The organism is Vibrio sp. E14 (genome assembly GCF_020515785.1).
Taxonomy (GTDB): domain Bacteria; phylum Pseudomonadota; class Gammaproteobacteria; order Enterobacterales; family Vibrionaceae; genus Vibrio; species Vibrio diabolicus.
Window position 1 is genome coordinate 865,074 of the sequence record NZ_JAHPJI010000002.1, and the last position, 51,590, is coordinate 916,663.

At 45.3% G+C, this 51,590-nt stretch carries 54 protein-coding genes, 1 tRNA gene and 1 other RNA gene (1 of these 56 only partly in view); 31 read left to right on the forward strand and 25 right to left on the reverse strand.

The window, feature by feature from the left end; genetic code table 11:
- The 7 genes from rnc to rpoE all read right to left on the reverse strand — a co-directional run.
- Positions 1-428, reverse strand: partial view of a ribonuclease III gene (gene rnc / locus LIX84_RS09200; protein WP_005393907.1) — the 5' portion only. 250 nt of this gene lie to the left of the window's left edge; the window shows 428 of its 678 coding nt (coding positions 1-428); the start codon lies at positions 426-428; its stop codon lies off the left edge, out of view.
- Positions 429-448: 20 nt separating this feature from the next.
- Positions 449-1,348: a signal peptidase I gene (lepB, locus tag LIX84_RS09205; RefSeq protein WP_005380933.1), complete on the reverse strand. Its 900-nt coding sequence runs from the start codon at positions 1,346-1,348 to the stop codon at positions 449-451.
- A 104-nt stretch (positions 1,349-1,452) separates the two neighbouring features.
- A complete protein-coding gene (gene lepA, locus LIX84_RS09210) occupies positions 1,453-3,246 on the reverse strand; it encodes a translation elongation factor 4 (protein ID WP_226421130.1) in 1,794 nt (597 codons plus the stop codon).
- A gap of 158 nt (positions 3,247-3,404) precedes the next feature.
- The gene (locus LIX84_RS09215; protein WP_005384575.1) at positions 3,405-3,875 is read right to left on the reverse strand and encodes a SoxR reducing system RseC family protein; all 471 of its coding nucleotides are present in this window, start codon (positions 3,873-3,875) and stop codon (positions 3,405-3,407) included.
- Positions 3,872-4,837, reverse strand: coding sequence for a sigma-E factor regulatory protein RseB (gene rseB / locus LIX84_RS09220; protein WP_226421131.1), 966 nt, complete (start codon positions 4,835-4,837; stop codon positions 3,872-3,874). Before rseB ends, LIX84_RS09215 begins: the two co-directional genes overlap by 4 nt.
- Positions 4,834-5,460, reverse strand: coding sequence for a sigma-E factor negative regulatory protein (locus tag LIX84_RS09225; protein ID WP_046875100.1), 627 nt, complete (start codon positions 5,458-5,460; stop codon positions 4,834-4,836). The genes rseB and LIX84_RS09225 overlap by 4 nt, the downstream gene beginning before the upstream one ends.
- 26 nt (positions 5,461-5,486) lie before the next feature.
- Entirely contained in the window at positions 5,487-6,065 is a 579-nt protein-coding gene (rpoE, locus tag LIX84_RS09230) for an RNA polymerase sigma factor RpoE (RefSeq protein ID WP_005380946.1), read from the reverse strand.
- A 553-nt stretch (positions 6,066-6,618) separates the two neighbouring features.
- Here rpoE and nadB point away from each other — a divergent pair.
- Complete coding sequence (nadB, locus tag LIX84_RS09235) at positions 6,619-8,232, forward strand: L-aspartate oxidase (protein ID WP_031780368.1); 1,614 nt, start codon at positions 6,619-6,621, stop codon at positions 8,230-8,232.
- Positions 8,233-8,254: 22 nt separating this feature from the next.
- Here the strand turns inward: nadB and LIX84_RS23515 are convergent, their stop codons facing one another.
- Together LIX84_RS23515 and LIX84_RS09245 are read right to left on the reverse strand one after the other, a co-directional pair.
- Complete coding sequence (locus LIX84_RS23515) at positions 8,255-8,737, reverse strand: protein YgfX (RefSeq protein WP_308400457.1); 483 nt, start codon at positions 8,735-8,737, stop codon at positions 8,255-8,257.
- On the reverse strand, positions 8,685-8,945 hold the full coding sequence (locus LIX84_RS09245) for an FAD assembly factor SdhE (RefSeq protein ID WP_005393925.1): 261 nt from the start codon (positions 8,943-8,945) through the stop codon (positions 8,685-8,687). The genes LIX84_RS23515 and LIX84_RS09245 overlap by 53 nt, the downstream gene beginning before the upstream one ends.
- A 189-nt stretch (positions 8,946-9,134) precedes the next feature.
- On the opposite strand from LIX84_RS09245, the gene ygfZ reads away from it, so the two are divergent.
- From ygfZ to LIX84_RS09260, 3 genes are all read left to right on the forward strand, one after another.
- A complete protein-coding gene (gene ygfZ / locus LIX84_RS09250) occupies positions 9,135-10,103 on the forward strand; it encodes a tRNA-modifying protein YgfZ (protein WP_226421132.1) in 969 nt (322 codons plus the stop codon).
- Positions 10,096-10,569, forward strand: a complete 474-nt coding sequence (locus LIX84_RS09255) for an aminoacyl-tRNA deacylase (RefSeq protein WP_031780369.1) — start codon at positions 10,096-10,098, stop codon at positions 10,567-10,569. The genes ygfZ and LIX84_RS09255 overlap by 8 nt, the downstream gene beginning before the upstream one ends.
- A gap of 640 nt (positions 10,570-11,209) precedes the next feature.
- Entirely contained in the window at positions 11,210-11,416 is a 207-nt protein-coding gene (locus tag LIX84_RS09260) for a DUF1107 domain-containing protein (protein ID WP_005380970.1), read from the forward strand.
- A gap of 65 nt (positions 11,417-11,481) precedes the next feature.
- On the opposite strand, the gene LIX84_RS09265 is transcribed toward LIX84_RS09260, so the two are convergent.
- Genes LIX84_RS09265 through LIX84_RS09275 form a run of 3 tightly spaced genes read right to left on the reverse strand, consistent with a single transcriptional unit; the run spans position 11,482 to position 14,502 of the window.
- Positions 11,482-12,690, reverse strand: coding sequence for an FAD-dependent 2-octaprenylphenol hydroxylase (locus tag LIX84_RS09265; protein ID WP_005393929.1), 1,209 nt, complete (start codon positions 12,688-12,690; stop codon positions 11,482-11,484).
- 31 nt (positions 12,691-12,721) lie between these two features.
- The gene (gene ubiH / locus LIX84_RS09270; RefSeq protein WP_109169432.1) at positions 12,722-13,900 is read right to left on the reverse strand and encodes a 2-octaprenyl-6-methoxyphenyl hydroxylase; all 1,179 of its coding nucleotides are present in this window, start codon (positions 13,898-13,900) and stop codon (positions 12,722-12,724) included.
- Between the two features lie 23 nt (positions 13,901-13,923).
- Positions 13,924-14,502 carry a YecA/YgfB family protein gene (locus LIX84_RS09275; protein ID WP_033907447.1) on the reverse strand — a complete coding sequence of 193 codons (579 nt, stop codon included), beginning with the start codon at positions 14,500-14,502 and terminating at the stop codon, positions 13,924-13,926.
- A 249-nt stretch (positions 14,503-14,751) separates the two neighbouring features.
- Here LIX84_RS09275 and LIX84_RS09280 point away from each other — a divergent pair, with 249 nt between their 5' ends.
- The 5 genes from LIX84_RS09280 to serA all read left to right on the forward strand — a co-directional run bounded on the left by LIX84_RS09280 (position 14,752) and on the right by serA (position 18,074).
- Positions 14,752-15,060, forward strand: coding sequence for a cell division protein ZapA (locus LIX84_RS09280; RefSeq protein ID WP_005393932.1), 309 nt, complete (start codon positions 14,752-14,754; stop codon positions 15,058-15,060).
- 8 nt (positions 15,061-15,068) lie between these two features.
- A non-coding RNA gene (gene ssrS, locus LIX84_RS09285) (6S RNA) lies at positions 15,069-15,253 on the forward strand.
- 5 nt (positions 15,254-15,258) lie between these two features.
- Complete coding sequence (locus LIX84_RS09290; RefSeq protein WP_104970962.1) at positions 15,259-15,858, forward strand: 5-formyltetrahydrofolate cyclo-ligase; 600 nt, start codon at positions 15,259-15,261, stop codon at positions 15,856-15,858.
- A 53-nt stretch (positions 15,859-15,911) separates the two neighbouring features.
- A complete protein-coding gene (gene rpiA / locus LIX84_RS09295) occupies positions 15,912-16,568 on the forward strand; it encodes a ribose-5-phosphate isomerase RpiA (RefSeq protein WP_005380982.1) in 657 nt (218 codons plus the stop codon).
- A 273-nt stretch (positions 16,569-16,841) separates the two neighbouring features.
- Positions 16,842-18,074 carry a phosphoglycerate dehydrogenase gene (gene serA, locus LIX84_RS09300; RefSeq protein ID WP_005393937.1) on the forward strand — a complete coding sequence of 411 codons (1,233 nt, stop codon included), beginning with the start codon at positions 16,842-16,844 and terminating at the stop codon, positions 18,072-18,074.
- Positions 18,075-18,134: 60 nt separating this feature from the next.
- Here serA and LIX84_RS09305 read toward each other — a convergent pair whose 3' ends face one another.
- The gene (locus LIX84_RS09305) at positions 18,135-18,827 is read right to left on the reverse strand and encodes an oxidative stress defense protein (protein WP_226421133.1); all 693 of its coding nucleotides are present in this window, start codon (positions 18,825-18,827) and stop codon (positions 18,135-18,137) included.
- Between the two features lie 227 nt (positions 18,828-19,054).
- On the reverse strand, positions 19,055-19,951 hold the full coding sequence (locus tag LIX84_RS09310; protein ID WP_226421134.1) for a LysR family transcriptional regulator ArgP: 897 nt from the start codon (positions 19,949-19,951) through the stop codon (positions 19,055-19,057).
- A gap of 146 nt (positions 19,952-20,097) precedes the next feature.
- Between LIX84_RS09310 and LIX84_RS09315 the strand changes: the two genes are divergently transcribed.
- Positions 20,098-20,727: a LysE/ArgO family amino acid transporter gene (locus tag LIX84_RS09315; protein ID WP_065646102.1), complete on the forward strand. Its 630-nt coding sequence runs from the start codon at positions 20,098-20,100 to the stop codon at positions 20,725-20,727.
- 19 nt (positions 20,728-20,746) lie between these two features.
- Positions 20,747-21,229, forward strand: coding sequence for a YbaK/EbsC family protein (locus tag LIX84_RS09320; RefSeq protein WP_161444047.1), 483 nt, complete (start codon positions 20,747-20,749; stop codon positions 21,227-21,229).
- A gap of 46 nt (positions 21,230-21,275) precedes the next feature.
- On the opposite strand, the gene mscS is transcribed toward LIX84_RS09320, so the two are convergent.
- The 5 genes from mscS to LIX84_RS09345 form a co-directional block, all read right to left on the reverse strand.
- Positions 21,276-22,142: a small-conductance mechanosensitive channel MscS gene (gene mscS / locus LIX84_RS09325; RefSeq protein ID WP_005393946.1), complete on the reverse strand. Its 867-nt coding sequence runs from the start codon at positions 22,140-22,142 to the stop codon at positions 21,276-21,278.
- Positions 22,143-22,576: 434 nt separating this feature from the next.
- Entirely contained in the window at positions 22,577-23,653 is a 1,077-nt protein-coding gene (gene fbaA / locus LIX84_RS09330; RefSeq protein WP_005393947.1) for a class II fructose-bisphosphate aldolase, read from the reverse strand.
- 154 nt (positions 23,654-23,807) lie between these two features.
- Positions 23,808-24,968, reverse strand: coding sequence for a phosphoglycerate kinase (locus LIX84_RS09335; RefSeq protein ID WP_005393948.1), 1,161 nt, complete (start codon positions 24,966-24,968; stop codon positions 23,808-23,810).
- Positions 24,969-25,121: 153 nt separating this feature from the next.
- The gene (epd, locus tag LIX84_RS09340; protein WP_046875106.1) at positions 25,122-26,159 is read right to left on the reverse strand and encodes an erythrose-4-phosphate dehydrogenase; all 1,038 of its coding nucleotides are present in this window, start codon (positions 26,157-26,159) and stop codon (positions 25,122-25,124) included.
- Between the two features lie 131 nt (positions 26,160-26,290).
- Positions 26,291-28,249 (reverse strand): ligand-gated channel protein, encoded by a 1,959-nt coding sequence (locus LIX84_RS09345; protein ID WP_005393952.1) that lies wholly within the window; start codon positions 28,247-28,249, stop codon positions 26,291-26,293.
- Positions 28,250-28,389: 140 nt separating this feature from the next.
- Between LIX84_RS09345 and LIX84_RS09350 the strand changes: the two genes are divergently transcribed.
- The gene (locus tag LIX84_RS09350) at positions 28,390-29,283 is read left to right on the forward strand and encodes a LysR family transcriptional regulator (protein WP_005393954.1); all 894 of its coding nucleotides are present in this window, start codon (positions 28,390-28,392) and stop codon (positions 29,281-29,283) included.
- 93 nt (positions 29,284-29,376) lie between these two features.
- On the opposite strand, the gene tkt is transcribed toward LIX84_RS09350, so the two are convergent.
- Positions 29,377-31,371, reverse strand: coding sequence for a transketolase (gene tkt, locus LIX84_RS09355; protein ID WP_104970967.1), 1,995 nt, complete (start codon positions 31,369-31,371; stop codon positions 29,377-29,379).
- A gap of 315 nt (positions 31,372-31,686) precedes the next feature.
- Here tkt and metK point away from each other — a divergent pair, with 315 nt between their 5' ends.
- The 8 genes from metK to ruvX all read left to right on the forward strand — a co-directional run bounded on the left by metK (position 31,687) and on the right by ruvX (position 38,417).
- Complete coding sequence (gene metK, locus LIX84_RS09360; RefSeq protein WP_005381027.1) at positions 31,687-32,841, forward strand: methionine adenosyltransferase; 1,155 nt, start codon at positions 31,687-31,689, stop codon at positions 32,839-32,841.
- A gap of 402 nt (positions 32,842-33,243) precedes the next feature.
- Positions 33,244-34,041, forward strand: a complete 798-nt coding sequence (locus LIX84_RS09365) for a DUF2189 domain-containing protein (protein WP_005393959.1) — start codon at positions 33,244-33,246, stop codon at positions 34,039-34,041.
- Between the two features lie 68 nt (positions 34,042-34,109).
- Entirely contained in the window at positions 34,110-34,607 is a 498-nt protein-coding gene (locus LIX84_RS09370; protein WP_012841396.1) for a SprT family zinc-dependent metalloprotease, read from the forward strand.
- 150 nt (positions 34,608-34,757) lie between these two features.
- Positions 34,758-35,453 carry a deoxyribonuclease I gene (gene endA / locus LIX84_RS09375; protein WP_047008832.1) on the forward strand — a complete coding sequence of 232 codons (696 nt, stop codon included), beginning with the start codon at positions 34,758-34,760 and terminating at the stop codon, positions 35,451-35,453.
- A 116-nt stretch (positions 35,454-35,569) separates the two neighbouring features.
- On the forward strand, positions 35,570-36,301 hold the full coding sequence (gene rsmE / locus LIX84_RS09380) for a 16S rRNA (uracil(1498)-N(3))-methyltransferase (protein WP_005393970.1): 732 nt from the start codon (positions 35,570-35,572) through the stop codon (positions 36,299-36,301).
- A 13-nt stretch (positions 36,302-36,314) separates the two neighbouring features.
- On the forward strand, positions 36,315-37,265 hold the full coding sequence (gene gshB / locus LIX84_RS09385; protein WP_104970968.1) for a glutathione synthase: 951 nt from the start codon (positions 36,315-36,317) through the stop codon (positions 37,263-37,265).
- 128 nt (positions 37,266-37,393) lie between these two features.
- Positions 37,394-37,957 carry a YqgE/AlgH family protein gene (locus LIX84_RS09390; RefSeq protein WP_005393973.1) on the forward strand — a complete coding sequence of 188 codons (564 nt, stop codon included), beginning with the start codon at positions 37,394-37,396 and terminating at the stop codon, positions 37,955-37,957.
- Between the two features lie 34 nt (positions 37,958-37,991).
- Positions 37,992-38,417, forward strand: coding sequence for a Holliday junction resolvase RuvX (gene ruvX / locus LIX84_RS09395; protein ID WP_005381017.1), 426 nt, complete (start codon positions 37,992-37,994; stop codon positions 38,415-38,417).
- Between the two features lie 61 nt (positions 38,418-38,478).
- On the opposite strand, the gene LIX84_RS09400 is transcribed toward ruvX, so the two are convergent.
- The gene (locus LIX84_RS09400; protein ID WP_006743091.1) at positions 38,479-39,585 is read right to left on the reverse strand and encodes a PilT/PilU family type 4a pilus ATPase; all 1,107 of its coding nucleotides are present in this window, start codon (positions 39,583-39,585) and stop codon (positions 38,479-38,481) included.
- A 20-nt stretch (positions 39,586-39,605) separates the two neighbouring features.
- Complete coding sequence (locus LIX84_RS09405; protein WP_005381015.1) at positions 39,606-40,646, reverse strand: type IV pilus twitching motility protein PilT; 1,041 nt, start codon at positions 40,644-40,646, stop codon at positions 39,606-39,608.
- 28 nt (positions 40,647-40,674) lie between these two features.
- Here LIX84_RS09405 and LIX84_RS09410 point away from each other — a divergent pair, with 28 nt between their 5' ends.
- From LIX84_RS09410 to hemW, 7 genes are all read left to right on the forward strand, one after another.
- Positions 40,675-41,376 carry a YggS family pyridoxal phosphate-dependent enzyme gene (locus tag LIX84_RS09410; RefSeq protein ID WP_054575409.1) on the forward strand — a complete coding sequence of 234 codons (702 nt, stop codon included), beginning with the start codon at positions 40,675-40,677 and terminating at the stop codon, positions 41,374-41,376.
- 157 nt (positions 41,377-41,533) lie between these two features.
- The gene (proC, locus tag LIX84_RS09415) at positions 41,534-42,352 is read left to right on the forward strand and encodes a pyrroline-5-carboxylate reductase (RefSeq protein WP_012841394.1); all 819 of its coding nucleotides are present in this window, start codon (positions 41,534-41,536) and stop codon (positions 42,350-42,352) included.
- A 52-nt stretch (positions 42,353-42,404) separates the two neighbouring features.
- Positions 42,405-42,962: a YggT family protein gene (locus tag LIX84_RS09420; protein WP_226421135.1), complete on the forward strand. Its 558-nt coding sequence runs from the start codon at positions 42,405-42,407 to the stop codon at positions 42,960-42,962.
- Entirely contained in the window at positions 42,962-43,252 is a 291-nt protein-coding gene (gene yggU / locus LIX84_RS09425; protein ID WP_005393980.1) for a DUF167 family protein YggU, read from the forward strand. The genes LIX84_RS09420 and yggU overlap by 1 nt, the downstream gene beginning before the upstream one ends.
- 126 nt (positions 43,253-43,378) lie before the next feature.
- On the forward strand, positions 43,379-43,810 hold the full coding sequence (locus tag LIX84_RS09430; protein WP_005393982.1) for a DUF4426 domain-containing protein: 432 nt from the start codon (positions 43,379-43,381) through the stop codon (positions 43,808-43,810).
- A 118-nt stretch (positions 43,811-43,928) separates the two neighbouring features.
- Entirely contained in the window at positions 43,929-44,531 is a 603-nt protein-coding gene (locus tag LIX84_RS09435; RefSeq protein WP_226421136.1) for an XTP/dITP diphosphatase, read from the forward strand.
- Between the two features lie 18 nt (positions 44,532-44,549).
- Entirely contained in the window at positions 44,550-45,728 is a 1,179-nt protein-coding gene (gene hemW / locus LIX84_RS09440) for a radical SAM family heme chaperone HemW (protein ID WP_226421137.1), read from the forward strand.
- 59 nt (positions 45,729-45,787) lie between these two features.
- Here the strand turns inward: hemW and glsB are convergent, their stop codons facing one another.
- The 3 genes from glsB to trmB all read right to left on the reverse strand — a co-directional run bounded on the left by glsB (position 45,788) and on the right by trmB (position 48,572).
- Positions 45,788-46,708 carry a glutaminase B gene (gene glsB, locus LIX84_RS09445; RefSeq protein ID WP_005393987.1) on the reverse strand — a complete coding sequence of 307 codons (921 nt, stop codon included), beginning with the start codon at positions 46,706-46,708 and terminating at the stop codon, positions 45,788-45,790.
- Between the two features lie 98 nt (positions 46,709-46,806).
- Entirely contained in the window at positions 46,807-47,835 is a 1,029-nt protein-coding gene (locus LIX84_RS09450) for a TRM11 family SAM-dependent methyltransferase (RefSeq protein ID WP_226421138.1), read from the reverse strand.
- 17 nt (positions 47,836-47,852) lie between these two features.
- The gene (gene trmB, locus LIX84_RS09455; protein ID WP_085342616.1) at positions 47,853-48,572 is read right to left on the reverse strand and encodes a tRNA (guanosine(46)-N7)-methyltransferase TrmB; all 720 of its coding nucleotides are present in this window, start codon (positions 48,570-48,572) and stop codon (positions 47,853-47,855) included.
- A gap of 203 nt (positions 48,573-48,775) precedes the next feature.
- On the opposite strand from trmB, the gene mutY reads away from it, so the two are divergent.
- The 4 genes from mutY to LIX84_RS09475 all read left to right on the forward strand — a co-directional run bounded on the left by mutY (position 48,776) and on the right by LIX84_RS09475 (position 51,538).
- Positions 48,776-49,852, forward strand: coding sequence for an A/G-specific adenine glycosylase (mutY, locus tag LIX84_RS09460; protein WP_114323654.1), 1,077 nt, complete (start codon positions 48,776-48,778; stop codon positions 49,850-49,852).
- A gap of 19 nt (positions 49,853-49,871) precedes the next feature.
- The gene (locus LIX84_RS09465) at positions 49,872-50,144 is read left to right on the forward strand and encodes an oxidative damage protection protein (RefSeq protein ID WP_005381002.1); all 273 of its coding nucleotides are present in this window, start codon (positions 49,872-49,874) and stop codon (positions 50,142-50,144) included.
- A 78-nt stretch (positions 50,145-50,222) separates the two neighbouring features.
- Positions 50,223-51,362: a membrane-bound lytic murein transglycosylase MltC gene (gene mltC / locus LIX84_RS09470; protein ID WP_182020041.1), complete on the forward strand. Its 1,140-nt coding sequence runs from the start codon at positions 50,223-50,225 to the stop codon at positions 51,360-51,362.
- Positions 51,363-51,462: 100 nt separating this feature from the next.
- Positions 51,463-51,538, forward strand: a tRNA-Phe gene (locus LIX84_RS09475).
- Positions 51,539-51,590 lie beyond the last annotated feature (52 nt).

Below are 51,590 nucleotides of genomic sequence, written 5' to 3' on the forward strand. Positions count from 1 at the left end.
AGGCGTGAGTTGTACCAACTCAGTACAATGCCTCGCACGACTTCAAGATCGCTGTCTAGGTAAATTGCGCCAATAATGGCTTCAACCGCATCGGCTAAAATAGAGTCTCGGCGGAAACCGCCACTCTTCAATTCACCTGGACCTAATTTTAAATAATCTCCTAGATCGAATTCACGACCCAGTTCCGCCAATGTATGTCCACGAACCAAAGTAGCACGCATACGGCTCATGTCACCCTCGTTCACTTTCGGGAAACGATGGTACAGATCATCAGCGATGACAAAACTTAAAATTGAATCGCCCAGAAACTCAAGACGTTCATTATGCTTACTGTTGGCGCTGCGGTGAGTCAGCGCCAAGTTGATAAGCCCGGCATCTTGAAACTGGTAGCCGAGCTTTCTCTCTAGTTTATCAATTGGAGAATTCATACTCTCTCGATATAAAATGGTTAGTGAATACCACCGATGCGGTTAAAACGCACACCAGTTGGAATCCATGAAGGTAGAACGCTATCTGCGCCACGATCAAACTCGAAGCTGATCCAAATGGCGACAGCTTTGCCGACTAAGTTTGCTTCAGGAACGAAGCCCCAGTAACGGCTGTCAGCACTGTTGTCACGGTTATCACCCATCACAAAGTACTGACCTTGTGGTACAACCCACTCTGTCGTGCCGCTACGTGGGAAGTATTGCTCCACACGGTTACGAACAAGAGGGTTAACCAAAATATTGTGCTCCACGTTACCCAATTTTTCATCCAGTTGGATCATTGGAATACCGTTCGAGCTAAACTGACTTTCTTCAACATTGCTCAGTTTAACTGGTTTACACGCCGATTCACCTTGGCTTTGCACGCAAAGCTGCTTATCACTTGAATAACGCACGATATCACCAGGCAAACCAACAACACGCTTAATGTAATCCACACTTGGTTGTGGCGGGTATTTGAATACCACGATATCACCACGCTCAGGTTTACCTGTTTCAACTAACTGCGTGCGCCATACCGGATCTTTCAAGCCATAGGCGTATTTTTCTACCAAGATAAAGTCACCCACCAACAAAGTCGGCATCATTGAGCCTGATGGGATTTGAAATGGTTCGTAGATAAAAGAACGCAATACTAAAACGAACGCAATCACAGGAAAAATTGAGACGCTATTTTCAACCCACCAAGGCTGACGCTCAACTTTTTGCAAGGTCACTGCATCCAAACCATTAGACGTCTGAGCTTGAATCTCCGCCAGTTTTTCCTGACGCTTTTTCGCGAAAACCAGCTTTTCCAATAGCCAAACCACGCCAGTTACCAAAGTCGCAATAACCAGCATCAGTGAGAATGTATTCGCCATTAAATTCCCTTATCTAAAAATACGAAAGTGAAAGAGCCGAAACCCTTTCACTTATTTTAATATCTAACGTCTTAAGACCGACAAGTGTGAGACAAAGTTCAACCTTAGTCTTTACCTACGTGAAGGATGGCTAGGAACGCTTCTTGAGGCAGCTCAACGTTACCGATCTGCTTCATGCGCTTCTTACCTTCTTTCTGTTTCTTCAGAAGTTTCTTCTTACGACTTACGTCACCGCCGTAACATTTCGCGATTACGTTCTTACGCAGCTGTTTTACAGTTGAACGTGCGATAATGTGGTTACCAATCGCTGCTTGGATTGCGATATCAAACATTTGGCGAGGGATAAATTCTTTCATCTTCTCTACCAGCTGACGACCGCGAGTCTGAGACTGGTCTTTGTGTGTGATCATCGCCAATGCATCAACGGTGTCACCGTTCAGAAGAACGTCTACACGTACCATATTCGAAGCTTCAAAACGCTGGAAGTTGTAATCCAAAGACGCATAACCACGAGATGTCGATTTCAGACGGTCGAAGAAATCCAGTACCACTTCGGCCATTGGAATATCGTAAGTCACGGCAACCTGGTTACCGTGGTAAACCATATCGACCTGAGTACCACGCTTTTCAACACACAGCGTGATCACGTTACCTAGGTACTCTGAAGGCACAAGGATATTACAACGCGCAATCGGTTCACGAATTTCTTCAATATCATTGATCGCTGGTAGTTTTGCTGGGCTATCAACATACAGCAGATCGCCATCCGTCTTCTCAACTTCGTAAACTACCGTTGGTGCTGTGGTGATAAGATCCAAGTCGTATTCACGCTCTAGACGCTCTTGGATGATTTCCATGTGCAACATGCCAAGGAAACCACAACGGAAACCAAAGCCTAGTGCTGCAGAGTTTTCTGGCTCGTAGAATAGCGATGCGTCGTTTAGGCTTAATTTGCCCAGCGCATCACGGAAGTTCTCGTAATCGTCAGAAGATACCGGGAACAGACCTGCGTAAACCTGAGGTTTAACTTTCTTAAAGCCTGGTAGCGGTTTTTCACAGCCATTCTTAGCCATAGTCAGCGTATCACCAACTGGTGCGCCAAGGATGTCTTTAATACCACAAACCACCCAACCTACTTCACCAGTACGAAGGATGTCGGTATCTACTTGTTTTGGCGTAAAAATACCAAGACGGTCTACACCCCAAACTTGACCCGTGCTCATCACTTTGATCTTGTCGTTCTTCTTCAGTTCGCCGTTTTTAATACGTACTAGAGAAACAACGCCAAGATAGTTATCAAACCATGAGTCAATGATCAGCGCTTGTAATGGCGCATCTGGGTCACCTTCCGGTGCTGGAATCGCCGATACGATGTTCTCTAGAACGTCATCAACACCGATGCCTGTCTTCGCAGAACAGCGGGTTGCTTCCATTGCATCGATACCAACGATTTCTTCAATTTCTTCTGCCACGCGCTCAGGATCGGCTGCTGGTAGGTCAATCTTGTTCAAGATTGGCACAACCTCTAGATCCATCTCAATCGCGGTGTAACAGTTAGCCAGTGTTTGAGCCTCAACACCTTGACCCGCATCTACAACCAATAACGCACCTTCACAAGCCGCTAGAGAACGTGATACTTCATATGCAAAGTCAACGTGCCCCGGAGTATCGATGAAGTTCAGCTGATACGTTTCACCGTCTTTAGCGGTGTAGTTTAGCGTCACACTCTGAGATTTGATGGTGATACCACGCTCACGTTCAAGATCCATAGAATCCAGAACCTGTGCGGCCATTTCACGATCGGTTAACCCGCCACAAACTTGGATTAGACGGTCTGATAGGGTCGACTTACCATGGTCGATGTGGGCGATAATCGAAAAGTTACGAATGTGCTTCATAGATTTAGGGTGACTAACTCTTTACAAATAGGGACAGTAAGAAACGCCATCTACTGACGGCATTTCAATCAAGTTGGCAGATTCTACCGAATTTCGTTAACGGGCGCACGTAATTTAAAGTACATACCCAAATAACCTTAAGTGGAGGGGGACAGCGCTTACTGGATTGGCTCCCCAAGTACCCTAACAAGGGTAACTTGGCGCTTGGATTCATCCTCTAACGGACGAGAAACACGTTTTGCGATCCACATTCCACCAGCTGCAAATAATACTGATGCCAATATGATGATACCTTCCCCGCCCGCGGTCAGCGGCGCTAATAGGAAGTGACCAAACATCGCACCGATAATCAAACCAAACAACGGCAGTAAATAAACCGCCATTGCTGATTTTATCAGACTCGACTCAGGAAAGCCTATCTCAACGACTTGACCTATCTTCACTGATTTATCCGTGCGCAGGTGCCAAGATAAACTCTTGTTACCAATGGCTTTAGTCACAACGCCCGTTCCACAGCTTTTCTGTGAAGAGCAACTACTGCAACTGGTCTGCTGTTCGCAGCTTAAATCAATTTCGTATTGTTTACCGCGACGATGTACGTCTGTCACAGTAGCCAACGCGGTCATCATTGTTGTTTACTCTTTGTTACATTAAATGTGACAGATTGGGCGATACGTTGTGCTGTGGTCGGCGGAATGTCTCCAACTACGGAGATTTCATGTTGACCGCTCACAAAACTATGCAGCGTTCTTCGGCCTTGGCGAACCAACTGACCTTTTAACGAATGCTCATCTTTGTTTGCTACGTAAACAGAGAAGCTAAACAGACCATCAGAATACAGCTGACTCTCCACCATTTGATTGGTAACAGCCATGCGGTAGCGGTTCAGCTCGTTCGGTTCGAAACCTTCAGGGATCCAACCTACCTGCCAATTGCTGGTTCCAATATCGCCTTTTGGCATGGTGAGAACAGCTGGTAATTGAACATCTTGTAGGCCACTCATTAACTCTGCGATTTTTGGATTCACCGTGTAAGAAATAGTGCGATATTGTTCAAGCATCTCACCATCACGGTCCACAAGGTCGGCACGTAACGGCAATTTACTCTTTTCATCGATCCATAGTACGTATGAATAGCGCAGACCGTCTTTAGGGACGACACGCAGCACTTGTGTTGCTACACCTGCTTCACGAGCTCTACCCACTTTTACATAGTCGTAATACAAGTTTAGCTCATCGATATTGGTATTGAGCATAGGCATGGTCGGAGCGACCATTTTACCTGACTCGATGGTGAATGGTTCTAAACCCGTTTCGATATAGCTTACTTCTGTGCCGCGACGAATCACTTCGCGTACAGGGCCACTTAAATAGACAAGATGAGCATATTGATCGTCACCATTCGTCGCATGACGATACAGCAACGGCTCAATGCTGTTCTTTTTGATAAGGATATAAGAGAGTTCGTAACTTAAATTCTTACTCGCCTCGCTCATTTGATGCAATAAAGCCTCCGCTGGCTTATCACCAGCAAAGGCTTGAGAAGACATCATACTGAACAGAGCGCAAGCGCTGATCAGAAATTTTTTCATTCAATATCCGGATTCAGATTTGCATCTTGTTGAGATGCATCACTGTTAATTCGTAACTGCAATTCATAGTCTCGCAGCATAGCATGAACACGCTTACGTTGCTCTTGCATATTTGCTTCACCTACAGAACGCTCAACAGACTCACGAGTTAAACTCACAGGCTCTGCGCTGCCAGCAAACGGAACTGTCTGCAACACAGGCAATTGGTCTGTTTGCGGCGACATTGAATCGCTACCACCGTACTGCTGTACACCTAAAATAACGACAAGCGATACACATGCAGCAACAGCAACTTGACCAAACTGTGTCAACCAACCTGGCAACTGACGTTTTGCTTTTTGCGGTTCTGGTTGTGACTCTTTTGGCGTATCAGCAATTGAGATAACATTTGCACCGTGCGAATCAAACGCACGATGTGCAGGTTCATCTTCTAACGCTAACGCCACGCTTTCAGCAATATTCCACTCAGGTTTTGCTGGCGCTTCGCCTCGCATCACATCACCAATCAGGTGATAGTTCTGCCAAGCATCACGGCTCTCTTGGTCTTGCTCTAACTCTTGAATTAAAGCCTTATCGACCAATTCTCCATCCATGAGAGCTGAAAGTTTTTCTTTGTCAGCCATTATTTTCACCATAGTTATTACTTGTACTAGCGTTGCAAAAGAGGTCTGATTTTCTTTTCCACCGCCTCACGAGCACGGAAGATACGCGATCGTACCGTTCCTACCGGGCAATCCATCACTTCTGCAATTTCTTCATAACTCAAGCCATCGAGCTCTCGTAATGTCATTGCGGTTTTTAAATCTTCAGGTAAAGCTTCGATTGCACTGAACACCACCCGTTGCAATTCTTTGGACAACGTTAAGTTCTCAGGGTTCGATATTTCTTTAAGTGCACTACCTGTTTCGTAAAATTCAGCATCTTCAGCATCGACATCTGTCGCTGGAGGTCTACGCCCTTGAGCAACAATGTGATTTTTCGCAGTATTCACTGCAATGCGATACAGCCACGTATAAAACGCACTTTCCCCACGAAAGCTGGGAATAGCTCGGTAAGCTTTAATAAACGCTTCTTGTGCTACATCTGGTACATCGCCAGGATTACTAACGTATCTGGAAATAAGATTACATACCTTGTTCTGGTACTTCGTTACCAGCAGGTTGAATGCTTGCTTATCGCCATTCTGAACTCGCTCAATCAATACTTGATCGGTCAGCTGCTCGTTCATTCGAGCGGATACTCCTATTTGTTATGCCCCTACTCTTCTCAGATATGGGTACTAATTATGCAAAACGTAGTATTGACACCACTGCTTACTTGAGCACTATTGTGACCCTAACGTGAATGAGAAAGTTCCATGGTTTCTCAAGTTTTTTGTCATTGTTTTTTCACAGTGTGATGTCTATACCCAAATGACCACCGTTGCCTGACTTTAGTCTAAGTTTGACAAGCGAGCATCTTGAGGGGAAATGGGTATAATGAATGATCTCTGTCCCAGATTGTGCTGGGTCGAGCATGGAAAAGCAATGGCATTGACAAACTATTACTTTTCATTTGCATGGCTAATGGCTATCTGAACACCGCGTTACAAATATAACTTAGGAAGCATGCTCATGCTCTGCATGAAAAAGAAGAGTGGCTCAGTCACCGCAGTAACACGGATGTCGATAGGTCTCCCAACTTAGCCCTTAGCGACAGGTGTCGCGATAATGGAATGCACATGGTGTGCAAATAATACACAAGGTGACTTTGTTACCTTAGCTTGGGATTATAAAAGTTATATGAACACAAATCGTGAACATGAGTGTGATGTGTTAGTGGTAGGGAGTGGCGCGGCTGGTTTGTCGTTGGCTTTGCGCGTTGCTAACCACTGTAAAGTGATGGTGCTGAGTAAAGGGCCACGCAGCGAAGGGGCGACCTATTATGCCCAGGGTGGTATTGCTGCCGTATTTGATGAGTCAGACACCATTGATTCACACGTTGAAGACACGCAAATCGCCGGCGATGGTATTTGTGACGAAGATACCGTGAGGTTCATTGCTGAACACTCAAAAGAGTGCGTACAGTGGTTGATCGACGGTGGTGTCCCATTTGATCGTGAAGAGGATGACTCTGACGATGAGCCTCGTTATCACTTAACTCGTGAAGGTGGCCATAGCCGTCGTCGTATTCTTCACGCGGCAGATGCAACAGGTATGGCGATGCAAACCTCTCTGCAAGATAACGCTCACAACCATCCAAACATTCATGTTCTCGAACGTCACAATGCGCTGGACTTAATCACCGAAGACAAAATTGGCGGTGATAAAAACAAAGTTATCGGTGCTTATATCTGGAACCGCAACGAAGAGCATGTTGAAACCGTGCGGGCCAAATTTGTGGTTCTCGCTACAGGTGGCGCTTCAAAAGTTTATCAATACACCTCTAACCCAGATGTTTCGTCTGGTGATGGTATTGCCATTGCTTGGCGTGCAGGGTGTCGTGTGGCAAATATGGAGTTTAACCAGTTCCACCCGACGTGTTTATACCACCCCGAGGCGCGTAACTTCTTGTTGACCGAAGCGTTACGTGGTGAAGGAGCTTACCTGCGTCGTCCAGATGGTTCTCGCTTTATGCCAGATTTCGATGAGCGTAAAGAGCTTGCTCCGCGTGACGTCGTGGCTCGTGCTATCGACTTCGAAATGAAGCGTTTGGGTGCCGACTGTATGTACCTCGACATCAGTCACAAACCTGCTGACTTTATTACTAAGCACTTCCCAACCATTTATTCACGTTTGATGGACTTGGGCATTGACATGACCAAAGAGCCAATCCCAATCGTACCTGCTGCGCACTACACTTGCGGCGGTGTCATGGTGGATAGAAATGGCTGCACCGATCTGAAAAATTTGTATGCGATTGGTGAAGTTAGCTACACCGGGCTGCATGGTGCTAACCGCATGGCATCAAATTCACTTCTCGAATGCGTGGTTTATGCTTGGTCTGCGGCAAAAGATATTCTAAAACATCACACTAACGTTGAGCTACCCTCACAGGTGCCATGTTGGGATGAAAGCAAAGTAACCAATAGTGATGAAGAAGTGATCATTCAGCACAACTGGCACGAGCTTCGTCTGTTTATGTGGGACTACATGGGCATTGTGCGAACTGACAAGCGTTTAGAGCGCGCCTTACGCCGTATCCAACTGTTGCAACAAGAAACACACGAGTACTACAGCAATTTCCGCGTGTCGAACAATTTATTAGAACTGCGTAACCTTTTACAAGTAGCAGAGCTGATGGTTCGTTGTGCGATGCAGCGTAAAGAGAGTCGAGGTTTGCACTACACGCTTGATTATCCGAACCAACTGGAAAACAGCGGACCAACGATTTTGGTCCCAGCTAAACAGCTTTAACTTTACCAAGTAAACTATTACATCAACAGGGAGCATTGGCTCCCTGTTTCATTTCCCACTGGCGTAATACTAAAGATAATTGACGATACTGCTCATCGTCACAGCTATCACGCCAAATCGTGACGCTACGGCCAGACTGCAATCGAAATGTTATCTTGAATGGCAATGTCGATGTATCGATTCGTTGTAACTGATCCTTTTCAGACTCAAGAGCCGCCGAACATTCACTATACTCAAGGGCCTCAAACCTAACCGAGCCATCGCAATGCACATACCAATAACCCTGACTTGTCGGTTTAACAAAGCCTTGGCTCAATAGTGCCTTAACAATCATTAATAACAAATAAATCGATAATACGAGAGGGATGCTAGAGAGGGTAACGGCCCAAGTCATCAGTAAGAAAAGTATTACATTGAGAACTCGGGCGGTCAGAGAGGGAGAAGCGGTAAAATTAACGAACTTTGCTGAGGTTATGGGCGACAATTTTATCAACCATTGCAGCATGACCTAAGTTTTCGCTGCGGCCATGCCCCATTATCCAAGTAAACAGATCAGGATCATCGCATTCAAGTAAAGAAACAAAGTCACGCTGCTCTTGTTCACTCAGAGTATCAAAGCACTCTTCAAAAAACGGCATAATTACTACGTCAAGCTCAAGCATGCCTCGACGACAAGCCCATTTAATACGCGCTTTTTCTTCCGGAGTGTACATTCACTATTCCTTCATAGATGTCTTGTTGTTAGTGCGGAGTGTAACAAGGGATGTGCTACGTCACTAGTGTGCGGGTCACAATACGATAGTGAAAGCAGACAAATGTTGATTCGTAAATCGCTCCCCTAGTATCTCAAGGTTATTTGGGTATAACATAGCGGAAAAATATCTTCAAAAGGCATTGTAATTATGGAATGGCAAACTCGTTTTTCAGCACTACCTCTCTCAACTCAAGACGCACTTCCAGAGTTATCTATCTCGCTGCTGGACAATTTCGGCATGATCACCATGGTCGGTGACGATAAAAAATCATACTTACAAGGTCAGGTTACCTGCGATGTCGTTTCTTTAGAACAAGACCAATCAACATTAGGCGCACATTGTGATGCGAAAGGTAAAGTGTGGAGTGTGTTCCGCCTTTTCCATCACCACGATGGCTACGGCATGATACAACCAAAATCGGCGATTAACGTAGAACTTAGCGAAATAAAAAAATACGCCATTTTCTCTAAAGTAACGATTGAAGCTTCTGATGAAGTTATCTTAGGTGTTGCAGGCGTCAAAGCCGACGAGCTTATTTCTTCAATGAGCAAAACGACTGGCAGCGTTCGCCCTGTTGAAGGCGGCACCGCGGTACAAGTTTCACAAAACCGCTGGCTAATGATATTAAGTGCGCCAGCTGCGCAACAAGTCGTTGAAAATACAGATGCTGCCCTTACGACAAATGAGCTTTGGAATCGTTTCGACATTGAAGCTGGTTTACCATTTGTCTCTGCATCCGCGCAGAATGCTCACATTCCACAAGCACTCAACGTGCAAGCTTTAGGAGGCATTAGCTTCACAAAGGGCTGCTACACAGGACAAGAAACGGTAGCACGAGCTAAGTATCGCGGTACAAATAAACGTGCGATGTACATCGTAAAAGGGGCAACTTCTGCTCCATTCAGTGACGAGCCAATTGAGCTCGAACGCAGCGTAGGTGAAAACTGGCGTTCAGTGGGTGCTTTATTAAACCACTACCAATTCAGCGACAATCACGCGATTGGCCTGATCGTACTGCCCAATAATCTCGATGAAGACACTCGTCTTCGTTTGGTTGCTCAACCAGAATGTGAATGGACAATCGAATCACTGCCTTACAGCCTTGATGATGAGTAATACAATCAATACTCCTTTGATGCAATTTCTCACAGACCAACACATTCCGTTTCGTCTGTTACCGCATCAAAGACCAGCAACCACTATTGAGGATGCCGCGCAACAACGCGGCATTCGCCCTTCTCAAATGGTGAAAGCAATCTTGCTACGAGACATGGGTAATCAATATGCTCTCGCCTGTGCGCCTGGTGATCGTAGTGTCGATCCCAAAAAAGTGCGCTCATTACTGCAATGCCGCCGGATGACTTGCGTTGATCAAGCCGACGTTGAGGCCATCACGGGTTACAAAATTGGTACTGTCACTCCACTATTACTCAAACGACACATGCCGATCGTGTTCGATCCTAGCTTACTAGAAGAACAGGAAGTCACGATCAGCAGTGGCGATCGCATGGCTGGACTGGCGCTTTCTATCCAAGATCTTATCCAATTGTGTCAGCCGACCGTAGCTGAGATCTGTCGTTAATCGTCTAAAAATAATGTAATAGCACGTAGTGTTTCTATCATCACGTGATCTCGCTCATATCTACAAAAATAGACGATGGAATTTTTAATCACATATAAAACATAAATAGTCACAAGAATAAAACTCGTATATGCTGAATTTGTTGGTTAAGTTTCAAACAAGCACTTAACCAACATAAAGTGAATCAGCTGACTGAATGACAGTATTCATACCGTCAGCTGTCCACTTTTGTGTAATGCATCTGTGACTATTCGCCCGCTGAAGCGGGCTTTTTTTTTGTACGGAACTTTTTTCTCTTCCTCTTTCTCTAACCGTTAGGACGTAAAGTTTGTTCTGTTGGATACCACCTTAATAGAAACAATTAGCAAACAATCATTTTCGTTCTATTCTTAATTCTGTAACAAAACTATTGCTTAATGCGTAACGTAAAAAGGAGTGTATTGTCGTAAGGGTTCCTTGAACGGTGATTTTTTGGGGTAATCCTCACGCTATTTAAGAGATGATACTGTCAAATTGTCTAAGACAACACAAATCTCTGACGCAACACCCTACATCTGTATTTAATACTATGGCTGTCACAATAATTTTCGCGTCCAAAACGTAGAATACCTAGGCTAGGTTAGATAAAAGGAAAGTAAATATGAGACTGTTTAAGCGCTATACACCAAGTATGATTGCTAAACATATAAGTCGTCTTTTTAAAGGAAGAATTTATATTTACGGGGTCGGTAGATTCGAGTTTGATAACGGCAAGTTAATACTGCCGGAGAAAGCAGAGCAACGCCATTTCCGAGCGGTCAAAGAGATCAACCAAGAAATAATGAAACTCCGATGCGCATATGCTTAGCAAAACGTTGATAAAACAAAGGCTGGATTAACCAGCCTTTTGTGTATTTGAAGTTCGCTTTACACCTACTGACGTGCCAGATCCGGCAGATGACCTTTTAGACCAAGCGCACGCTTCATGATCTCATCTTTCGCTCCCGGCAATTGACCCGCTAAACTCAAACCAATGCCACGAACCAGCTTCTTAGCAGGATTCTCTCCAGAGAACAGGTCTCGGAACCCTTGCATTGCAGCGATCATCTTTGCTGCTTCCGCTTTGCGCCAACGCTCATAACCTCTTAGATTGCGTTTGCTGCCAATATCTTGGCCTTGCTTCCATAGCGCTAACACCTCTTGAGCGAGGCTGGCTGCATCTAATAAACCTAAATTCACACCCTGCCCCGCTAGTGGGTGAATTGTATGGGCTGCATCGCCAACCAGCGCGACTCGCTCCACAACAAAATCTCGCGCATAACGCATTTTCAGAGGAAACGCGGCACGCTCTCCCACGACTTCACATAGACCAAGTCGTGTATCAAATTCGCTCGTCAATGCTTTGTTGAAATCATGCTCACTCATTGCCAATAACTGCTCTGCACGATTTGGCTCAGTGGACCAAACAATAGAGCACATATCTGGTTGCGACATTGGCAAAAACGCCAATGGCCCTTGAGGAGTAAAAATCTGTCGTGCAATGCTATTGTGCGGAGCAGCGGTTTTAACATTCGCGACCAGAGCATGATGTCCATAATCCCAATGCGTTAACGGAATATCCATTTGATGACGAAGCCACGAGTTTGCCCCATCGGCTCCGACCACTAACTTAGCCGTCATGGCTTGACCATTGTCGAGCGTCAACCAACTTTCTTGTTCGCCCACCGCTAAGGTCGCGCAACGTGCAGGCATAAACATAGTGACGTTATCGAGCTTTTGGACTTGTTCGAGCAGTGCGAGTTGAATCACTCGATTCTCAACAATATGCCCTAAATCAGGTTGTGCCATGCTTTGTGCATTGAACTCAATACTAGCGAAGCTATCTTGCTCCCACACTTCCATTCCGTAGTATGGTGAAGCTCGGCGTTGCTCTATTCCCTGCCAAGCGCCAAGCTTACGCAAGATCGTCTCACTAGAACGGCTCAACGCAGACACACGCACATCAGGTAACTCTTTCAACGACTCATCTGGCACCTTGCCTTCTATTACGGCGACACGCAGATCGCTGTCCTTGAACGCGGCAGCAAGTGCCAACCCAACCATCCCTCCGCCGATGATGGCGATATCTACACTTTGCATCATTGCTTTTTATTACCTAATTCAGTGCGGCCGTTCATCGTTTTACCAAACCAAGCGTATGGCGCAGTAGCGGCTGCTTAAAAATAGAAAGGTTATCCATCGCTGCTAAGGCTGTATTTCGCCCAATTCGCATCGCGGGTAAATCATTTGAAAAAATATGCACTAAGGCACTGGTTAGCCAGATCGTTTCGCTTCGATCTGCCTCTCTACGCTGACTAAAGCGCATCAAGCCTTGATAAAGACCAACATCATCGCTTTGCTGCACGATTTCTTCTGCTAGCGAGACAACGTCGCGAATACCAAGATTAAAACCTTGTCCAGCTATCGGATGCAGCGTTTGCGCCGCATTCCCAACAATCGCAAAACGATGAGAAATATTTTGCTTTCGATGGCGAAGAAGCAATGGGTAACTCGCACGTCGTCCCACTTTTTTCATCGCGCCCAAACGCCAGCCAAAGTCTTGTTGTAAACGTTGGAGAAATGCTTGGTCAGATAACTCAAGAACTGCTTGGGCTTCCTCAGGGTGCAGACACCAAACTAAAGACATTCTATTGTCACTCATTGGCAATAAAGCTACAGGGCCATTTTCAGTAAAACGTTCAAAGGCTCTACCTTGATGAGGTTCTTGAGTAACAATATTGGCAATGACAGCCACTTGTTCAAAATCTTGCTCAGAAAGCTCTAAACCAATTTTCTGACAACAAGTCGAAACAGCACCATCGGCTGCCACCAACAGTTTTGCGTCAAGCTGCTCACCGCTTTTCAACGTAATATGGGTACAGTCTTGCTCGCGCTCGATATCGGTAACAGAGTCAGGGCAAAACAGCGTTATGGATGCGCTGCTATCTAATAATTCTTGATATACGCGACCAACATCGGCTAATTCGACAACATACCCTAGTGCTTCAACGCCAATCTCTTGCTTGGTAATTTCCGTCATCCCAGCATGAGAGCGGTCAGAAACGTGGATATGTTCAATAGGTGTGACAAACGGTTCTAATGAAGTCCAGAGCTGTAGTTGACGCAACAGATTGACAGTACCGTAAGACAATGCGATTGAGCGAGAGTCAAAACCAGGGTGCATATCTGACTGCGCTTTAAAAGGCTCAACGACGGCAATGCGGAGCTTTCCCTGAGACAAATGGTCAATCGCCAATGCTAACGTTGCACCAGCCATGGCACCACCAGCAATGACTACATCATATTGCTTCATGCTAACCTCTGGACCATCTACGATTAATGAATAGTAGGCTTTTTATCGCTACTTTCAGGGCGAACACCAAACTCAGCATGAATCGTTAGTACGCAAGCTTTGATGTGTTCAATCACTTGTTCTAGCAATTGCGCTTGTTCACCGAGGTCGTCATCTTCATCAATGCCTAATTTGGCAATCTCTTCTAGGTCAGCCAATGCTTCTTTAGCGTCATCTGACGCTTTATTTAGCGCAACACCTGCTAGACCTAACCCAGAAATAAAGTGGTTTACGAAATCGGACACGCTGTCAGCCAACGCGAATAAGCCTTCTTCTCCCGGCTCATCTGGCAATAATAAAGACAGCTCCATCGACGTGCCCGTGAGTTCATTGACAGTAACGGTGAATACGCTTTGAGCAAAAGCTAGCGCAGTAGAAGGCCAACCCATACCATCATTGGTGTAGTCAAACAGAATAGGCTGCCAAGTTTGATCATTAATCGCCAATCCACCACTTAACATGCCGACAAATAAGCCATGTAATTCCGCAGGTGTTACTGCTAGGCTTGCAGATTGCAGTTCAGCAGCAATAGATTGGTATTCAGGAAGGGTGATTTCACTCATAACTTGGCTCATTCTTGCATAATAATGTATTGGTATATCCTACCATCAAGGTTAGTGGTCTGAAACGGCTATCAAATTCAATTTTGAACAGCATTTGCTCAATTTGCCCAATTCCTGTGTGATCTCGTCATCATTTCTCTTTCTGTGATGGGAAATGCTTGAATCTTAATAGCGGTTTTCCTATAGTTTGCTCCTCGGTAGTTGTATGAAGCAACACCTTAGATAGCGCGAATATAGAGTTTATTCATCATGAGCAATCAAGCGATCGACGTTGAAATATTAGGCAAAGTTACACGAGTGAATTGTCCGACAGGACAAGAAGAGTCTCTTGTTGCAGCGGCAAAAGATCTGGATCGCCGATTGAAAGAAATGAGCGAACGTACTAAGGTAACCAATGAAATCCAACTGCTGACCTTCGCTGCATTGAATATTTGTTATGAGTTGCACACCAAGTCATACGAATCAAACGGTCAACAGCAAGAAATTACTGAGCGAATGGAAAAGCTCACTGCGTCTCTTGAGAACGCACTAAGCAAAGTTACGCAAGGACAGCAGTAAATACAAAATTTACCCTGGGGTGTGCGTCAGCAGGATTTAAGTCCCTGAGCCGATAAGCAATACCTAAGGGTTAGTATTTGGTAACTATTGAGCAAGCTCGGCATGCACCGAGAAGCCTACGGTTGTCATTGCTGATCCGCCTTGAACCAGCTGGTTCAAGGGCCACAATCCTCAACGGCACCCTGGGGTATTCTCTCTATGTCAGACCTCTCTCGACAAGACTTTCGCAAACTGATTCGTGAAAAGCGCAACGCATTGTGTAGCGATACGCAATTCCAAGCGGGGATCGACCTTGTCACTCAGTTCTCTCAAATTCCTGAAATCCAGCAAGCACAGCATATTGCTATTTATCTTTCTGCTGACGGTGAACTTGATACCAAGCCGCTCATTGAGTGGTTGTGGCAACAGGGAAAATCGGTTTATCTACCTGTCATCCATCCGTTTTCCAAAGGTCAGTTACTGTTTCTTCTGTACGTAAGTGATGATCAATTGGTCTACAACAAATACGGCATCTTAGAGCCCAAACTAGACATCCGCCACCTCAAGCCCGTTCGTCAACTTGATATCATTTGTACACCTTTGGTTGGATTCGACAGCATCGGCCACCGCTTAGGCATGGGCGGAGGGTATTATGACCGTACCCTGTCTCATTGGTTTATAACCGGAGAAGGTGCCAAGCCTGTTGGTATCGCTCACGACTGCCAACATGTAGAACGCTTACCAATTGAAAGCTGGGACATTCCATTACCTAAGATCGTGACCCCAAGCCGAATATGGCAATGGGAAAGTGGCAAGTAAGCCGCTATAATCACGCCCGCAAACGTTAACGAACATCTATTCAGGAGATTGGCATGACTCAAGATGAAATGAAAAAAGCGGCTGGTTGGGCAGCACTAAAATATGTTGAGAAAGGCAGCATTGTCGGTGTTGGTACTGGCTCTACCGTGAATCACTTCATCGATGCACTAGGCACTATCAAAGACGATATTAAAGGTGCAGTGTCTAGCTCTGTCGCTTCAACTGAGCGCCTTAAAGAGCTTGGTATTGAAGTATACGAGTGTAACGACGTAATGAAGCTGGATGTGTATGTTGATGGCGCAGACGAAATTAACCCAGCACGTGAAATGATCAAAGGCGGCGGCGCGGCTCTGACTCGTGAGAAAATTGTCGCGGCAATCTCTGATAAGTTCGTATGTATTGTTGACGGCACCAAAGCAGTTGACGTACTAGGTCAGTTCCCACTACCTGTAGAAGTGATCCCAATGGCACGCTCTTACGTTGCGCGCGAATTAGTAAAACTGGGTGGTGACCCGGCTTACCGTGAAGGCGTTGTGACTGACAACGGCAACGTAATTCTGGATGTACACAACATGCAGATTACTAACCCGAAAGAAATGGAAGACAAAATCAACGGTATCGCGGGTGTGGTGACTGTGGGCCTTTTTGCTCACCGTGGTGCTGACGTCGTAATCACAGGTACACCAGAAGGCGCAAAAATTGAAGAATAAATAACAGCTCAAATCGACCTATCTGGTTCACTTTTCTGTTATTTCATTACATACGGTGCTGCAAGGCACCGTTTTTTATTCCTTTCTCTAAGAAAATTATCTCTTATTCCGTAATTTTCTTACCCAAAACAATTTTTTTTTGTTACTTTATTGAACAGAAGACGCACAAGGAAACGTTTGTCCTCCTACAAAACTATCAATTATCCCCTTTTTAATAGTTTTGCCCAATGTGCGCCACATTAGCCCACCTTTCCATTTTAAGGACGAGAAAAAATGGCCAAAGTTTCACTGGAAAAAGAAAAGATTAAGATCCTCTTGTTAGAGGGACTCCACCCTTCTTCAGTTGAAGTTCTTCAAGCAGCTGGTTATACCAACATTGAGTACCATAAAGGTTCCCTTCCGGAAGAAGAATTGATTGAAGCGGTTAAAGACGTGCACTTCATCGGTATTCGCTCCCGTACGAACCTATCCGAAGAGGTAATCAATGCGGCGAATAAACTGGTTGCAATTGGCTGTTTTTGTATCGGTACTAACCAAGTAAACCTAGACGCAGCAGCAAAACGCGGCATTCCTGTGTTTAATGCACCGTTCTCTAACACACGCAGTGTGGCGGAGCTGGTACTTGGTCAAATCCTACTACTTCTGCGTGGCATTCCTGAAAAGAATGCGCTTGCACATCGCGGTATTTGGAAGAAAAGTGCTGACAACTCTTACGAAGCACGTGGCAAACGTCTTGGCATTATCGGATACGGCCACATTGGTACGCAGCTAGGTATTATTGCCGAAAACTTAGGTATGCGCGTTTACTACTACGACATCGAGAACAAATTGTCCCTTGGTAATGCGACGCAAGTGCATACCATGAGTGAACTACTAAACAAGTGTGACGTAATTTCTCTGCACGTTCCTGAAACGCCAGAAACAAAAAATATGATGGGTGAAGCTGAGTTTGCTCGCATGAAACCAGGCTCAATCTTTATTAATGCAGCACGCGGCACTGTCGTGGATATTCCAGCGCTTTGCCATAGTTTAGAAGCAGGTCATATTGCGGGTGCAGCGATTGATGTATTCCCAACAGAACCGAAAACGAATGCCGACCCGTTCGAATCTCCTTTGCAGAAGTTCGATAATGTCATCCTCACTCCACACGTTGGTGGCTCAACACAAGAAGCACAAGAGAACATCGGTGTTGAGGTCGCAGGAAAACTGGCGAAGTACTCTGACAACGGCTCTACGCTTTCAAGCGTAAACTTCCCAGAGGTGTCTCTGCCAGAGCACGGTGGTGAATGCTCTCGCTTGCTTCACATCCATAAAAACCGTCCTGGTATTCTTACTCAGATCAACACCATCTTCGCGGAAGACGGTATTAACATTGCCGCACAATACCTACAAACAGCCGCTGAAATCGGCTACGTGGTGATCGATGTTGAAACCGAGCGCTCAGAAGAAGCACTAGCGAAACTGAAAAGTATTGAAGGCACTATCCGTGCTCGTATCCTTCACTAATTTGTGAAGCAGAAATAACAAAGGCAGGGAATATCCTGCCTTTTCTTTTTGCACCCAGTATTACTTCAGCTTGTAAATCACGTCAACTTGATCGCGAATAATCATGGTAGAATCCTGGTAGCTGTTTGCCCCTTCTTTACTGTCCATCGCCATCGAGCGCATTAGAACTGGCTGAACGTGCATCTGTCTGTAATTGATCTGCCAGACATCACCCAACTTTTTCTCAAAGCCAGTAGCCAATGACGCTGCTTTTTCTCGCGCATCTTGGATAGCCGCCATGCGTGCCTTTTGCTGATACTCAGCCTGGTTGCTTACCTTAAGTTGAATATTATCAACCTGATTAATCCCTGCTTCTAACGCCATATCTAGGTACTGGTTTAGGTTTTTTAGATCCGTAACCGTCACATCAATGCTACGAGAAGCGCGATAACCAACGAGCTCTGCTTTACCAGATTTAGGGTAGTGGTATTGAGGCGCAAGGTATAAATTCGAGCTGGTAACATTGTCTTTTGATAAGCCAGCATCAGACAGATTTTTCAGAAATTGCTCAACGGTTTTGTCAACTGACTGCTTGGCCTGTTCAGCAGTCATTGTCGTGTCTACCACTTTTACAGAAAACGTCGCCATATCTGGTGTAGCAATAACTTCACCATAACCCGTCGTCGTTACGTGAGCAAATTCAGGCGTGTTCGCCAACACTGAAGCACTAGTAAGGCTGAGTGCAGAAGCCAGCAAAAATGAATACAGTCTCATTCAATAAATCCATCCATACAAAAATAAAGTACTTACTCTCAGCAGAAAGGCTCAAGATTCAGACAAAACTATCACTACTGAGAAAGTGTATGGTTTCATAATAGAAACTTCTGTCGATTATCCAAGCACTCAGAATGACTTCTAACACAACTTTGACTATGTAACATTGGCGTGATTTTTCAACGAAACACTCTGTCGGCAATGACCCCATCGATGCGACAATGAACTTATTGAGGTAAGTGTCGCTGAGCATACCCGACTATCGCGTGTGAGATTTCTTGTAGAACCCCCGTTTCCAGTTGCCAATGATGCCAATAAATCCGATGGGACATTAAGAAACCGGGAGTAACATCAACCAACGCGCCACGCTCTAGCTCGTCGGTAATTTGCAAACGAGGGATTAAGCAATAGGCTACACCAGCTAACGCCACTTTTAGAAACGCTTCAGAGCTGCTGATGTTATGGTGAATGACGCTATCAGGGCTGACATTGAAATGCTCGGTAAGAAAGGTTTTATGTAGGTCATCATATTGATCATACGAAACGGCCGGCGCCTTGGCCAAAGTCTGGTTATTAACGCCTTGAGCAAAGTAACGCTGATAAAACTCCGGGCTCGCGACACAAACGTAATCAACACGTCCCAAGTAATCCGCTCTACAGCCAGGTATCGGCTGGGATTCTAAGCTGATCGCCCCCGTCACTTCGCCACTTTTTAGCTTTTCGATGGAACGAGATTCACCATAGATAGTGAGTTTGAGTTCAACCTGACGCTGCTTCATGACATCTTGCAGTGCAGGCAGTAGCCAAGTAGCAAGGCTATCAGCATTGGTCGCCAAAGAGAGTTGTACAGGTCGAGTACTGGTATCATTCTTGAGTTCGGGCAGAATTTCATGCTCGAGTAAGCGCACTCGACGATAAAGGCCTAATAACTTTTTACCAATCGGCGTTGGCTTGGGTGGTTGACTACGAACCAAAACGGGTTGTGCGAGAAACTTCTCTAATTGTTTAATACGTTGAGAAATCGCTGATTGCGAGACAAATAAATGCTCAGCTGCACGCTCAAAGCTCTCCTGATAAACCACGGCATCTAATGCCTCAATCCATTTATAGTCCAACCCTCTCATCCTGCTCTTCCTCTCCTGATAAAACATCAACCCTTAAATTAGCTTAGCTAATATAATATTAAAATCATTAATTATACTTATTTAGATAAACTCTTTATCTTTCACTCTTCTGAGAATTTATTGGTTATTTTGAAGTGAGGTGAAGTGTGAGCTTGTGGGTTCTATTGCAAGGGTTTGGTTTAGGGGCATCAATGATCATTCCAATCGGCGCACAAAATGCGTATGTCTTAAATCAAGGCATAAAGCGCAATCATCACCTGACGACTGCCACTATTTGTAGCATCCTAGATATGATCTTCATTTCTCTAGGTATCTTTGGTGGTGGTGCGATTTTGTCTCAAAATGAAATCTTACTAACATCGGTGACCCTTGGTGGTATTGCCTTCCTGAGCTTTTATGGATTACTGTCACTTAAGAGCGCGTTTAAGTCAGACAGTGACTCAGAATCAAAAGGTGAAGTCGTCGCTCGTGGTCGTCGAACGGTCATATTAGGCGCGTTAGCCGTCACTGTACTTAACCCACATTTGTACTTAGATACAGTCGTTATTCTGGGCTCTATTGGTGGGCAGTTTGAAGGCCATGACCGAATTGCTTTTGCACTAGGTACGATGATGGCTTCCTTTGTTTGGTTCTATACCTTGTCGATAGGAGCCGCAAAACTAGGCCCTACCCTATCAAAGCCAAGAGTGAAAAAAGGCATCGACATCGCGGTCGCAGTAATGATGTTCACGATAGCGTATATTTTAGCTAGCGAACTTATTGAAAAGTACTGGTAATCAACAGGACAACATAGACATGGAGTCACTAAAGCGTATCTATGATATCAATAGAGAGCGACTCAACGCGCTCTCTATTCCTTTTCGGGAATGGCAGCATGAAGCCATCTTAGACTTTGACACGGATATAAGAATTGCGTCCGAGCTTGGATGGACAGGCACGCACACCAAAAGCCTCTTCTTAAAACTTAAAGGACAAGGCTACGCAATTTATCTAACAGAAAAAGACTCTCGCCTCGATGCCAAACAAATAAAAGCCGTCACAGGTAAACGCCCATCAATTTGTGACGACGGTGAAATGGTCGAAGTGTTAGGTTGTTTGCCTGGAGCGGTATGTCCGATTGGCTTACCTGAATATGTCACGCTCATTGTAGATACAACCCTGTATCTACACGAAGAGTTGCTCTATACGCCAGGGTTGCCTGAATTCACCTTTGGCTTTGCCGGTAAACATCTAAAACGTCTATTGCTTGCCGGTAATCACATTCTTTATGAGATATAAAAAAGCGAGGCCAATTGGCCTCGCTTTCGAATATCTACCGCTTGTATTAAGCGTCGATTTTGTTCAGATGAACATCCATTTGTGGGAATGGAATTTCGATACCATTTTCATCCAGTGCTTCTTTAATACCTTGCATTGCATCAAAGTATACGCCCCAGTAATCTGCAGTTTTCACCCATGGGCGAACCACAAAGTTTACTGAAGAGTCTGCCAGTGTAAGTACACCGATTGTGATATCAGGATCTTTCAAGATACGCGGATCTTTTTCTAGCGTCTCGCGAATTACTTTCTTCGTTAGTTTAAGATCCGCTTTGTATGACACACCAATCACTAAGTCGACACGTCGCGTTGCATGACGAGAGTAGTTAGTAATTGCACCACCGATTACTGACGAGTTAGGCACAACAACCATCTTGTTGTCTGGTGTTTTTAGAACAGTTTGGAAGATTTGAATTGCTTCAACACTACCCGCTACACCGCCAATTTCTACGTAGTCGCCAGATTTGAATGGACGGAACGCAACAATGAGTACACCAGCTGCAAAGTTTGATAGTGAACCTTGTAGCGCAAGACCAACAGCAAGACCTGCCGCACCGATTACAGCCACGACTGAAGCGGTTTGAACGCCTAATCGACCAAGAGCGGCGATAAGTACGATTACAAATAGCAAGTAACGAACAAGACCGTGAATAAATTCAACGACAGCCTTATCCATGTTTTTCTTTTCTAGTACTTTAGAAACACTACCAGCGACTGCTTTAACGATAATATTACCGATAAACAGAATAAGCAGCGCAGAGATAATGTTCACACCGTACTGAACCAGTAGATCTGAGTTGTTTGTCAGCCAAGTTTCAGCCTGAGTTAGACCATCCGTTAAAGTGGTATCGATACCCACCGATTCACCTGCCATAATTCTTATCCTCAAAAATAAAGATATATAAATCCAATTGCCGTTAATTTATGAACCTTGTTTTTTAAAGGCTCTTTTCTAAAACAACATCCCTATTGCCCCACTGAACAGTGTCAGATTTTTGGCACAATATCCCAACTTTGACTTTTTTCAAAGTCAGAGTTTCGCAAAGATATGCAAAACAAGACTTTATCAGAGTTTTCTGATATTGGCTTGTTACAGGTTACGCAATGCACTCTTATTTCGCCACTCCTATGACTGATATTCCTATGTTTTTATTTAAAAACGTTAAAGGGGGAACATCCCACCATAAAATACAACCTGACGCATAAAGATATCAATAGGAAAGCAGGGAAAGAAACATAGGGGCAAAATGATAGACATAAAAAAACCCGCTCAAAAAGCGGGTTTTTAAGTAACTTAATCAGTAACGATTATAGTACGTCAACTGCGTTTAGGTCAGCAAATGCTTGCTCTAGACGAGCTACCATTGAAGCTTGACCAGCACGTAGCCATACGCGTGGATCGTAGTACTTCTTGTTTGGTGCATCTTCACCAGTTGGGTTACCGATTTGGCCTTGTAGGTAATCGTGGTTTTCAGCTTCGAACTTACGGATACCATCCCAAGTTGCCCACTGTGTATCAGTATCGATGTTCATTTTGATAACACCGTAACCGATAGACTCACGGATTTCTTCTAGAGAAGAACCTGAACCACCGTGGAATACGAAGTTTAGAGAGTTCGCTGGAAGACCGAATTTCTCAGAAACGTGCGCTTGAGAATCACGTAGGATAGTTGGAGTTAGAACAACGTTACCTGGCTTGTACACGCCGTGTACGTTACCGAAAGATGCTGCGATAGTGAAACGGTGGCTGATTGCGCTTAGTTTCTCGTATGCGTATGCAACGTCTTCTGGAGAAGTGTATAGCTCAGACGCATCCATATCAGAGTTGTCAACGCCGTCTTCTTCACCACCAGTACAACCTAGTTCGATTTCTAGAGTCATGTTCATTTTAGCCATGCGCTCTAGGTACTTAGCAGAAATCTCGATGTTCTCTTCTAGAGACTCTTCAGAAAGGTCGATCATGTGAGAAGAGAACAGAGGCTTACCAGTTTGAGCGAAGTACTCTTCACCAGCGTCTAGTAGACCGTCGATCCAAGGAAGTAGTTTCTTAGCAGCGTGGTCAGTGTGTAGGATTACTGGTACACCGTAAGCTTCAGCTACAGCGTGAACGTATTTCGCACCAGCAACAGCACCTAGGATTTGAGCCTCTTGACCTTCAAGTTTTAGACCTTTACCAGCAAAGAAAGCAGCACCACCGTTAGAGAATTGAACGATAACTGGAGCTTTAACTTTTGCAGCTGCTTCAAGTACTGCGTTTACAGAGTCAGTACCCACACAGTTTACTGCTGGAAGTGCAAAGCTGTTTTCTTTTGCAACTTCAAATACTTTCTGAACGTCATCGCCAGAGATAACACCTGGTTTTACGAAGTCGAAGATCTTAGACATGGATGTAATCCTATTTATCTGTCGTTTTTAAACAAAACTTGTTAAGTTGAAAATCTTGCAAACGTTTGCTCACAACTGAGGCTATTCTAGCAGAGTTCCTCACACGTTGCAGCAAACAAGAAAGCGGGAGAATCACTCCCCCGCTTTGCTTTAATTACTTAGCGCGTGCTTCTAGCATTTCTACTGCTGGAAGAACTTTACCTTCTACGAACTCAAGGAAAGCGCCGCCACCTGTAGAGATGTAAGAAACGTCAGCTTTGATACCGAACTTGTCGATAGCTGCTAGCGTGTCACCACCACCTGCAACAGAGAAGCCTTCAGATGCTGCGATAGCTTCTGAGATACCTTTAGTACCTGCTTCGAAGTTCTTGAATTCGAATACGCCTACTGGACCATTCCATAGGATAGTCTTCGCGTTCTTAAGGATTTCTGCTAGTTCAGCTGTTGAATCTGGGCCAAGGTCGAAGATCATGTCGTCGTCTTGTACTTCAGAAACGTGTTTAATTTCTGCTTCTGCGTTTTCGTCGAATGCTTTCGCACATGCAACGTCAGTTGCTACTGGAATTGCACACTCATCCATTAGCTTCTTAGCAGTGTCTACTAGATCCGCTTCGTATAGAGACTTACCAACGTTGTGGCCAGCAGCTGCGATAAATGTGTTAGCAATACCACCACCAACAACTAGTTGGTCAGCGATTTTAGATAGAGACTCAAGTACAGTTAGCTTAGTAGAAACTTTTGAACCACCTACGATAGCAACCATTGGACGAGCTGGGTTGTCCATTGCTTTACCTAGCGCTTCAAGCTCGTTTGCTAGAAGAGGGCCAGCACAAGCGATAGGTGCGTGCATACCAACACCATGAGTTGACGCTTGAGCGCGGTGAGCCGTACCGAATGCATCCATTACGAATACGTCACATAGTGCTGCGTATTTCTTAGATAGCTCTTCGTCGTTTTTCTTTTCGCCTTTGTTAAAGCGAACGTTTTCTAGAACAACAAGTTCACCAGCGTTTAGCTCTAGGCCATCTAGGTAGTCTTTTGCTAGCTTAACTTCACAATCTAGTGCGTCGTTTAGGTAGTTAACAACTGGTTGTAGAGAGAACTCTTCAGCGTATTCACCTTCAGTTGGGCGACCTAGGTGAGACGTAACCATTACTTTAGCGCCTGCTTCTAGGCAGTGCTTAATAGTTGGAAGAGATGCGATGATACGTGCATCTGAAGTTACTTTACCGTCTTTTACTGGCACGTTTAGGTCAGCACGGATAAATACACGTTTACCTGCAAGATCCAGGTCAGTCATCTTGATTACAGACATGATGTGTCCTCTCAAATATTGATAATTAAAGTTTTTGAAAACTCGGCAACCCTGCCAAGCCTGTTAATTCTTCAAACTGGTTATAGATGATATGGAGATATCATGGATTTATTTCAAGGCTTGAAATAAAAATTCTCCATTACTTCTTCGTCATTACTGCTCCACTTGAGAAGAAGCTTGCATTGCTAAGGCAGTATCCAGCATCCGGTTAGCAAAGCCCCATTCGTTGTCGCACCAAACGAGCATTTTTACGAGTTGCCCGTTACTCACTCTAGTCTGGCTTCCATCAACAATCGCACTATGGGGGTCGTGGTTAAAGTCGATGGAAACGAGTGGCGATTCAGTATAGTCAACAATGTTACGTAATGTACACTGAGATGCGTTAACAATGGTTTGATTTACGTCATTAACTTTCACATTTGTATTAATTGTGACACTTAAATCCATTGCGGTGACGTTAACGGTTGGGACACGAACAGAAATTGCTTCGAATTTGTTGGAAAATTTCGGGAAGATTCTTTCAATTCCCTTATGCAACTTGGTGTCAACCGGAATAATAGATTGGCTCGCAGCGCGGGTACGGCGTAGATCGTTATGGTACGCATCGATTACTTGCTGATCGTTCATGGAAGAGTGAATCGTGGTAATGGTACCGGACTCAATACCGAAGGCTTCATCTAACACTTTAATGATGGGAACGATACAATTGGTGGTGCATGAGCCATTAGAGACAACACGGTGTTCATCTTTCAGAGTTTCGTGGTTCACACCATAGATAATCGTATTATCTATGTCGCTTGCGCCCGGGTGTGAAAACAGCACTTTCTTCGCGCCAGCTTCTATATGCGCTTGCCCATCGGCTTGTGAACCAAACACGCCAGTGCAATCCAAAACAATATCGACTTCTAAATCGCGCCAAGGAAGTAATTCGAGTTCAGAGAGGTGAAGAATGCGAATAGAATCATATTCGCCGCTGTCATGATGAACATGCAAGTGTTCTTGGTCGTGGGAGATTTTTTTACCGAAGCGACCATGACTAGTGTCATATTGCAGTAGGTGCGCCATCGCTTCTGGCTGAGCTAATTCGTTAACCGCCACAACCTTGATCTGCTGATGTTTTCCGCTTTCATACACGGCTCGCAGAACATTACGACCTATACGTCCAAATCCATTGATCGCAACCTTTAGCATTTATCCTTCGCCCTACCAAAAATTTCGTGTCACAGATACTACCTGATCAGGCTGAAAAACGCACCTGTTGAATCATAGTAAAGCAGTATTAAAAAAGGCCGAGACAATGCTCGGCCTTATTACAACAATAATTAAAATGCGACGTCTAAACCTAACCAGTAGCGACGACCATCTTCGACATATCCGTATTCTTCGTAACTGATTTCCTCATCCAGCAAGTTATAGATCGCACCTTTAATACGAGTATTATCGGTTAACTGGTATGTCACACCAGCGTCAACAAAAGTATAAGCAGGCTCTACGATACTGTTTCTTGATGGGCCAGTAACCGGATCCATTTCTTTACCTCGGTAAGTGACTTTAGCCCAGCTTTCTAGATCTGTTGTTGTTTGCCAAGTTACATCCACATTAAACAAATGCTTTGGTAACTGCTGCAGCGGCATGCCTTTGTATTCACCTGTTTTTTGCTCTGAGTCGGTAAATGTGTAGCTCGAGCTGAGGTAAATGGTTTCCGTTAATGGCGATGCTAAGGTCGCTTCAATACCTTGTGTGACCGCTTCGTCCACGTTAATGCGGTACGTTGGATCTGCACCCCATTGGTTTGGTCCATCTGTACAGATGGTATCTGGGCAAACAACACGTGTGATCTTGTCTTTGAACTCATTATGGAACGCAGTCAAAGAGACATCTAAACCAGAGTCACCTTGATACAAGACACTGATTTCTTTGTTTAGCGACGTTTCAGGGTCAAGGTCTGGGTTACCGTAGATATTACCGCCGCCACTGACTTGCGCCCAACCAGGAGTAATTTCACGTAATTGCGGAGAACGGAAACCTGTTGCCACACCGCCTTTCACAGTCCAAGATGGGTCAACTCGCCATACACCATAGACACGCGGACTAAAGTGCGCACCATAGTTTTCGTCATGATCTAGACGACCACCAAGCGTAACGCTAAACGGATCGGCGATTCTCCACTCATCTTCAATGAAAACAGCCCACTGCGTATTCGATGTTTCGGTCTTCGATGACGCTTTATTGGAAGTAAAATCCTCAAGTTCGGCATGAGTAGCATCCACACCGGTCGTCAACGTATGGTTTCCAATACCAGTCACCAAGCTCGATTTGAACGTGGTGTTGGTGATCGTCATCTCGCGAGATTTGTTCTCGCTCTCTTCACGTTGTAAGTAAGTATCTGAGATGCCAACCGAGTCCCAGTCGCCATTGTGACTTAGCGTTACATAATTACGACGATATTCGTTGAGTGAATCCTCACAACCTCTTCGGCAACCCGTCGTTGGTACGGAAAGGCCAACGTTACCGCGACGACTTTGTGCCGATGTGCCACCCTCTAGTTGCACAGAATGGCGGTCATTAATCTGGTAGGTCAGTTTTGAAGAGATACTTTGCATATCTTTATCTTCATAGCCGTATTCAATATCGTCTTCTTCTCTTGCGGTATACTGACCGTATACTTGGAGAGATAGATTTTCGGCTAGCGGCCCATTGACGAAGAAATTCGCGCTTTGCTCTCCGCCCGAGCGACTGTTTTCTTGCAGAACCGTGCCTAGCTGAACATTACCTGTCCACTCCATCGCGTCTTTTCGCGTGATCACGTTAATTACACCACCAATCGCATCAGAGCCATAAAGCGTCGACATTGGACCACGGATAACTTCAATTCGCTCAATCGCTTGAAGAGGGGGTAACCAGCCTTGTTCGATACCAGGGCCGTCACTATTTGGGCGAGTTTCACGTGTGCTTTGACGTTTACCATCGACCAGTATCAAAGTGTATTTAGAACCCATACCACGGATACTGATATCGGTAGTGTCACCACCACCTGTTACGACGACACCAGGCACGCTTTTTAGTGCATCAGTCACATCGCGGTAATAACGAGAGTCCAACTCCTCACGCGAAATCACACTAATACTTGCAGGCGCGTCCGCTTGAGATTGCTCATAACTTGATGCAGTTACAACCACTGTTTCCATTTTAGAAACCGCATCATTGGCAAACACATGAGGGACACTGACGAAGGCTAAAATACCAGTTGCAGTAATAACTGGCAGTCTAAGAGTAGACATCTACATCTCCATAATTGATAATGATTATTATTTTCGAAAGTGAATTATTCACAAATAGAATGAGATGCATAGTGAGAGTTATGGAACGGTTCTTCCCATTTATGGAACCCGTGCATAACGCAGTAAGGAGTAAATGAAATATGCACGACTTAGCATCAATTAGAGCCTTTGATGCGCTCAATCAGCATAAGAGTTTGACCGCCGCTGCCAAGGCCCTTAACCAGCCTAAATCAACGCTGAGTCGTCGCTTAGCACAATTAGAAGAAGATTTCGGTCAGGCTCTAACCGCAAGACAAGGTAACCGATTAGTTCTGACAAGAGCGGGAGAAATTTTTGCCCACTACAGTCGCCAGATTCTTGAGCTAAGTGAAGAGAGTTATGACGCGCTTCAAGGTTTAACAAACCAAGTTTCAGGGCCGCTGCATATTGTTTGTCACACAGCATTAGTTAGAAGTTGGCTAGGTGGTGTGCTCAACGGTTTTCTTGCCGATAATCCTGATGTTAGGGTTCAGCTTACCAGTGACTTTTCTGAAGCGCACCATGACCCAGATTTGTTCATCTGGCTCGGTGAGCGTAAAGATCTCGATTGGCGCAAAGAGGTATTAGGCTCATTTCGTTACACGCCCTTTGCCTCTCCAGCTTATCTTGAACAACACGGTTCGATCCTGCACCCCAAAGAGCTTGAAGCGCATCCGTGGATCGATTTTGGCTCGGTACAAGAAAATGGATTGATGCTCTCACACCCCCAACACGGTGAGTTCTTTTTAGAGCCATTTGTGAGTCGCTTATACAGCGACAACATCGCAATGCAGATCGACAGCATCGCGAATGGTCATGGTATTGGACTGCTGCCAACTTGGACAGCAAGCGGCTACGAGAAACATCATCCGGGTCGAATCACACCTTGCTTAGAAGGTTGGCTTTCAGAGCCCATCTCCATTAACTGCTATACGCCTGCAGGAAGACCACCACTGCGCTTATCCGTACTTTTAGACTGTATTCACCAAAGCATTCCACAAGGTTGGAAAACCTGACAAAAAACAAAAAGGCCATCGCAATGATGGCCTTTCCAACTTTAGTATCTAACAGTCGTCCTTTACGTTCGGACTATTGAGACAATCTAGCAGTTACGCTAGCAATTCTTTTGCTGTGTTCACTACGTTTTCAGTCGTGAAGCCAAACATCTCGAATAGTTGACCAGCAGGTGCAGATTCACCGAATGAAGTCATACCGATGATGCGACCATCGAAACCAACGTACTTGTACCAGAAGTCAGCAATACCTGCTTCGATAGCGATGCGTGCCGTTACGTCTGATGGCAATACTGCTTCACGGTAAGCGGCGTCTTGTTTGTCGAATGCATCTGTTGATGGCATTGAAACCACGCGTACTTTCTTACCTTCTGCTGTTAGTTGAGTCGCAGCTTCTACTGCTAGCTCAACTTCAGAGCCTGTTGCGATAAGGATAAGCTCTGGCTTGCCTTCGCAATCTTTCAGGATGTAAGCACCTTTCGCGATGTTCGCTACTTGCTCAGCTGTACGATCTTGTTGCGCTAAGTTTTGACGAGAGAAGATAAGTGCTGTTGGTGCATCTTTACGTTCAATCGCTAGTTTCCATGCTACGGCAGACTCAACCTGGTCACACGGACGCCATGTGCTCATGTTTGGCGTTACGCGTAGAGATGCCATTTGCTCAACAGGTTGGTGAGTTGGGCCATCTTCGCCAAGACCAATCGAATCGTGCGTGTACACTTGGATGTTCTGAATTTTCATCAGCGCAGCCATACGCATTGCGTTACGAGCGTATTCCATGAACATTAGGAATGTTGCGCCGTAAGGAACGAAACCACCGTGCAATGCGATACCGTTGATGATAGCGGTCATACCGAATTCACGTACACCGTAGTGGATGTAGTTGCCAGAGAAGTCATCCGTTTCTAGAGACTTAGAACCAGACCACATGGTCAGGTTAGAAGGCGCTAGGTCAGCAGAACCACCCATAAACTCAGGAAGCATTTGACCAAACGCTTCTAGTGCATTTTGCGATGCTTTACGTGATGCAATGTTCGCTGGGTTTGCTTGAAGATCAGCAATGATTTGGTTCGCTTTTTCTTCCCATTCCGCTGGAAGTTCGCCGTTTAGACGACGTTTAAGCTCTGCTGCTTCTGCAGGGTAAGCTGCTGCGTATGCTTCAAACTTTTCATTCCAAGCCGCTTCTTTCGCTGCACCTGCTTCTTTTGCGTCCCACTCAGCGTAAACATCTGCAGGGATTTCAAATGGACCGTACTCCCAACCTAGGTATTCGCGAGCCGCTTGAATCTCATCGTGACCTAATGGCGCACCGTGACAGTCGTGTGAGCCAGACTTGTTAGGAGAACCGAAACCGATAATTGTTTTAGTACAGATTAGAGTCGGACGAGGATCCGCTTTAGCCGCTTCAATCGCTGCGTTGATTGCTTCAGGATCGTGACCGTCTACCGCTGGGATTACGTGCCAGCCGTAAGCTTCGAAACGCTTAGGTGTATCGTCAGAGAACCAACCTTCAACGTGACCGTCGATAGAGATACCGTTGTCATCCCAAAACGCGATCAGTTTGCCTAGACCTAGCGTACCTGCTAGAGAGCATGCTTCGTGCGAGATGCCTTCCATTAGACAGCCGTCACCCATGAACACATACGTAAAGTGGTCAACGATGTCGTGACCTTCTTTGTTGAACTGTGCCGCTAGTGCTTTCTCTGCGATAGCCATACCAACAGCATTAGTGATGCCTTGGCCAAGAGGACCCGTTGTTGTCTCGATACCAGGCGCGTAACCGTACTCTGGGTGACCTGGGGTTTTTGAGTGCAATTGACGGAAGTTTTTCAGATCGTCAATAGATAGCTCATAACCGCTTAAGTGCAGTAGAGAGTAAATAAGCATTGAGCCGTGACCGTTTGACAGCACGAAGCGGTCGCGGTCGGCCCACTCTGGGTTTGATGGGTTGTGGTTTAGGTGAGAGCGCCAAAGAACTTCAGCGATATCAGCCATACCCATTGGTGCGCCTGGGTGGCCTGAGTTAGCTTGTTGAACACCATCCATGCTTAGAGCACGAATTGCATTGGCAAGATGTTTACGAGACGACATGTCTGCTCCTGAGTACATTAAGCGAAACGAAAAGTAGGTCATAATTCTCTCAAAGCCCTGTTGGGTGTGCAAACGTTTTCCAGTCCAAAACCTCACAAATATTGCACCTTTCGCGCCAAATCGTTCGAAGTTCTTAAAATTATCAATAAATCAGGCAAACGTTTGGTTATAACAAAAACCAAAAAAGAGCTTGTAATTCGAGCAATCAAATTTAGAATAGACGTCTAGATGTAGATACACCTACAAAAATTAGTATTAATTTGCGCTGGAGAGTTTATCATTCCCCAGTTTTAAACCAGATATAGTGGAGCTAACATGGCTAAGCACCTGTTTACTTCTGAGTCAGTATCAGAAGGTCATCCAGATAAAATTGCAGACCAGATTTCTGATGCGGTTCTTGACGCGATTCTAGAGCAAGATCCAAAGGCTCGTGTTGCATGTGAGACTTACGTTAAAACCGGTATGGTAATGGTGGGTGGTGAAATCACGACTTCAGCATGGGTAGACATCGAAGAGTTAACTCGTGAAACCGTTCGTGAAATCGGCTACGTACATTCAGATATGGGCTTTGACGCAGATTCTTGTGCGGTACTAAACACAATCGGTAAACAGTCGCCAGATATCAACCAAGGTGTTGATAAAGCTGACCCTAAAGAACAAGGTGCAGGCGACCAAGGCATCATGTTTGGTTACGCTTGTAACGAAACTGAAGTACTAATGCCAGCGCCAATTACTTACTCTCACCGTCTTGTTCAAAAGCAAGCAGAAGTTCGTAAAAACGGCACACTACCTTGGTTGCGTCCTGATGCAAAATCTCAGGTAACATTCCAATACGATCAAGGTAACATCGTTGGTATCGACGCGGTTGTTCTTTCAACTCAACACTGTGATTCAATCTCAACTTCAGACCTGCGTGAAGCGGTAATGGAAGAGATCATTAAACCAGTGCTACCTTCTGAGTGGATCAACAAAGAAACAAACTTCTTCATCAACCCAACGGGTCGCTTCGTAATCGGTGGTCCTATGGGTGACTGTGGTCTAACAGGTCGTAAGATCATCGTAGATACTTACGGCGGCGCAGCTCGTCACGGTGGCGGTGCGTTCTCTGGTAAAGATCCATCAAAAGTTGACCGTAGTGCAGCATACGCAGCACGTTACGTAGCGAAAAACATCGTAGCGGCTGGCATGGCTGACCGTTGTGAGATCCAACTTTCTTACGCAATCGGTGTTGCTGATCCAACGTCTATCATGGTGGAAACGTTCGGTACTGAGAAAGTATCTCACGACATCATCATTGAAGCAGTTCGTCAATTCTTCGACCTACGTCCATACGGCCTACAAGAAATGCTTAACCTTCTTCAACCTATCTACAAGAAGACAGCGGCTTACGGTCACTTCGGTCGTGAAGAATTCCCGTGGGAAGCGACAGACAAAGCTGCACTTCTACGCGATTTCGCTGGCATCAAATAATCAAGCCAAGCAAGAATCAATCAAGCCCTCGCCTATGGCGGGGGCTTTTTATTTTCAGCAACTTTTATCCAGCCATTTCAGCTCATACCGCCCTGCCCCACAAAGCAGTCCTGTTTCTCCCTCATTTTTATACCGAATAAATTTTCAGCAATTATTTGTAAATTATCCCATCTCCGCCAATAGTTAAAATATTGTTAATTCCAATTTAAATAGAGACGTCGGATGCTGGCGACTGTGGAAGCAACACTTAAGTAAAGACATGAGTCAGGCATCTTTATGGCCGATACCAAACTAAGCCAATGCTCAGATGTAAACTTGAAAAAGTCGCTTCAAGTTTGACTGAACAAAAACCGCTGTCAGTTGGTATAAGCGGATAATGTGGGAATAAATCAAGGAGGAGTTATGCCTCGAACTGTTAATCCATCGGACTTCCACAACAAGCGAAAGGAAGTGCCAGACAACGAATACGCCAGAACCATACCGTGCAATACGGTCAATCTTTCTGCACCTTTTCATTGGCTCGCATTAGGTCTGCATGATTTCGTGCGAATGCCGCTTATTAGTGCTTTCTATGGCATCTGTTTTATGGCAGCTGCCATAGGCATTGTTTTGCTCGTTCAGTGGCAAGGCACACACTTGGTCGTCATGCCCAGTTTGATTGTTTACATGTTAATCGGTCCGTTTCTCGCGCTCGGCTTGTATGATGCCAGTTGGGAGAGAGAGCGCGGACACAAAGCAAGCTTGTTCCATTCAATGAAAGCGATCGGTCGTAATTCAACATCTCAATGGGCATTCGCCGTGTTACTCGCAGTGTGTATGATATTTTGGATGCGTATTGCCGCTCTACTTCATGCGCTTTACCCTTCTGTTCAAGGGGCATCTTTAAGTGAGTTCCTCCCCTTCCTTGTCATCGGCTCTCTAGTTGGCTTTGTTTTGGCTTGTGTGGTGTTTAGCATTTCAGCCTTTTCTATTCCGCTCATGATGGAGCGTCGCGTAGATATGATGACCGCTGTATTTACTAGCTTTAATGCGGTGAAATCCAACATTCCAGCGATGATTGTTTGGGCGGCGATCATCTGCGGCGGTATTCTTATCGGCTTTGCAACGTACGGGATCGGAATGTTGTTTACCATGCCAATTCTAGGCTACGGTACATGGCACGCTTACCATGCCACCATCAAGAAAAAACACACTCCGTAATTAACTGATGCTATGATCTGGCCCTCGCGAATGCGGGGGCTTTTTTATTTGATTTATCGAGGTGAGTTGTGGATATAGAACTAAGCTATAAAGCCAAGCAAGTGATGGCGGACTGCATCGCGATGGCAGAGCAAGCTTTCAAACGTTCTTTTCCTATTCCAACGGTCACCTTCAACGTCCGCGGAAAAGCGGCAGGAAAAGCCTACCTTCAATTAAATCAAGTTCGCCTAAACCCCGTTTTATTTCGCGAAAACACCCAAGCATTCTTAGATGAAGTCATTCCTCACGAGGTGGCTCACCTGATTACTTATCAGGTTTACGGACGAGTTAGACCTCACGGCAAAGAATGGCAAGGTGTCATGGAAGCCGTATTTAAAGTGCCCGCCAAAACCACTCACAGCTTTGAAGTAAAATCCGTTCAAGGTAAAACCTTTGAGTATCGTTGTGGCTGTATGACCTACCCTCTATCGATTCGCCGTCATAATAAAGTGCTGCGCAAAGAGGCGACGTACTCTTGTCAAAAATGCCGCCAACCACTTAACTTCACAGGCGTTCAATTATCGTAATCTATATCTCATAGTGTTACTTGCGTTCCCAAAATAAAGATCGAGTTTATCAAAACCTTCCCTTCGCCATTTATTGTTAACTTACTCATCACTAAAGCTATTTTATGCGTGTTATCATGAATAAAGTCATACTTTATAAAGACTTTAATCATGAAATACCTATTCTCTTTGTTACTTATCGCGCTTTCTAGCACTGCGGTTGCCGCGCCACCAAGCTCCTTCTCTGCCGCCAAACGTGAGGCGGTAAAAATTTATCAAGACCATCCAACGAGCTTTTACTGTGGCTGCAACATTCAATGGCAAGGCAAAAAAGGCTCCCCAGATTTAGCCTCTTGCGGTTACCAAGTCCGTAAACAGGAAAAGCGGGCCGCACGAATCGAATGGGAGCATGTGGTACCTGCGTGGCAATTTGGCCACCAGCGTCAATGCTGGCAAGATGGCGGACGTAAAAACTGCAAGAAAAAAGACAAAACCTTTCGCTTGATGGAAGCAGACCTGCACAACCTAACCCCTGCCATTGGTGAAGTAAACGGTGACCGTTCGAACTACAACTTTAGCCAATGGAACGGCATCGATGGCGTGAGTTATGGTCGCTGTGAGATGCAAGTGAACTTTAAGCAGCGTAAAGTCATGCCACCAGACCGTGCTCGAGGTTCGATTGCTCGTACCTACCTATACATGAGCAAAGAGTACGGCTTTAAATTATCAAAACAGCAAACGCAGTTGATGAGTGCTTGGAACAAAACCTACCCAGTCGATAAATGGGAATGTGAGCGTGACGAGCGCATTGCCAAAGTACAAGGCAATCATAACCCATTTGTTCAAAAAGCCTGTCGCGCACTCTAGTACTCCTCTACCTTGAAGCGTTTCAATAACTGATATTGAAACGCTTCTTGCCCCTTGTTTTTTCGGTAGAAAGCATCCATGTTAGGGTTTAAGTTTATTCTCTTGCTGGAAATCTCATGCGTATCCCTCGAATTTATCATCCAGAAACCATTCATCAACTTGGCTCACTTGCTTTAAGTGACGACGCAGCAGGCCATATCGGCCGTGTTCTGCGAATGAAAGAAGGCCAAGACGTTCTCCTATTTGACGGCAGCGGCGCAGAATTCCCAGCGGTTATCAGTGAAGTCAGCAAAAAGACGGTTTTGGTTAACATTACTGAGCGTGTAGAAAACAGTATTGAATCCCCTTTAGACCTGCACCTTGGTCAAGTTATTTCACGTGGCGATAAGATGGAGTTCACTATCCAAAAGTCAGTGGAACTTGGCGTCAATACCATCACACCTCTGATTTCCGAACGTTGTGGCGTCAAGCTTGACCAAAAGCGCTTTGAGAAAAAACTCGCGCAATGGCAAAAAATAGCCATCAGTGCCTGTGAGCAGTGTGGACGCAATGTCGTTCCAGAGATTCGTCCAATTATGAGCTTGGAAGAGTGGTGTAAAGAAGAGTACGATGGCTTAAAGCTCAATCTTCATCCTCGTGCTAACTACTCAATCAACACACTGCCAACACCGGTTGAAAAAGTGCGCCTACTGATCGGCCCTGAAGGCGGTTTATCGTCTGAAGAAATCGAGATGACTCGAGAATATCAATTTGAAGAAACGCTACTCGGCCCTCGCGTTCTGCGCACCGAAACAGCGGCTCTGACAGCAATTACAGCCTTACAAGTTCGTTTCGGCGATCTTGGTTAAACGGAGAAAAATAATGATCAAACTCGGCATTGTGATGGACCCAATTTCGTCCATTAACATCAAAAAAGACTCTAGCTTTGCCATGATGCTTGAAGCGCAACGACGCGGCTATGAAATCCACTACATGGAAATGAATGATCTGCATCTCGATCAAGGCGTTGCCATTGCAGATACTAAAGTGGTGGAGCTAAAAGAAGATCCAAACGGTTGGTACGAGTTCAAATCAGAGCAAACGCTCGAACTGTCTGAGCTAGACGCTGTACTAATGCGTAAAGATCCTCCGTTTGACACAGAATACATCTACGCGACTTACATCCTTGAGCGTGCAGAAGAACAAGGTGCACTGATCGTTAACAAACCTCAAAGTCTACGTGATTGTAATGAAAAACTGTTTACAGCGTGGTTCCCTGAGCTGACACCAACGACAATCGTGACGCGAAAAGCAGAGAAAATTAAAGAGTTTCGTGAAAAGCATGGTGATGTCATCCTAAAACCGCTTGATGGTATGGGCGGCGCATCTATCTTCCGCGTAAAAGAAAACGACCCTAATGTCTCTGTAATCATCGAGACACTGACCAACCACGGTCAAAACTACGCAATGGCGCAAACCTTCGTGCCAGATATCAGCAACGGTGACAAACGTATCTTAGTCGTAGATGGTGAACCAATGCCTTACTGTCTAGCTCGTATTCCTGCAAAAGGTGAAACGCGCGGCAACCTAGCCGCTGGTGGCACAGGTGAGGCTCGACCACTAAGCGAGACCGATATTAAGATTGCTCAAACTGTCGCTCCTACACTGAAAGAAAAAGGTCTTATTTTTGTTGGCCTTGACGTAATTGGCGACAAGCTAACAGAAATCAACGTCACCAGCCCAACCTGTATTCGCGAAATTGAAGCGGCTTTTGACATCTCAATCACTGGCAAACTGATGGATGCGATTGAGCGTCGAGTAAAAGGCGAATAACTCAAACTGTATTACAGTTAATAGAGAGCGTAGTACATTAACTTAAGCAAACTCATGCACATACCTAGATGGTAAACTGTATGATGTTTGCTTAGGGGCATTTACGAGAGTTAAGGGTCAATATGAGTATGAATCTCACAAATCACTTTTTAGTTGCCATGCCTGGGATGAAAGATCCGTACTTTCAAAACAGCGTGATCTACGTTTGTGAGCACAACGAAGACGGCGCTATGGGGTTGATGATCAATGCTCCTGTTGATATCACCGTCGGCAACATGCTCAAGCAGGTGGAAGTTCAGCCAGTACACCCGCGCCTATTTGAAGCCAGCCTAGATAGACCAGTCTACAATGGCGGCCCAATCTCGGAAGATCGTGGTTTTATTCTGCATAAACCTAAAGATTACTACGAGTCCAGCGTCCAAATGACCGATGATCTCGCTGTAACCACTTCACGTGATATTCTGTCGGTGTTAGGAACAGAAGCAGAACCAAGTGATTACTTAGTGGCACTTGGCTACTCAGGTTGGAGTGCAGGCCAATTAGAAAATGAACTGGTCGAAAACTCTTGGCTCACCATTGAAGCGACGCCTGAAATTATCTTTAATACACCAATCAACGAGCGTTGGAAGAAAGCGGTCGAAAAGCTGGGCATCGACCCAAGTCACCTTTCAGCAGACTCTGGACATGCTTAGTCCGAAATACAGTTACATTAGATAGAGACACCTTATGTCACGCACAATTATGGCTTTTGACTTTGGAACCAAAAGCATTGGTAGCGCTATTGGCCAAGAAATTACCGGTACAGCTTCCCCATTAAAAGCCTTTAAAGCCAATGACGGTATTCCAAATTGGGACGATATCGAAAAGCAAATCAAAGAGTGGCAGCCAGATTTGCTAGTGGTCGGTTTACCAACTGATCTTCATGGCAAAGACCTTGAGACCATAACCCCTCGTGCACGAAAATTTGCTAAGCGTCTGCAAGGCCGATACGGCTTACCTGTTGAACTGCATGATGAGCGATTATCTACAGCAGAAGCTCGTGCGGAGTTGTTCAGCATGGGCGGCTACAAAGCCCTATCGAAAGGGAATGTGGACTGCCAGTCAGCGGTGGTGATTCTAGAAAGCTGGTTTGAAGCCCTCTGGGGTGAATAAAACACAATACTCAAAACAAGAAAAGGTTGGCAAGTGCCAACCTTTTTTCGTCTAAACACGCTTAATCCATATCGATCTTAACGTTAGCAAGACTGCCCGTAGAGAATGCTTCGCCACGCTGTGTTTTCAACATCAAGCGCAAATCATTCGCCGAATCGGCACTGTGCAGCGCGTCCTCTTCGCTGATCTTACCTTGCATCACCAACTTATAAAGAGATTGATCGAACGTCAGCATACCAAACTCATTTGAGCGAGCCATGGTTGACTTCAACTCATGCAAATCTCCGCGACGGATCAAATCCGACACACGTGGGCTATTTAGCAAGATCTCAAACACACCATGACGCCCCTGCCCATTTTTATCTCGGATCAGCTGCTGACCAACCACGCCTTTTAGGTTCATCGACAAGTCGAACAAGAATTGTTCTTTTTGATCTTTCGGTACCAAGTGAAGAATGCGCTCTAAAGCTTGGTTGGCATTGTTGGCGTGCAACGTTGCCATACACAAATGGCCCGTTTCGGCGAAGGTCATCGCGTATTCCATTGTTTCACGGCTACGGATCTCGCCAATCAAAATCATATCTGGTGCTTGGCGCAGCGAGTTTTTAAGCGCAACTTCATAGCTTTCCGTATCTAACCCAACTTCGCGTTGAGTCACGATACAGCGCTTATGCTCATGCACGAATTCGATCGGATCTTCGACCGTCAAAATGTGCCCCGTCTTGTTGCTGTTTCGATAGCCCGTCATTGCCGCCATTGTGGTGGACTTACCTGACCCAGTAGCACCGACCACCAGCACCAAACCACGCTTGGCTATCGCTAAATCTTGCAACACTAACGGTAACTTTAATTGCTCGAAGGTGGGAATATTGGTTTCAATACGACGAATCACCGCACCCGGTAATTCTCGTTGAAAAAAGGCACTAACACGGAAGCGGCCACAATCTCTCACAATGGCAAAATTCGACTCACGACTTTTACGAAATTCCTGACGCCGATCTGGCTCCATAGCACTGTCGAGTAATGCCGCTACATCACTCTCGGTGAGTTTTTCACCTTGAGGTCGCAATTCGCCATCCACGCGAAACAAAATTGGCGCACCAACCGTGATGTAAAGATCCGACGCTTTCAGCGCCAGCATACCTTCGAGAAATTTATTTAGATCCATCTTCCGTGTTCACCTACGTATTACGAGAATTGCTGCACTTCTAATCCGATCTTACTATCGACCTCTTCACGAGCAACCATGCCTTGCGCCATTAACTGACGAGCATTTTGCTCCATGGTTTGCATGCCGTGAGCCGCACCAGTTTGAATGATCGAATACATCTGCGCGACTTTGTCTTCGCGGATCAAGTTACGAATCGCAGGCGTTGCCATCATGATTTCATGGCATGCAATACGGCCACCACCATTACGTTTCAATAACTTTTGCGCGATAACCGAACGAAGGGATTCAGAAAGCATCGAGCGCACCATGTCTTTATCACTGCCAGGGAACACATCGATAATACGGTCAATGGTTTTTGCCGCTGAGCTAGTGTGTAACGTGCCGAACACTAAGTGCCCCGTTTCTGCCGCCGTTAAGGCAAGGCTGATGGTTTCTTTATCACGCATCTCACCAACCAGAATAACGTCTGGGTCTTCACGCAATGCACTACGCAAAGCATTTTGGAAACTATGGGTGTCACGGTGAACTTCACGCTGGTTGATCAAACATTTATTGTTGTTGTGAACAAATTCAATCGGATCTTCAATTGTGAGTACGTGCTTGTTGTGATTACGGTTAATGTAGTCAACAATGGCTGCTAAGGTCGTCGATTTACCAGAACCTGTTGGGCCAGTAACCAGAACTAAGCCTTTTTCAGCGTTCGCAATTTTTTTGAAGATCTCGGGGGCTTCCAGCTCTTCCAAAGTTGGAATGCTACTTGGAATGGTACGGAATACTGCCGCACAGCCACGAGATTGGTTGAAAGCGTTGACACGGAAACGACCAACGTTATGCAACTCAAAAGAGAAGTCGACTTCGAGTTTTTCTTCGAACTCACTGCGTTGGGCATCGTTCATGATTTCGAAAACCAAACGATGCACTTCTTGGTGTGTAAACGCTGGAATGCCTAGTTTTCTCACATCCCCATCAATACGAACCATTGGTGGGACACCTGCAGAAAGATGTAGATCCGAGGCATTATGTTTTACACTAAAATCCAGTAACTCAGTGATATCCATTTAAAATCCTTAAGTCTAAAGTACAGCTATGAGTAGTATTCAACAAAATATTGAACATATCACCTCTCAAATTCGATATGACGAACAAAAATGTGGTCGAACTCCAGAGTCAGTGCAACTTCTAGCGGTAAGCAAAACTAAACCTGTCGAGGCAATTCTCGAAGCCTACCAAGCGGGACAAACCGCCTTTGGTGAAAACTACGTCCAAGAGGGCGTCAGTAAAGTTCAGCACTTTGCCGAGCATTATCCAGATAATCGAATCGAATGGCACTTCATTGGCCCGATTCAGTCGAATAAATCGCGACTTGTTGCCGAACATTTCGATTGGGTTCACACCATCGATCGAACCAAGATTGCTCAACGCCTGAATGATCAGCGTCCCAGTGAACTTAAACCGCTACAAGTTCTGATTCAGGTTAACACCAGTGGTGAAGCATCTAAGTCTGGTGTCACCGAAGCGGAAGTATTCGAGCTGGCGGAGTTGATTTCTCGCCTACCCAACCTCACTTTAAGAGGGTTGATGTCGATTCCTGCCAACGTGTCTGACTACGAATCACAACTTCATGAGTTTCAGAAGTTGGCCACATTGAAGCAAACACTCGAAGCTCAGTTCCCAGAAATCGATACATTATCAATGGGAATGAGTGGTGATATGACCGCTGCAATCGAAGCTGGTAGTACAATGGTTCGTATTGGAACCGCTATTTTCGGCGCACGAGACTACAGCTAAATCAACAAAACGCTCACTCGCGACATAAGTTCGTCGTTAAATTAAAGAGTAAATCGCGCAATCATCTTACTCGCCAATAGGAGCAGTAAGTAACAGCGGCGCCATTATACACCTGAGCGCACAACAAACTCTAAATATCATGATGGAAATCAGACAAATGGAACATAAAAAAATCGCCTTCATTGGTGCTGGCAACATGGTGAGAGCCATTGTTTCAGGCTTGGTTGCTAACGGATACCCAGCGCAAAACATTACCGCGACGGCTCCTTCAGAGGCTCGCCGTCTTCCGCTAGAACAAGATTTTGGCATCCGTACCACCAGCGATAACATCCAAGCGGCGACCGAAGCGGATGTGGTGGTATTGTCTGTGAAACCGCAAATGATGGCGGATGTTTGTAAACCACTGCAAGCGATCGATTTCACTAATAAACTGGTGATTTCTATTGCCGCTGGCATCAACTGTTCACGATTGGATGATATGCTAGACACCAAATTGAACTTGGTTCGTGTTATGCCAAATACGCCATCACAACTTGGGTTGGGCATGAGTGGTTTATTCGCACCAGCCCATGTAACTGAGCAAGACAAAGCTTTTGCCGCAGAGTTAATGGAAGCGGTCGGTAAAGTATGTTGGGTTGAGCAAGAGTCTGGCATCAATAATGTGATTGCCGCAGCAGGCAGTGCTCCGGCATACTTCTTCCTGTTTATGGAGGCGATGCAAGCAGAAGCGATTGCTCAAGGCTTTGATAAAGACACCGCTCGACTATTGGTTCAGCAAGCTGCATTGGGCGCGGCCAGTATGGTGGTTAGCAACCCAGAAACTGAGCTATCGACCCTGCGTGAGAATGTGACATCGAAAGGTGGGACAACGGCAGAAGCACTGCGTACATTCAACGAACATCAACTTTCAGATATTGTTGCTAAAGCCATGCAAGCTGCTGTGGCTCGCGCGGAAGAAATGGAAAAACTGTTTTAATTATTTGGATGAACTCCGTTTAGTATCATCCATCACTTGTTAAGGGTACCTTATGAATTCAATGAGTTTTCTCATCTCAACCCTATTTGACCTGTACATCATGGTCGTAATTTTGCGAATTTGGTTGCAAGCTGCGCGCGCAGACTTCTACAACCCATTCTCGCAATTTATAGTAAAAGCGACTCAGCCGGTCATTGGTCCACTGCGCCGCGTTATCCCTTCCGTGGGGAATATTGACCTAGCAACCGTGTTGTTTGCCTACGTGTTGTGTGTGCTTAAATTTGTCGTGCTTATCCTAATAGCTTCGAACGGTTCCGTCTCTTTCAGCGCTGATTTCTTGTTCTTGGGCTTGTTATCATTAATCAAAGCCGCTGGAGGTCTGCTGTTCTGGGTACTATTGATCCGTGCAATTTTGAGCTGGGTAAGCCAAGGTCGCAGCCCTATCGAGTACGTATTCCATCAATTAACCGAGCCAATGTGCGCACCAATCCGTCGTATTATTCCGGCTATTGGTGGTCTTGATTTGAGCGTACTGATACTGTTTATCGGCCTGCAGTTCGCGAACTTCTTGATGGGTGATATCATTGGTCCAATTTGGTTCCAGTTATAATGTCAGCCGCAGTTTGGCAAGATGGCGAGGACATCATCCTAAAGCTCTATATTCAACCTAAAGCAAGCCGCGATAAAATTGTTGGCTTGCATGGTGAAGAGCTCAAAATCGCCATTACTGCTCCACCTGTCGATGGCAAAGCTAATGCGCACCTAACTAAGTTCTTAGCCAAGCAGTTTAAAATCGCTAAGGGTTTGGTTCACATAGAAAAAGGTGAATTAGGACGGCACAAACAAATTCGGATAGAATCGCCTACCCAGATACCGACAGAAATTAAAGCCATCTTATGATGGCTTTTTATTTACAATTTTGTACCACACTTACTAGTACCAATGACTGAGTTCGCATTTTTATCCCGTGACCAAGGTAAATTGCGGCTATGGTTGTTTTATAACAAGTGCTTTGAGGAAGTAACAATGAGCAAATGGATTACCGCATTACTGATCAGCCTATTGTCGTTACCAAGCTTCGCCGATCAGTTTAAAAATATGAAAGATATCGAAGTACACTATGTCGCGTTTAACTCGACATTCTTAACACCGAAAGTCGCACGTAGCTACGATATCAAGCGTAATGGATACCTCGCTGTGGTTAATATTAGCGTGCTAGATAGAGCTTCATTGGGTAAACCTGCATTAGAAGCAAAAATTGCTGGACGCGCGAAAAACCTCATCGGCCAAACTCAGACCTTGTCCTTTCGTGAAGTCAAAGAAGGCAATGCGATATACTATTTAGCCGAACTGCCAATTACCCACGAAGAAACTTTTACTTTCGATATTGACGTAAAAGCTGGAAACAAAGGCTCAGGTAAGCTTAAATTCACCCAGAAGTTTTATGTTGAAGAGTAATTGGGTTGTGATGATCCAAAAGCTTTTGGATCTAAGCAGGCTAAAAACCACTTATTAGTTAAAGAATATCTAGAGGAGAACGATTTGTTCTCCTCTATCACTATTAAAAGAGATTCCCATGAAAAAAATTGTGCTAGCAACCGGTAACCAAGGCAAAGTTCGTGAAATGGCAGATTTGTTGTCTGACTTCGGTTTTGAAGTATTAGCGCAAAGTGAATTCAATGTATCGGAAGTAGCAGAAACGGGTACAACCTTCATTGAAAACGCGATCATCAAAGCTCGCCATGCCGCACAAGAAACAGGGCTTCCTGCGATTGCAGATGACTCTGGCTTAGAAGTCGATTTCTTAAAAGGCGCTCCGGGCATTTACTCTGCGCGTTACGCAGGCGAGAACGCATCTGACCAAGAGAATCTAGAAAAATTGCTAGCGGCAATGGAAGGCGTACCAGAAGCAGAACGTACAGCACGTTTCCACTGCGTATTAGTCCTCATGCGTCACGAGAACGACCCAACGCCTATCGTCTGCCACGGTAAATGGGAAGGCCGTATTCTAACTGAAGCACACGGTGAAAATGGCTTTGGCTACGACCCAATCTTCTTTGTTCCTGAAAACAACTGTGCGTCAGCCGAACTTGAACCTGCACGTAAAAAACAACTGTCTCACCGAGGTAAAGCGCTCAAGTCGTTGTTTGCTAAACTGTCTGAGCAAGTGTCTCAGTAATCACGAGCGAATTAGACCATGTTAACGCCCCCAGCACTCAGCTTGTATGTACACATCCCTTGGTGTGTACAAAAGTGCCCGTATTGCGACTTTAACTCTCACGCGCTCAAAACCGAGATTCCAGAAGAAGAGTACATCAGTGCCCTTCTAGAAGATTTGGGTACCGACATTGAGAAATACCGCCTTAACGAAGCGCCACGTCCACTGCATTCAATCTTCATTGGTGGTGGTACGCCGAGTTTGATTTCGGCAGAAGGCATCGAGCGTCTACTTAAGGGCATTGAAGCGCGTATTCCGTTCAAGCCTGAAATCGAAATCACCATGGAAGCGAACCCAGGCACTATCGAAGCAGAGCGTTTTGTTGGCTACCGCAAAGCTGGTGTAACGCGTATCTCTATCGGTGTGCAAAGCTTTGAGCAGCAGAAGCTTGAGCGTTTGGGGCGCATTCACGGCCAAGACGAAGCCGTCAATGCTGCTAAGCTGGCGCACCAAATCGGTTTGAACAGCTTTAACCTCGATCTCATGCACGGCTTACCTGATCAAAGCATCGAACAAGCCTTGGCAGATTTGGACAAAGCGATTGAGTTGGCACCGCCGCACTTGTCTTGGTATCAGCTGACCATCGAACCAAACACCATGTTTTACTACAAGCCACCAACGCTACCTGATGATGATGATTTGTGGGATATTTTCGAGCTCGGACACCAAAAACTTGCAGCCGCGGGTTATGTGCAATATGAAATCTCGGGTTACAGCAAGCCGGGCTATCAGTGTCAGCACAACCTCAACTACTGGCGCTTTGGCGATTACCTTGGTATCGGTTGTGGCTCTCATGGCAAACTCAGTTTTACCGACGGACGTATTATTCGAACGACGAAGGTAAAACACCCGCGAGGCTATTTAGCGGCGTATCAAAATATGGTCAAACCTTATCTGCATACAGAACATGTCGTCGCGGATGAAGACCGTCCATTCGAGTTTTTCATGAACCGATTCCGCTTAATCGAAGCATGCCCGAAGCAAGATTACGTGGACACCACAGGCTTGCCGCTCAGTACGATTCAAGAAACTATTGATTGGGCGTTAGAAATGGGCTACTTGAGTGAAACCGCCACTCATTGGCAAATTACTGAAAAAGGTAAGCTCTTCCTTAATGATTTGCTCGAAGCCTTTATGGCCGAAGAAAGCGAAGAGTAAAGCAGCCCAAAAACAAAAAAGCCTCTCAATTGAGAGGCTTTTTATATAGAACTTCAACATTAGAAAATCGAACGGCCAATTCGCTCCGATAGCAACTCAAGCGCCTTAGTGCCAGCAAGCGAGTTGCCTGAAGGGTCAAGCTCTGGAGACCATACTGCAATGGTCATTTCGCCAGGTACTACCGCGATAATGCCACCACCGACGCCAGACTTACCAGGCATGCCAACACGATAAGCAAACTCGCCCGCGCCATCATACAGGCCACACGTTGCTAACAGTGCATTAAGTTGTTTGGTTTGCACAGGGGAAACTACAGGCTTACCCGTTTGTACCGATGTGCCCTTGTTTGCTAAATAGCTAAACGTTTTAGCCAAATCGACACAGCTCATCTTCAGCGCACAAGCGTGGAAGTAGTTTTGCAGCACTGGAATCACTTCATTTTCGAAGTTGCCAAACGAGCGCATGAGATATGCAATCGCCGCATTACGATCACCATGCATCATTTCGGATGCCGCGACGACTTTGTCATACACAATATGAGTATCACCAGAAAGCTGACGTACAAATTCCAATAGACGCTGACGAGGTGCAGATAAGCGAGTTTGCAACAGATCCGCCACAACTATCGCTCCAGCATTAATAAAAGGATTGCGAGGAATACCTTGCTCCATTTCTAGCTGGATTAGCGAATTAAATGCCTGCCCAGAAGGCTCTTTTCCCACTCGAGACCAAATTTCTTCTTGCTTGTACAAGCACATCGCTAACGTCAAGCTCAATGCTTTTGAAATAGATTGGATAGAGAAAGGTTCATCGGCATCGCCCGCCTTAATAACCTCACCTTCGTTGGTGTATACCGCAATACCTAACTTGTTGCTGGGTACTTTTGCCAGAGCAGGAATGTAATCAGCCACTTTGCCTTGGCCGATTAAAGGGCGCACTTCCGCCAAAATATCTGTCAAAATTTCCACTGTCGGTTTCATTCTCTACCTTCTATTTACAAGAGAACTCGTTGAGCTCAGAGGTAAAAAAAGCCAACGTGTCGTTGGCTTTTCCATAGGGTTCGTTCGACTCAAGTCGATTATGGTTTTACTGCCACAATAATATTGCGGTTGATAGATTGATCAACACGGTGAAGATAACCGATGTAAGGCTCTTCTGAAAGTACCTTCCAACCTTGCTCTTCAAATAATGCCGCGACGTCTTTCCATTTCAACGTAAATTCATTGAAAGACAACACCACTGAACCTTGTTTTTTCAGTACCACTTTCCATGCAGGCAGAGCCTCTTTTAAAAGCTCTAGTGGGCTGCGGTTCAGTTTGCTGTCCTTGGCATTTTTGCTGCCGTGCTGCACACCATAAGGCAGATCAGACACCATTACATCAACTGAGTTCTTTTTCACGACTTGATCAGCGATACGAGTATCAGCCGAATACAGCTTCATAAACTGAAGATTGCCTTGGTTGTAATCTTCTTTATTTGCTGCAGCTTCAACCACGAAACCATCCGCCACTTTCTTGCCACCCGCTGTGCGCTTTTCTTTGCTCACTTTGTGCTTAAAGCGGCCATTCTTCATGAACTTAACGATAAAGGTCTGGATCTCTTGCACCCACTTGGCATTGATCTCTACCCCCACCACGTTCAAACCATGGATCAAGCCTTCAAACAAGGTTGTACCTTTACCACACATTGGATCCATTAAGGTCTGCTGCTCACTTCCCGTATTGGACGCACTAATGCCTATATTCACCATCAAGCGAGTAAACTGCTCGTTTGTTTTCCCGGTATAACGCAGAATCTGACTCATGCTTTCCGGGAAAGTATTGAACGCTGGCGCTTGAATTGGTCGAAGTAAACCATCTTCGCGCACTTCAAATAGTGCATAGTAAATCGAAGAGGCTGCGATTCTTCGCGTCTGCTCATCGCTTAGAGCTTCCTGACAAGAAAACACCAACGCTGCAGGTAAGCCAACCTCTTTACTACCAATTTCTGTCACATCCACGCCTTGTGAAGCTAAAATTGCTTTTAGCTCTGAACAGGCAATGGTCATTGCGCTATCAAAGTAAATTCGGTTATGACCCGGATTCGCTAATATCGCGTAATGGTACATCCCATGAACTCCTCTAGTTACGCGATACGCTTATATTTGATATCCCACACACCGTGACCAAGACGGTGACCACGAGCTTCAAACTTCGTTAAAGGACGGTCGTCTGGACGAGGAACGAAATCACCATCTTTAGCAATGTTTTCGAAACCTGGCGCTTGGTTCATAACTTCAATCATGTGCTCTGCGTAGTTTTCCCAGTCTGTCGCCATGTGGAAAACACCTTCATTAGGGATCAGCTTCTCACGAACCATTTCAGCAAAACCTAATTGAACGATGCGACGCTTGTGGTGACGTTTCTTGTGCCAAGGGTCTGGGAAGAACAACTGCAGTGTCGATAGGCTGCCGTTTGGAATCATATGCTCAAACACTTCCACTGCGTCATGGCACATCACACGCAGGTTAGTAACTCCCGCCTCACGCGCATCCGCAAGACAAGCACCAACACCCGGGCTGTGTACTTCGATACCAATGAAGTTCTTCTCTGGTGCATTCTTTGCCATTTCAACCAATGAAGCACCCATACCAAAACCGATCTCAAGCACTACTGGGTTATCGTTGCCAAACACTTCTTTCCAATCGAGAAGTTCAGCTTTGAAGTCAATACCCATCGTTGGCCAGCATTCATTCATCGCGCTCTCTTGACCTTTAGTCAAACGCCCTTCACGGCGCACAAAGCTGCGGATTTTGCGGATCAGCTTTCCGTCTTCGTTGTATTCGTTAGTGGTTACTTCACTCATTGATTTTGCCTGCACATTGATTAATCAAAGCGGGGATTATCCAAAGAATTTACTGAGGTGCAAGTATTTGTTGAGCTCTTGGCCTATGGCAGCCCAAAAGCAATAGCACACCTCTTTATATCCCTACTGTTTATCCGTTGTACTTCTTGCCCATTATGTGGTGCAATTTTGCACCTAACCAATAATAGAATACAGAGCAAGTCGTGACACCTTTCGCCAATGCCATCCTAGAATGGTATGACGCATATGGAAGAAAAGATCTTCCGTGGCAACAAAATAAGACCGCATACAGTGTCTGGTTGTCTGAAATCATGCTTCAGCAAACTCAGGTCACTACGGTTATTCCGTATTACCAACGTTTCTTAGAGCGTTTTCCAACCGTGCTCGATCTTGCCAATGCTGAGCAAGATGAAGTCCTGCACCTTTGGACTGGCTTAGGGTATTACGCCCGAGCCCGTAACCTTCACAAAGCAGCACAAGAGGTCGCCTCTACATACAATGGTGAGTTTCCTCTTGATATAGAGAAAATGAACGCCTTACCGGGGATTGGCCGCTCTACCGCAGCCGCCGTTTTATCGTCTGTGTATAAACAACCACATGCGATTCTTGATGGCAACGTGAAGCGCACCCTATCCCGCTGTTTCGCAGTCGAAGGATGGCCAGGACAAAAAAAGGTTGAAAACCAGCTGTGGGAAATTGCCGAAACGCATACCCCACAAACGGACGTAGATAAGTATAACCAGGCAATGATGGACATGGGCGCGATGGTCTGCACACGCAGCAAACCCAAATGTAGCCTCTGCCCTGTTGCGGATCTGTGTGTGGCAAAACAACAAGGCAATGTGCTCGACTACCCGGGTAAAAAACCGAAAAAAGACAAGCCAATCAAGCAAACTCGTTTTGTAATGCTTCATCACAACACCGAAAATGGTCATGAAGTGTGGTTAGAACAAAGACCACAAACAGGCATTTGGGGTGGCTTATTTTGCTTCCCACAAACCGAACATGTAGATGTAGAAAGCGACATTGAATTGCTACTGGATCAACGTGGCATTCAAGCCAGCAATATCAAGCAGCAGCAAACACTGATTACCTTTCGCCATACCTTTAGCCATTACCACCTCGATATCACGCCAATTTTGATTGATTTATCAAAGCAACCGGACGTGATAATGGAAGGCAACAAAGGTCTTTGGTATAACTTATCTAAACCTGAAGAAGTCGGTTTAGCCGCGCCAGTAAAACTATTGCTGGAAGCGCTACCCCACGAACTTCGTTAATTGAATACAAGGAGTCATTATGAGCCGCACTGTATTTTGTGCTCGACTAAAAAAAGAAGGCGAAGGTCTAGACTTTCAACTTTACCCTGGTGAACTAGGTAAACGCATTTTCGACAACATCTCGAAAGAAGCGTGGGCTCAGTGGCAACACAAACAAACCATGTTGATCAACGAAAAGAAACTCAACATGATGGATCCAGAGCACCGAAAACTGATCGAAACAGAAATGGTAAACTTCCTCTTTGAAGGAAAAGACGTTCATATCGAAGGTTACACACCGCCGAGCGAATAAAGTCGCTTGAGTTAAAACAATGACATCACAACCACTTGTGGTGTCATTTTTCTATTACCTTCAATAGCCCTGATACTTATGAAAAAAATTGTCTTTATTGCTGCCGCACTTTTAATGGCTGGCTGTAGCCGTGAATTAGTCGAAAAGATTTATGACGTCAACTACGAGCCCACAAACCGTTTTGCCAATAACTTAGCTGAGCTACCTGGACAATTTGAAAAAGATACCGCCGCGTTAGATGCCCTGATCAATAGTTTCTCTGGTAATATTCAAAAGCGCTGGGGTAAAAAAGAAATTAAGTACGCAGGCAAAAGTAATTACGTCAAATATATCGATAACTACCTTAGCCGTGCCGAGGTCGACTTTCGCAAAGGCGTGATCACGATTGAAACCGTATCACCGACCGAGCCCCAAAAGCACCTCAAAGAGGCGATTGTCACTACCTTACTCACGCCAGACGATCCAGCTCACGTCGACTTGTTCTCCTCAAAAGGAATCACGTTAGAAGGGCAACCATTTCTGTATAAACAAGTTGTCGATCAAGACAATAAGCCAATTCAGTGGTCTTGGCGGGCAAACCGATTTGCGGAGTATCTCATCGCAAACAAGATCAAGACCAAAGACGTAGATTTCAAGAAAGCGTATTACGTCGAAATCCCCATGGTTGAAGACCATTTTTCAACACGCAGCTACCAATACGCCGATATCGTGCGCCGAGCTTCCAAGAAATACGATATTCCAGAAGATTTGATATACGCCATTATTAAAACCGAGAGCAGCTTCAACCCGTACGCAGTAAGTTGGGCAAATGCGTATGGCTTAATGCAAGTTGTACCTAAAACCGCCGGTCGAGACGTATTCAAGCTCGTGAAAAAGCGCTCAGGCCAGCCAAGCCCGGAATATTTGTTTAATCCAGAAAACAACATCGATACCGGTACTGCGTATTTCTACATCTTAAAAAATCGTTATTTAAGAGAAGTCCATCACCCAACCTCTCTCGAGTACAGTATGATTTCCGCTTACAATGGTGGTACTGGAGGTGTTTTAAACACATTCCATCGCAGCGATCGCAAACGCGCAATGCAAGATCTTAATTCGTTGCAACCCAACCAAGTTTATTGGGCACTAACTAAGAAACATCCGAACGCAGAAGCACGTCGTTACCTAGAAAAAGTTACAAATTTCAAAAAGGAATTTAACTCAAAGCAAACTTTGTAGTGATAGTTGAATAAAAAGCGTTCGAACAAGCACTTTTTTGAAATTATTTAAAAAAAGTGGTTGACGCAAAGCGGGAAAATCCGTTTAATAGCGCTCCGTCGCCCGGATAGCTCAGTCGGTAGAGCAGAGGATTGAAAATCCTCGTGTCGGTGGTTCGATTCCGCCTCCGGGCACCACAATTTGATTTGTTGGTGTCTTAACGAAATGTGATAACACGGACAAAAGCAC

Bases quoted from the DNA above. Each gene is read 5' to 3' on its own strand.
- lepB (WP_005380933.1), bottom strand. From the start codon at position 1,348: ATGGCGAATACATTCTCACTGATGCTGGTTATTGCGACTTTGGTAACT.
- lepA (WP_226421130.1), bottom strand. From the start codon at position 3,246: ATGAAGCACATTCGTAACTTTTCGATTATCGCCCACATCGACCATGGT.
- LIX84_RS09215 (WP_005384575.1), bottom strand. From the start codon at position 3,875: ATGATGACCGCGTTGGCTACTGTGACAGACGTACATCGTCGCGGTAAA.
- rseB (WP_226421131.1), bottom strand. From the start codon at position 4,837: ATGAAAAAATTTCTGATCAGCGCTTGCGCTCTGTTCAGTATGATGTCT.
- LIX84_RS09225 (WP_046875100.1), bottom strand. From the start codon at position 5,460: ATGGCTGACAAAGAAAAACTTTCAGCTCTCATGGATGGAGAATTGGTC.
- rpoE (WP_005380946.1), bottom strand. From the start codon at position 6,065: ATGAACGAGCAGCTGACCGATCAAGTATTGATTGAGCGAGTTCAGAAT.
- nadB (WP_031780368.1), top strand. From the start codon at position 6,619: ATGAACACAAATCGTGAACATGAGTGTGATGTGTTAGTGGTAGGGAGT.
- LIX84_RS23515 (WP_308400457.1), bottom strand. From the start codon at position 8,737: ATGCTGCAATGGTTGATAAAATTGTCGCCCATAACCTCAGCAAAGTTC.
- LIX84_RS09245 (WP_005393925.1), bottom strand. From the start codon at position 8,945: ATGTACACTCCGGAAGAAAAAGCGCGTATTAAATGGGCTTGTCGTCGA.
- ygfZ (WP_226421132.1), top strand. From the start codon at position 9,135: ATGGAATGGCAAACTCGTTTTTCAGCACTACCTCTCTCAACTCAAGAC.
- LIX84_RS09255 (WP_031780369.1), top strand. From the start codon at position 10,096: ATGAGTAATACAATCAATACTCCTTTGATGCAATTTCTCACAGACCAA.
- LIX84_RS09260 (WP_005380970.1), top strand. From the start codon at position 11,210: ATGAGACTGTTTAAGCGCTATACACCAAGTATGATTGCTAAACATATA.
- LIX84_RS09265 (WP_005393929.1), bottom strand. From the start codon at position 12,690: ATGATGCAAAGTGTAGATATCGCCATCATCGGCGGAGGGATGGTTGGG.
- ubiH (WP_109169432.1), bottom strand. From the start codon at position 13,900: ATGAAGCAATATGATGTAGTCATTGCTGGTGGTGCCATGGCTGGTGCA.
- LIX84_RS09275 (WP_033907447.1), bottom strand. From the start codon at position 14,502: ATGAGTGAAATCACCCTTCCTGAATACCAATCTATTGCTGCTGAACTG.
- LIX84_RS09280 (WP_005393932.1), top strand. From the start codon at position 14,752: ATGAGCAATCAAGCGATCGACGTTGAAATATTAGGCAAAGTTACACGA.
- LIX84_RS09290 (WP_104970962.1), top strand. From the start codon at position 15,259: ATGTCAGACCTCTCTCGACAAGACTTTCGCAAACTGATTCGTGAAAAG.
- rpiA (WP_005380982.1), top strand. From the start codon at position 15,912: ATGACTCAAGATGAAATGAAAAAAGCGGCTGGTTGGGCAGCACTAAAA.
- serA (WP_005393937.1), top strand. From the start codon at position 16,842: ATGGCCAAAGTTTCACTGGAAAAAGAAAAGATTAAGATCCTCTTGTTA.
- LIX84_RS09305 (WP_226421133.1), bottom strand. From the start codon at position 18,827: ATGAGACTGTATTCATTTTTGCTGGCTTCTGCACTCAGCCTTACTAGT.
- LIX84_RS09310 (WP_226421134.1), bottom strand. From the start codon at position 19,951: ATGAGAGGGTTGGACTATAAATGGATTGAGGCATTAGATGCCGTGGTT.
- LIX84_RS09320 (WP_161444047.1), top strand. From the start codon at position 20,747: ATGGAGTCACTAAAGCGTATCTATGATATCAATAGAGAGCGACTCAAC.
- mscS (WP_005393946.1), bottom strand. From the start codon at position 22,142: ATGGCAGGTGAATCGGTGGGTATCGATACCACTTTAACGGATGGTCTA.
- fbaA (WP_005393947.1), bottom strand. From the start codon at position 23,653: ATGTCTAAGATCTTCGACTTCGTAAAACCAGGTGTTATCTCTGGCGAT.
- LIX84_RS09335 (WP_005393948.1), bottom strand. From the start codon at position 24,968: ATGTCTGTAATCAAGATGACTGACCTGGATCTTGCAGGTAAACGTGTA.
- epd (WP_046875106.1), bottom strand. From the start codon at position 26,159: ATGCTAAAGGTTGCGATCAATGGATTTGGACGTATAGGTCGTAATGTT.
- LIX84_RS09345 (WP_005393952.1), bottom strand. From the start codon at position 28,249: ATGTCTACTCTTAGACTGCCAGTTATTACTGCAACTGGTATTTTAGCC.
- LIX84_RS09350 (WP_005393954.1), top strand. From the start codon at position 28,390: ATGCACGACTTAGCATCAATTAGAGCCTTTGATGCGCTCAATCAGCAT.
- tkt (WP_104970967.1), bottom strand. From the start codon at position 31,371: ATGTCGTCTCGTAAACATCTTGCCAATGCAATTCGTGCTCTAAGCATG.
- metK (WP_005381027.1), top strand. From the start codon at position 31,687: ATGGCTAAGCACCTGTTTACTTCTGAGTCAGTATCAGAAGGTCATCCA.
- LIX84_RS09365 (WP_005393959.1), top strand. From the start codon at position 33,244: ATGCCTCGAACTGTTAATCCATCGGACTTCCACAACAAGCGAAAGGAA.
- endA (WP_047008832.1), top strand. From the start codon at position 34,758: ATGAAATACCTATTCTCTTTGTTACTTATCGCGCTTTCTAGCACTGCG.
- rsmE (WP_005393970.1), top strand. From the start codon at position 35,570: ATGCGTATCCCTCGAATTTATCATCCAGAAACCATTCATCAACTTGGC.
- gshB (WP_104970968.1), top strand. From the start codon at position 36,315: ATGATCAAACTCGGCATTGTGATGGACCCAATTTCGTCCATTAACATC.
- LIX84_RS09390 (WP_005393973.1), top strand. From the start codon at position 37,394: ATGAATCTCACAAATCACTTTTTAGTTGCCATGCCTGGGATGAAAGAT.
- ruvX (WP_005381017.1), top strand. From the start codon at position 37,992: ATGTCACGCACAATTATGGCTTTTGACTTTGGAACCAAAAGCATTGGT.
- LIX84_RS09400 (WP_006743091.1), bottom strand. From the start codon at position 39,585: ATGGATCTAAATAAATTTCTCGAAGGTATGCTGGCGCTGAAAGCGTCG.
- LIX84_RS09405 (WP_005381015.1), bottom strand. From the start codon at position 40,646: ATGGATATCACTGAGTTACTGGATTTTAGTGTAAAACATAATGCCTCG.
- LIX84_RS09410 (WP_054575409.1), top strand. From the start codon at position 40,675: ATGAGTAGTATTCAACAAAATATTGAACATATCACCTCTCAAATTCGA.
- proC (WP_012841394.1), top strand. From the start codon at position 41,534: ATGGAACATAAAAAAATCGCCTTCATTGGTGCTGGCAACATGGTGAGA.
- LIX84_RS09420 (WP_226421135.1), top strand. From the start codon at position 42,405: ATGAATTCAATGAGTTTTCTCATCTCAACCCTATTTGACCTGTACATC.
- yggU (WP_005393980.1), top strand. From the start codon at position 42,962: ATGTCAGCCGCAGTTTGGCAAGATGGCGAGGACATCATCCTAAAGCTC.
- LIX84_RS09430 (WP_005393982.1), top strand. From the start codon at position 43,379: ATGAGCAAATGGATTACCGCATTACTGATCAGCCTATTGTCGTTACCA.
- LIX84_RS09435 (WP_226421136.1), top strand. From the start codon at position 43,929: ATGAAAAAAATTGTGCTAGCAACCGGTAACCAAGGCAAAGTTCGTGAA.
- hemW (WP_226421137.1), top strand. From the start codon at position 44,550: ATGTTAACGCCCCCAGCACTCAGCTTGTATGTACACATCCCTTGGTGT.
- glsB (WP_005393987.1), bottom strand. From the start codon at position 46,708: ATGAAACCGACAGTGGAAATTTTGACAGATATTTTGGCGGAAGTGCGC.
- LIX84_RS09450 (WP_226421138.1), bottom strand. From the start codon at position 47,835: ATGTACCATTACGCGATATTAGCGAATCCGGGTCATAACCGAATTTAC.
- trmB (WP_085342616.1), bottom strand. From the start codon at position 48,572: ATGAGTGAAGTAACCACTAACGAATACAACGAAGACGGAAAGCTGATC.
- LIX84_RS09465 (WP_005381002.1), top strand. From the start codon at position 49,872: ATGAGCCGCACTGTATTTTGTGCTCGACTAAAAAAAGAAGGCGAAGGT.
- mltC (WP_182020041.1), top strand. From the start codon at position 50,223: ATGAAAAAAATTGTCTTTATTGCTGCCGCACTTTTAATGGCTGGCTGT.